Consider the following 56,368-nt stretch of genomic DNA (forward strand, 5'->3'; position numbering starts at 1 on the left):
GATCATCCGGCCGATACAGCGGCGCAGTTTCCGACCCGAAACGATCTGAAGTCGCTCACCACCGCCGGCAGCTATCTCGCCGCCCGTCACGCCAGCGTCGAGCGCGACGCGACCTCGGCCGCCGCCTTCTACCGCTCCGCGCTGCGGACCGACCCCAAGAACAACGAGTTGCTCGACCGCGCGTTCATCGCCTCGGTCGGCGATGGTGATATCGAGGAAGCGGTGAAGCTCGCCGAGCGCATCCTCACGATCGACAAGACAAATCGCGTCGCGCGCCTCGTGGTCGGTGTGCATGATTTGAAGCTGAAGAAGTATCCGAGCGCGCAAAGCAACATCAACCAGTCGATTCGCGGACCGATCACCGATCTCGTCGCAACGCTGCTGTCCGGCTGGGCCGCCTATGGTGCGGGCGATGCCAAGGGCGCGGTCGCGACCATCGACAAGCTGGCGGGCCCGGAATGGTATCCGCTGTTCAAGGATCTGCACGCCGGCATGATCCTCGAGAACGCCGGCAAGGAGAAGGACGCGGGCGTCCGTTTCGAGCGCGCCTACAAGCTCGACGATTCCATGCTGCGCGTCAGCGAGGCCTATGCGCGCTGGCTGTCGCGCAACAAGGACGCCGCCTCGGCGACCGCGATCTATGAAGCCTTCGACAAGAAGCTGGCCCGTCATCCGCTGATCGTGGAAGGTCTGCGCGAGACCAAGGCCGGCAAGAAGATGCCGTCGCTGGTAGATTCCGCGCAGGCGGGTGCTGCCGAGGCGCTCTACGGCATCGGCGCCACGCTGACCCGTCGCGGCGGCGAGGATCTGGCGCTGGTCTATCTCCAGCTCGCGCTCTATCTCCAACCCAGTCACCCGCTCGCCTTGCTCTCGCTCGCCGACCTCTATGAATCGGTGAAGCGGCCGCAGATGGCGATCAAGATCTATGAGCGCGTGCCGTCGAGCTCGCCCTTGAAGCGCAACGCGCAGATCCAGCTCGCCATCGATCTGGATTCCGCCGACCGCACCGATGAGGCGATCAAGATCCTCAAGGGCGTGACCGCCGAGGACTCCAAGGACCTCGAAGCCATCATGGCCCTCGGCAATCTCGAGCGCGGCCGCAAGAAGTTCGGTGACTGCGGCGCGACCTATTCTCGGGGCATCGACGTGCTGCCGGCCGGCAACGACAAGGCCAACAGCGTCTGGTACTACTATCGCGGCATCTGCGAGGAGCGCTCCAAGGAGTGGGGCAAGGCCGAAGCCGACATGAAGAAGGCGCTCGAGCTGCAGCCCGACCAGCCGCATGTCCTCAACTATCTCGGCTATTCCTGGATCGACCAGGGCGTGAACCTCGACGAAGGCATGAAGATGATCAAGCGTGCCGTCGAGCAGCGGCCCGACGACGGCTACATCGTCGATTCCCTCGGCTGGGCCTATTACCGCATCGGCAATTACGAAGAGGCGGTGAAGAACCTCGAGCGCGCGATCGACCTCAAGCCCGAGGATCCGACCATCAACGACCATCTCGGCGACGCTTATTGGCGTGTCGGCCGCACGCTGGAAGCAAAATTCCAGTGGGCGCATGCCCGCGATCTCAAGCCCGAGCCGGACGATCTGCCGAAGATCGAGGCCAAGATCGCCAACGGCATGACGGATGACAATTCGAACTCTTCGGCTGCGCAGGCGGACAAGAAGAAGGACGACGGCAAGGGCGGTTGATCCAAGTAACTGGGGGCGTGTCGCCGATGCCGGCGTTGGTTGAAGAAGGGCGCGCGAAGGTCAATCTGAGCCTTCGCGTGGTCGGCCGTCGTGCCGACGGCTATCATGATCTCGAAAGTGTGGTTGCGTTTGCCGATTGTGCCGACCGGCTCACGCTGGAGCCGGGTGGCGAGCTCAGGCTTGCGACCACGGGGCCGCTTGCCGCGGCCTGCGGCGAGACATCGGACAATCTCGTATTCAAGGCCGCTAAGCTGTTGGCCGACGCGGTGCCGAATTTGAAGCTCGGCGCGTTCACGCTCGACAAGGTCTTGCCGGTCGCAGCCGGTATCGGCGGCGGTTCGGCCGATGCGGCGGCGGCGCTGCGCTTGCTCGCGCGCCTCAACAATTTGTCGCTCGATGATCCCCGTCTCCGGGAGGTCGCGCTCGCGACCGGCGCCGACGTGCCCGTGTGCCTGTTCTCGCGCGCCTGCGACATGACCGGCGTGGGCGAGCAATTGCTGCCGCTGGCATTGCCGAGCATGCCCTGCGTGATGGTCAATCCGCGCGTGCCGGTTGCGACCAAGGACGTGTTCCAGGAGTTGGGCCTGCGCAACGGCGAATTGCTGGTCGGCGCCACTGACGTCCTCGAATCTCCGGCCTGGCCGGAGCAGGGCGGGTCGATTGCCGATTGGGTCGATGTTCTCGAAACCGTCGCCAATGATCTCGAAGCCCCCGCGCTGCGCATCGAGCCTGTCATCGGCGACGTGCTGGGCGCTTTGCGCTCTTCCGCCGGCGTCAAGCTGGCGCGGATGTCCGGCTCGGGCGCGACGTGCTTTGCGATCTACGGCGCGTCCGCTGAGGCGCATGCCGCGGCCGAGACAATTCGGCACGACCACCCCGGCTGGTGGGTGCACGCGGGGACGTTGAGCTAGGCGTGATTGCCGCAGTGCCGTAGCCCGGATGGAGCACAGCGCAATCCGGGTTGCTTCAGCGCCATCGGTCCCTGGATTACGCTGCGCTTCATCCGGGCTACGAGTCCGAGCTAGCCACCGGCAAGCCCAAGAAACTGCCGGATCTCACCCAGCACCTCATCCGTCTTGTCATGCTGCAGCCAGTGCCCGGCACCGGCGATGGTCTTGATGCGCGCCTGCTGGAAATAGCGCTCCAGGCCGGCCGACCGCGCGCCCGCGAGAAAACTTTCCCCGGCATTGAGCAGCAGCGTCGGACAGGCGATGCGCGACCACAGCGCGACGTGGTCGTCCGGCCAGAGCCGGTGCGGCGCGGAAGCGCGCTGATAGGGATCGAACTTCCAGCTATAGGTGCCATCGTCGTTCTGTCGCGCGCCGTGCGTTGCAAGATGCAGCGCGAGGTCGCGGGCGAGGCGCTTGTTGTGAAGCACCATCTGCGCGGCCGCGTCCTCGAGGGTCGCGTAGCGGCGCGGGGTTCGGTCGTGCAGCCTGTCGAGCTGGCTGACCCATTTTCCGATGCGCTCATGCGTCGGCGGCTTGGGTGAATCAGGCAACATCGTCACGCCGTCGAGAACGACGAGCTTCGTGACCTGCTCGGGGAATGAGCCTGAAAAGATCAGACTCACCATGCCGCCCATCGAATGGCCGATGAGCGTCACTGGAGGCGTTGCGATGCTGCGGACGAGCTGGGCGAGATCGTAGACATACTCCGTCAGCGCGTAGCTGCCGCCCTTGGTCCAGTCGGAATCGCCGTGGCCGCGCAAATCGGGCGCGATCACATGAAAATGCGGTTGCAGCGAGCTGGCGATGGCATCCCAGCTCCGGCAGTGATCGCGGCCGCCATGGACCAGGATGAGGGACGGCGCGTCCTCATTGCCCCAATCGGCATAATGCAGCCGCAGGCCATGCGATTCATAGTAGCGACTTTGCGGAACGAGCATCGTGCCGCGATCCTCTTCGGCTGGTGGAATGGACAAGAACGGGATTGGAGTAACCCGTCGCCTGCCGCTGGACAAGCGATGCAAGTCCTCGCGTTAGCCCAAGCGGCGGAGGATCACGCTCGCGTTCACCCCGCCGAAGCCGAATCCGTTGGAGATCGCGTGGAGCATCGGCATCGGCCGTGCGCTGCCTGCGACAATGTCGATGCCGTCCGCGTTTGCGTCCGGGTTCTCAAAATTGAGCGTCGGTGGCGCGATCTGGTCGCGCAAGGCGAGCACGGTGAAAATCGCCTCCAGGCCACCGGCGGCACCGAGCAGATGGCCTGTGGCCGATTTGGTCGCGCTGACCGCGATTGTCTTCGCGCGGCCGAACAGCGCAGCGATCGCGCCGAGCTCGCTCTCGTCGCCGGCCGGCGTCGACGTCGCGTGCGCGTTGAGGTGCTGCAGATCCGCCGGCGCAAGGTTTGCCTGCCGCAGCGCGATCTCCATGGCGCGGCGAGCGCCGTCGCCGTCGGGCGGACCGGACGTCATGTGATAGGCGTCCGCCGTGGTGCCATATCCGACGATCTCGGCGATCGGCGTGGCGCCGCGCGCGCGCGCATGTTCCAGTTCCTCGATCACCAGAATGCCGGCGCCTTCGCCCATGACAAAACCGTCGCGGTCGCGATCGAACGGGCGCGAGGCGCGCGCGGGCTCGTCGTTGAAGGAGCTCGACAGCGCGCGTGCTGCTGCAAAGCCGCCGAGGCTGACGATATCGACGCAGGCTTCCGCGCCGCCGCAGATCGCGACATCTACTTCGCCCGCGCGGATCATGCGCGCGGCATCGCCAATCGCCTGTACGCCGGCGGCACACGCCGTGACCGGTGTGCCCAGCGCGCCCTTGTAGCCGTATTTGATCGAGACGTGGCCGGCGGCGAGGTTGGCGAGAAACGAGGGGATCGTGAACGGCGAGAGCCGGCGCGGGCCGCGCTGCTCGGTGATACGCACGGCCTCTGCCATGGCCGGAAAGCCGCCGACGCCGGAGCCGATGATGGTCGCAGTCCGCTCCAGTGCCGCAGCACCTTGCGGGGCCCATTTGGCTTGCGCGACCGCTTCTGCGGTTGCGAGCAGCGCAAACAGGATGAAGCGGTCCATCTTGCGCTGATCTTTTGGTGCGGCGGCCTCTGCCGGGTCAAAACCGCCATCGGCATCGTCGGCCTTGTCGGGCACGAGACCGGCAATGCGTGCGGGCAGCGCCTGCGACCATTGGGGTAGCGTGCGCAACCCGCTCTGTCCGGCGAGCAGCCGGCGCCAGGACAACTCGACACCACAGCCGAGCGGCGACACCGCGCCCATTCCCGTCACGACGATACGACGCATGTCAGTCTCCAGCCGGCACGATCGCCGGGTTCATGGCTTTGAGCGAAGTGAGCCGCCGCCGCATCAGGCGGCTCGCGCCGGGGCCTGCGATCACCACCGCATTGGCGAGCGTGATTGGCCGCCGATCGGCGGCATCGACCACGACCGGATCGAGCGGCCGGCGATCGTCCCGGTTCGCCAGCAGGATGGATTCGCCCTTCGGCGCGAGATGCCTGTTGCCCCATGCGAGCAGCGTGGCGATCACGGGGAAGAAATCCCGCGCCTTGTCCGTCAGCACATATTCGTAACGCGGCGGTCGCTCGTGATAGCGGCGGCGGTCGAACATGCCGGTCTTGGTGAGATGGGCGAGACGTCGCGACAGGATGTTAGGCGCGATGCCGAGATTGCGCTCGAACTCGTCAAACCGCATCGAGCCCTGGAACGCATCCCGGAGGATCAAAATGCTCCACCACTCGCCAACCGTCTCCACGGCGCGGCCGACCGGGCATTCCAGGATCGAGGGGGATTTGGGCTGCATGCCGGGAAGGTAGGAGAGTGGCTTGCAAAATGCAAGTTACGGGGCAGGCGGGGGCGATTTGAGATGTGAATTGGTGAACGAACGCCGTGCGCCATATTCCGTCATTGCGAGCGTAGCGAAGCAATCCAGAGTCCCTCCGCGGAAAGATTCTGGATTGCTTCGCTGCGCTCGCAATGACGGTGTTGATGCCGTGGTGACGCTATCTCGCAGGCGTCGTCCCGGCGGAGGCCGGGACCCATAACCACAGGAAGCGGTTTGGCGAAGATTCTTAGTTCGGTACCTCTACCGACCGCAATCGATAGATTCCGCGGTATGGGTCCCGGCCTTCGCCGGGACGACAGCGAGAGTGCCGCAGCGGTGCGCGCTGAAAACGTGCAGCCCTAATGCGACCGCGCCAGGCAGAACGCCACCACCTGCTCCAGCGCGCTCTTCATCGGCGAGGACGGGAACAGCGCCAGCGCGTCGACGGCCATGGCACCGTAGTGCTGGGCGCGGCTCAGCGTGTCCTCGAGCGCGCGGTGCTTGTTCATCAAGCCGATGGCGTGGTCGAGATCGCTGTCGCCGATTTCGCCTCGCTCGAGCGCCTTGATCCAGAACGCGCGCTCGGTGTCGTTGCCGCGGCGGAAGGCGAGCACGACCGGCAGCGTGATCTTGCCTTCGCGGAAATCATCGCCGGTGTTCTTGCCGAGCTTTGCGCTCTTGCCGCCATAGTCGAGCACGTCGTCGACCAGCTGGAAGGCGATGCCGAGATTCATGCCGACCGAACGGCAGGCGGTCTGCTCGGCCTTCGGACGGTTGGCGATCACGGGGCCGACCTCGCAGGCGGCTGCAAACAGCTCGGCGGTCTTGCCGCGGATCACGGCGAGATATTCGTCCTCGGTGGTCGCGGTGTTCTTGGCGGCGGCCAGCTGCATCACCTCGCCCTCGGCGATGGTGGCGGCGGCCGCGGAGAGGATGTCGAGCGCGCGCAGCGAGCCGACCTCGACCATCATGCGGAAGGCCTGGCCGAGCAGGAAGTCGCCGACCAGCACGCTGGCCTCGTTGCCCCAGAGCATACGTGCCGACAGCTTGCCGCGGCGCATCTCGCTCTCGTCGACGACGTCGTCGTGGAGCAGGGTCGCGGTGTGCATGAACTCGACGGAGGCAGCCAGCTTGATGTGGCCGTCGCCGGTGTAGCCGGCCAGATTGGCCATGGCGAGCGTGAGCATCGGCCGCAGGCGCTTGCCGCCGGAGGAGATCAGATGGTTGGCGACCTCCGGGATCATGGTCACGTCCGACCCGGTGCGCGACAGGATCGTGGCGTTGACGCGCTCCATATCAGGGGCGACAAGGGCAACCAGCTCTTCGATCGACGCGCCGGGAGTTTCGAAAGGTACGATGACGGCCACGCCGGTCTCCAATATTTGCCCCGGAGGGGCTATTCTGATGGAAAGACAATAGAAACTGGACGGGGATGCGGCAAGGCCTGTGGAACCATTGACATTTGCCGCTCACCCTTTTCAGGCAGGAGGCTCGTTTGCGTGAACTGGTTCGGACCAACGATATCGTGCTGGTGTCGGCGATCGGCGCGCTGCTCGACGGCGCCAACATCCATCATCTGGTGCTGGACCAGAATATGAGCATCATCGAGGGCTCGCTCGGCGTCCTGCCGCGACGGATCCTGGTCCATGAGGACGACGCCATCGAGGCCCGGCAACTCCTGACCGAGGCCGGCCTCAGCCACGAACTGCGCGGCGATGATTGACGTCGTCACAGATCTCACCGAGGACGCCTTTCTCGGCGGGCAGCTGCTCCTGAGGCAGAAGCGAGCCGGCCATCGCGCCGGGCACGACGCCATCCTGCTTGCGGCTGCGACCGGGGCCCAAAAAGGCGACCGTGTTGTCGATCTCGGCGCCGGCATCGGTACGGCCGGGCTGGCGCTAGCCCGGCGCGTGGCCGGGATTGACCTCCGTCTCATCGAGATCGATCCGGAACTGGCCGGGCTCGCGCGCGCCAATGCGGCCACGAATGCGATTGCCGCGGAGGTGATTGTGCTCGACGTCACGGCGGATGCGCAGGCTTTTGCGGCACACGGGCTCATGCCCGACAGCGCCGACTGCGTGTTGATGAACCCGCCATTCAACGATTCTACGCGGCACCGTGGCTCGCCGGACCAGGCGCGTCACACCGCGCATGTCGCGACCGAGGAGACGCTCAATGCGTGGGTGCATGCGGCGCGTCGCATCCTTCGATCGAATGGCGTGCTGACCCTGATCTGGCGTGCGGATGGAATCGCGGAGGTTTTGGCAGCGCTGTCACGCGGCTTCGGCAGCGTGTCGGTCCTGCCGATTCATGGCGAAGCGGGACGTCCTGCGATCCGAGTGCTGGTGCGCGCGGTCAAGGGAGGACGGGCGCCGACGCGATTGCTGCCGGGCCTCATGCTCAATGATGAGTCACACGTGCCCAAAAAAGAGGTGAGGACTATTCTGGAGGGGAGAGCGGTCTTGCCGCTGGCGGAGCCGTGACGGCTTATTGGGGAAGCGATTTCGACTGCTGTTCCGGCTGGGACGTAAAGCGAATCGCCGTGAAAAGCGCGCCGATCAGCATCAACAGCAGATAGACCTTCATGTCGCTTCCTCCGCTGCCTCATTGCAGCTTCCCTACGGGCAAACTGCAAAACACGTTCCAGGCACTTTCAATGACAGTCGCGTGATAAGAAATGATTAACCAGAGGTAAGGGCATGGCCGAACAATTGAACGATCGCGAAAATTCCGGCCTGGCCGACAAGCTCATGCAATATCTGCCGGCGCGCTTCCGCCCCGGTGCTGCGGTGGTGCCGGTGGTGCGGCTGTCCGGCGTCATCGGCGCGGTGACGCCGCTGCGTCCGGGCATGACGCTGGCGGGCGTCGCGCGGGTGCTGGAGCGGGCCTTTTCGGTCCGCAACGCCAAGGCGGTGGCGCTGGTGATCAATTCGCCCGGCGGCTCGCCGGTGCAGTCGCGCCAGATCTATCTGCGCATCAAGCAGCTCGCGGCGGAGAAGAAGCTGCCCGTGCTGGTGTTCGTCGAGGACGTCGCGGCCTCCGGCGGCTACATGATCGCCTGCGCGGGCGACGAGATTTTCTGCGATCCGTCCTCGATCCTCGGCTCGATCGGCGTGGTCGGCGGCAGCTTCGGCTTCCAGGAGGCGATCAAGCGGCTCGGCATCGAGCGGCGCCTCTACACGGCCGGCGCCCACAAGGCGATGCTCGATCCGTTCCTGCCCGAAAACCCCGACGACGTCGCCAAGCTGAAGGCGCTTCAGCGCGAGATCCACCAGATCTTCATCGCCTTGGTGAAGGAGAGCCGCGGCGCGCGGTTGAAGGGTGCGGACGACAGCCTGTTCACCGGCGAGTACTGGGCCGGCGAGACGTCGATCGCACTCGGGCTCGCCGACGGCATCGGCGATATCCGCTCAACTCTTCGTGCCCGCTACGGCGAGAAGGTTCTCACCCCTGTGATTGCGCAGCCGACCGGCCTGCTGTCCGGTCTGTTGGGGCGGAAATCGCCCGGCGCGGGCCAGCTTTCGGCCCTGGAATCAATGGCTGGGCTGCCCGACGAGCTGATCTCGGCGGTCGAGACGCGGGCGATTTGGGCGAAATTCGGGTTCTAGGCAAAGGCCCTCCCGCGCCATTTGGTCCGACCCGAGCCAATTGCGGCGGGGCCCGGTCTGCGCAAGAATGTGCGTGGGGGCTGAGCATTGTGAACAAGGATCGACCGATGCCGCCGTTCGTCGCTTTCGCGGGCGTCCTGGGCGGGCTTGCCGTGGTCCGCTGGGCCTACAAGACCGCTGTCCGGATCAACCAGGAGCTGGAGGAGATGCGCCTCTCGCGCGTCGCCGAGGCCGCCCATATGGGGAATATCCAGACGTTGAAGCGTGACCCCGTGACCGGAGCGTATCGCCCGGGTTAGCTCTCTCCGCACGCACGGTGCGCCCCCTCTCCCGCTTGCGGGGGAGGGTTGGGGAGGGGGTATCTCCGCGGGGCGAGACCGCCCCAGAGGACAGAGCCCTCACCCGCGCCTTCGGCGCGACCTCTCCCGCAAGCGGGAGAGGTAAGAAGCGCCCCTTTGCCTTGATTCCCACCCCCGCCGTCGATACGGTCCCGCGCGATTCAAAACCCCCCGCGAGAGCCTGATCTGACGATGGACGCCTCATTGCCCGCCCATATGCGCCCGGAACGCTCGTTCCAGGGTTTTATCCTCGCGCTCCAGCGGTTCTGGGCCGAGCAGGGCTGCGTGATCCTGCAGCCCTACGACATGGAGATGGGCGCGGGGACCTTCCATCCGGCGACCACCTTGCGCGCGCTCGGGCCAAAGCCCTGGAATGCCGCCTATGTGCAGCCCTCTCGCCGGCCCAAGGACGGCCGCTACGGCGAGAATCCGAACCGGATGCAGCACTACTACCAGTTCCAGGTGATCATGAAGCCGTCGCCGCCGAACCTTCAGGAGCTGTACCTGAAGTCGCTCGCCGCGATCGGCATCGATTCCGCCGTGCACGACATCCGCTTCGTCGAGGACGATTGGGAGAGCCCGACGCTGGGCGCCTGGGGCCTGGGGTGGGAGTGCTGGTGCGACGGAATGGAAGTCAGCCAGTTCACCTATTTCCAGCAGGTCGCGGGTTTTGAATGCGCGCCGGTTGCGGGCGAGCTCACCTACGGGCTCGAGCGCCTCGCGATGTATGTGCAGGGCGTCGATCGCGTCTACGACCTCAATTTTAATGGCCGCGAGGGTGACGCCAAGGTGACGTATGGCGATGTCTTCCTGCAGGCCGAGCGGGAATATTCGAAGCACAATTTCGAAGTCGCCGACACCGCGATGCTGTTCGAGCAGTTCAAGATGGCGGAAGCGGCCTGCCGGAAATATCTCGATGCAGGCTGGAAGGATGACAAGCGCGAGGCGCATCTGATGGCGCTGCCGGCCTATGACCAGTGCATCAAGGCGAGCCACGTCTTCAACCTTTTGGACGCGCGCGGCGTGATCTCGGTGACCGAGCGGCAGAGCTACATTCTTCGCGTGCGTGAGCTGGCCAAGGCCTGTGGCGAAGCCTGGATCCATACCGAAGCGGGCGGAGCGGCCTGATGCCCGATCTTTTGCTTGAACTGTTCTCGGAAGAAATCCCCGCGCGCATGCAGGCCAAGGCGGCCGACGATCTGCGCCGCCTGGTCACCGAGAAGCTCGTCGCCGAAGGCCTCGTCTATGAGGGCGCAAAGGCCTTCGCGACGCCGCGCCGTCTTGCGCTTACCGTGCACGGCATTCCTGCGCGCCAGCCTGACCTGAAGACCGAACGCCGTGGACCGAAGGTCGGCGGCCCCGATGCCGCCGTGCAGGGCTTTCTGAAAGCGACAGGTCTGAAGTCGCTGGATGAGGCCAAGATCCAGCGCGACCCCAAGGGCGATTTCTACATCGCGCTGATCGAGAAGGCCGGGCGTGATGCGATCGACGTGCTCGCGGAAATCCTGCCCGTCATCATCCGTACCTTCCCCTGGCCGAAATCGATGCGCTGGGGCGCGCGCTCCGGCAAGCCAGGCTCGCTGAGCTGGGTGCGTCCGCTGCACGCGATCACCGCGACCTTCGGGCCCGAGACGGAAGAGCCTGATGTCGTGAAATTCTCGGTCGACGGTATCGAGACCGGCCAGACCACCTACGGCCATCGCTTCATGGCACCAGCCGCGATTTCCGTGCGCCGCTTCGAGGACTACGAAGCCAAGCTGAAGGCCGCGAAGGTCATTCTCGATCCGCAGGCGCGCAAGGACATCATCTTTGCCGACGCCAAGGAATTGACGTTTGCGCAAGGCTTCGAGCTGGTCGAGGATCAGGTGCTGCTGGACGAGGTGTCGGGCCTCGTCGAATGGCCCGTCGTCATGATGGGGTCGTTCGAAGCGGAATATCTCGCGATCCCGGACGAGGTGATCCGCGCCACCATCCGCAACAACCAGAAGTGCTTTGTGGTCAAGGATCCCAAGACGGGGAAGCTGACCAACAAATTCGTCCTCACTGCCAATATCGAGGCGACCGACGGCGGCAAGGTCATCGTATCAGGCAACGAGCGCGTGATCCGACCGCGGCTGTCGGATGCGAAATTCTTCTACGAGACCGACCTGAAGACGAAGCTCGAGGACCGCCTGCCGAAGTTCGAGCAGATCGTGTTCCACGAGAAGCTCGGCACCCAGGCCGTGCGCATCAAGCGCATCGAGCGTCTCGCCGCCGAGATCGCGCCGCTGGTCGGCGCCGATGTCGCCAAGGCGACGCGCGCTGCGCATCTCGCAAAGGCTGATTTGCTGACCGAAGTCGTCGGCGAATTCCCTGAGGTGCAGGGCTTGATGGGCAAGTATTACGCTCTGGCGCAAGGCGAGGACGCGTCCGTCGCTGCCGCCTGCGAGGAGCACTACAAGCCGCAAGGGCCTGCGGATCGCGTGCCGACCGATCCGGTCAGCGTTGCGGTCGCGCTTGCCGACAAGATCGATACGCTCGTTGGATTCTGGGCCATCGACGAGAGGCCGACGGGATCGAAGGACCCGTATGCGCTGCGTCGCGCGGCGTTGGGCGTTATTCGCTTGATTGCCGAGAACGCGCTTCGGTTGTCGCTGATGAAGGTGGCCGCGTCCGCACTCGCCGGCCTATCGGTGAAGCCTGCGGATGCGCCGAAGCTCCCGGTCGATCTGCTCGCCTTCTTCGCTGACCGTCTCAAGGTGCAGCTCCGCGAGCAGGGCGCGCGTCACGATCTCGTCGACGCCGTGTTCGCGCTCGGCGGGCAGGACGATCTGCTGATGATCGTCCGCCGCGTCGAGGCGCTCGGCAAGTTCCTTGAGACCGACGACGGCAAGAACCTGCTCGCCGGCATCAAGCGCGCGAGCAATATCCTTGGCATCGAAGAGAAGAAGGACAAGCGCAGCTTCGACGGTGCTCCTGATGCTGCGCTCTACAGCCTCGGCGAAGAGAGGGCGCTGGCCAAGGCGATCGGCGAGGTGAAGGCGGAAGCCAGCGCTGCGGTCGCGAAGGAAGACTTTGCCGCGGCGATGAGCGCGATGGCCAAGCTGCGCCCGCCGGTCGATGCGTTCTTCGACAAGGTGCGCGTCAACGACGACGATGCGAAGGTGCGCGAGAACCGCCTGAAGCTGCTCAACGAGATCCGCAGCGCCACGCGTGCAGTGGCGGACTTCTCGAAGATCCAGGATTGATAGGTCTTGTGCCCCGGACGCAGCGCAGCGCCACTTGGCGGTGCGCTGCAGAGCCGGGGCCCATGCAGCCGCGTGCTCGTAGCTTCTGGGTCCTGGGTCGCGCTTCGCTTGCCCGGGACACGAAGGAACAAAAAAGCCCCGCCCGGTGGGGGAAGACCGGGCGGGGCCTGATGTCCGACTACGCAATGCGCGTCAGCCTGATTGATATGACGCGCCGGACATCTAGTTGATGCTTGAGAGCGCTAGTCCATCACCTCGACGATGCGGCGCGAGCGCGGCTCGACCAGCACGGTCGCGCCGTTCACGACGGTGTAGCGATAGGTCGTCGCGCCGAAACGTTGCGGTACGTCATAATAGGTGACGCCGGTCTCGGGTAAGGTGGCGCCGACCACCACGCGATCCGGAATGCTGAAGGCGGGCACGCGTTGTTCGACGACATAGTCACGGAAAGCCGGCCGCTGCTCGATTGCAATGGTTGGGCCGCTATCGACCACGACAGGCGCACGTCCCACCGTGATCCCGGTTTGCGCCTGCGCCGCGATCGGCGAGCCGAGCGCGACGCCAAGCGCTGCGAGGGCGAGAATCCTGTTCCGCATGGGCAACTCCTTCGAATTGATTTCAGCCGGCGCCAGTGGCGCGACCGGTTGCCAATGCTGCGGCGCGCGTGATGTTCCGGAAAAGGCCTGCCGCATACGCGGCAATTTCGGGCAGTTTTCGCGAAGCAGGGAACCCGTCGCCGCCTCGCGCGTCTCTACCCGCGGAACCGGGTCCGCTATGATCCGCCGGCGATTCGCCTCACGCCACAGGAAGACTTTTCATGCATCTCACCATCGCCCACATCTCGCCGATCCTGTCGCTGATTGCGGGTGTGCTCATTCTGATCATGCCGCGCCTTCTCAACCTGATCGTTGCGATCTTTCTCATCATCAATGGTGCGATCGGGCTCGGTTTATTGAAGTGGCTCCATCTCTAGGCCTTCATTTTCCGGAACTCTTCGACTTGCGCGCGCCTGCCCAAAGTGGTGTAAGGCGCGCGATTTCCCATTCCTCTCGCAGGTTGTGTGCAAGCTATGGCCAAAGCCGCCTCGAAGCCTAATAAAACTGCAGCGAAATCAAAGCCTTCCGCCAAGGCGAAGGCCGCACCGGCGGCCCGCAAGGCGCTTCCCAAGAGCGCCGTGAAGAGCGCCCCGAAGCCGGTCGCCAAGGCTGCAGCAAAGCCTGCAGCGAAGTCCGCTGCCAAACCGGCCGCGAAGGCTGTGACTAAGCCGGCCACACCGAAGGTGGCCGCTAAGGTCGCTGCGAAGGCTGCGCCTGCCAAGGCGGCCCCGGCCGCAATCAAGGCCGGCAAGTGGGTCTATACGTTCGGCGACGGCAAGGCCGAGGGCCGCTCCGAGATGCGCGACCTGCTCGGCGGCAAGGGCGCCAATCTCGCCGAGATGGCCAATCTCGGCCTGCCGGTGCCTCCGGGCTTCACCATTCCGACTTCGGTCTGCACCTATTTCTATGCCCACGACAAATCCTATCCGAAGGAATTGCAGTCGCAGGTTGAGAAGGCGCTCGACTATGTCGGCAAGTTGACCGGCAAGGTGTTCGGCGACACCAAGAACCCGCTGCTCGTTTCCGTGCGCTCCGGCGCGCGCGCCTCGATGCCGGGCATGATGGACACCGTGCTCAATCTCGGCCTCAACGACGAGACCGTGGAAGCGCTGTCGGAGCTCTCGGGCGACCGCCGCTTCGCCTATGACAGCTACCGCCGCTTCATCACCATGTATTCGGACGTGGTGCTTGGCTTCGAGCATCATCACTTCGAGGAAATCCTCGACACATTCAAGGATAGCCAGGGCTATACGCTCGACACCGACCTCACCGCCGACGACTGGGTCGATCTGGTCGGCAAGTACAAGGACGCGGTCGCGCGCGAGACGGGCAAGGATTTCCCGCAGGATCCGCATGACCAGCTCTGGGGCGCGGTCGGCGCGGTGTTTTCATCCTGGATGAACGCGCGCGCGGTGACTTACCGCAAGCTGCACGACATTCCGGAATCCTGGGGCACCGCGGTCAACGTGCAGGCCATGGTGTTCGGCAACATGGGCGAGACCTCGGCGACCGGCGTTGCGTTCACCCGCAATCCCTCGACCGGTGAGAGCAAGCTCTACGGCGAGTTCCTGATCAACGCGCAGGGCGAGGACGTGGTGGCGGGCATCCGCACGCCGCAGGACATCACCGAAGAGGCGCGCAAGGAATCCGGCTCCGACAAGGCGTCGATGGAAGCGGCGATGCCGGAGGCCTTCAAGGAGCTGACGCGGATCTACACGCTGCTCGAGAAGCACTACCGCGACATGCAGGACATGGAGTTCACGGTCGAGCAGGGCAAGCTGTGGATGCTGCAGACCCGCGGCGGCAAGCGCACGGCGAAGGCCGCGCTGCGCATCGCGGTCGAGCTCGCCAATGAGGGCCTGATCACCAAGAAGGAAGCGGTGATGCGGATCGATCCCGCCTCGCTCGACCAGCTCCTGCATCCGACCATCGATCCCAACGCCAAGCGCGACGTGATCGCGACCGGCCTGCCGGCATCCCCGGGTGCGGCCTCCGGCGAGATCGTGTTCTCCTCGGACGAAGCGGCCAAGCTCCAGGGCGACGGACACAAGGTCATTCTGGTCCGCATCGAGACCAGCCCCGAAGACATCCACGGCATGCACGCCGCCGAAGGCATCCTGACCACCCGCGGCGGCATGACGTCGCACGCCGCAGTGGTCGCGCGCGGCATGGGCAAGCCGTGCGTCTCTGGCTGCGGCACCATCCGTGTCGATTACGGCCGCGGCACCATGAGCATCGGCTCGCGCACCTTCAAGGCCGGTGATGTCATCACCATCGACGGCTCGCTCGGCCAGGTGCTGGCCGGCCGCATGCCGATGATCGAGCCCGAGCTCTCCGGCGAGTTCGGCACGCTGATGAACTGGGCCGACCAGGTCCGCAAGATCGGCGTCCGCGTCAACGGCGATACGCCGGAGGACGCCCGCACCGCGATCAAGTTCGGCGCCGAAGGCATCGGCCTCTGCCGTACCGAGCACATGTTCTTCGAGGAGACGCGCATCCGCACGGTGCGCGAGATGATCCTCTCCGAGGACGAGCAGTCGCGTCGCGCCGCGCTTGCAAAACTGTTGCCGATGCAGCGAGCCGACTTCGTCGAGCTGTTCGAGATCATGAAGGGCCTGCCGGTCACGATCCGTCTGCTCGACCCGCCGCTGCATGAGTTCCTGCCGCACACCCATGCCGAGGTCGAGGAAGTGGCGCGCGCCATGAACACCGATCCGCGGCGTCTCGCCGACCGCGCGCGCGAGCTGTCGGAGTTCAATCCGATGCTCGGCTTCCGCGGCTGCCGCATCGCGATCGCCTATCCTGAGATCGCCGAGATGCAGGCACGTGCGATCTTCGAGGCTGCGGTCGAAGCCGAGAGGCGCACCGGCAAGGCCGTCGGCCTCGAGGTGATGGTGCCGCTGATCGCGACCAAGATGGAGCTCGACCTCGTCAAGGCGCGGATCGATGCGACGGCGAAGGCCGTGATGCGCGATACGAATACAAAACTCGCCTATCAGGTCGGCACCATGATCGAGCTGCCGCGCGCCTGCCTGCTCGCGGAGGAGATCGCCGAGAGCGCCGAGTTCTTCTCGTTCGGCACCAACGACCTGACGCAGACGACCTACGGCATCAGCCGCGACGACGCCGCGAGCTTCCTCGGTCCCTACGTGGCGAAGGGCATCCTCTCGATCGATCCCTTCATCTCGCTCGACCAGGAAGGCGTCGGCGAGCTCGTCAAGATCGGCGTCGCGCGCGGCCGCAAGACGCGCCCGAAGCTCAAGATGGGCATCTGCGGCGAGCACGGCGGCGACCCGGCCTCCGTTGCGTTCTGCCACAATGTCGGCCTCGACTACGTCTCGTGCTCGCCGTATCGCGTGCCGATCGCGCGGCTTGCTGCTGCGCAGGCGGCACTCGGCAAAGCGGTCGCGAGTCAGGCGTAAGACGAAGTGCAGGATTGAGATGAGAGAGGCGGGGCCAAACCCCGCCTCTTTCATTTGGCATACCGCTCTCTCCCCGCGTCATTGCGAGTGCAGCGAAGCAATCCAGGCCGCACACTCGCTGTCATCGCCCGCCTTGTGCGCGCTTGCGCACTGGGGCGGGCGATCCAGTACTCCGAGACGGCTGTGATTGAATCGAGGAGCCGCAGCGTACTGGATACCCCGCCTTCGCGGGGCATGACGGCGGTTGTGTAGACGCATCTCGCACACACAACGGAACCTCACACGTCCCGTAATGATACGCACGCGCAAGAGTTCCTTCACCATTCGCGTTGACCAGATGTTTACCGCTTCACATCAGCTCGCATTTACCAACGCACGCAATCGCGCCGTGAAAACACCTGACATCGCTTGAGTGTGTCGGCTGCGCAACGTCGATTAACGCCCCGGCAACCTAAATTAGATACTCACGATAAAGATCGAATTGCACGGAAGTACTGCGGCTCGATCTCTCTGGTGTAAGCGTAGCGTGAGCGTATCGATGTTTGTGTTGCGTAACCATCCGAAGGGTGCGCGGTTCGCATCCTTCGGAATCGGTCTCTGCATCTTCGCATTGATGCCGAGAGAGACCGGCTATCAGGACCTAGGCTCGTTGCTGGCGCGTCAGCCCGGCGTCGCCGAGCGTTGGCAGAAGCAGGTGTTCTCCGCAGCCTCGTCCATTCAGCTCGCCACTTACAGTTTCTCGCGTCCGATCGGAACGTCGGTTCCACAGAGCGCAATGGTTCGCCTCGCAAGCCTCGATGGTCGGGACGTCACGGGCGCCGTCACGCGCAATCCAGTGTTCCAGCCGCCGACGCGTTACCAGGCCTCCGATTTCCCCAAGGTCGATCGCGCTCTGAAGGGCGACCGTCTTGCCACCGTGACGCCCGCGCCTGCGCCCGAAATGGCGGCGCCGCCCTCAGCCCCCGCACAGGAAAATCCCGCGACCTCGAACAGTTCCGTGTTCGGCGCCAAGACCGTCCAATTGCCAGTTCAGCTGCCGGTCGCGCAGCCGCAAGCGATGTCGCCAGAGTCCGCCGCAGCGCTCGATCCCGAGCTCCAGGAGGCGATGCGCGCGCCTCCACTGGCGCAATATGCCAATCCGCCGAAGGCCGACGACAACGCGCTCTCCTTTGCAGCGCAGCCGCTCAATGCGCTCAAGCAGGCGACGATCGCCGCCCCACCGCGCGATCCCTTCAGTGTCAAGACCTCGAACCTGTTTTTCGGCAGCTCCTCGCTCGGCGGCAATGTCGAGAGCATCGAGAGCTGGCAGCCGGGCGCCGAGCCGCTGATCGTGATGCCCGACCCCGACATGAAGCTGGCCTCGCTGTCGCCGCCGAACGAGGACGTCGGAAACGCGATCGAGAGCGGCGAGAGCGTCGCGCCGAAGGGCGAGGTTAACGCCGACAACCAGCGTACCAAATCGCCGGCCGAGCGGCTGGCGCTGGACGACAAGTCACGCGCCAAGTCCGAGAAGTGCCTCGCTGAAGCCGTCTATTTCGAATCCCGCGGCGAGGCTGTGCGCGGCCAGATCGCGGTCGCGCAAGTCGTGATGAACCGCGTGTTCTCCGGCAAATATCCGGACACCGTGTGCGGTGTGGTCTATCAGAACAAGTACCGCCACTTCGCCTGCCAGTTCACCTTTGCCTGCGACAACAATCCCGATGTGATCCGCGAACCCGAAATGTGGGAGCGCGCCAAGAAGATCTCGAAGGCGATGCTCGACGGCCAGATCTGGCTGCCCGAAGTCGGTAAGTCGACGCACTACCACGCTTATTGGGTGCGTCCGTCCTGGGTCGCCGAGATGAAGAAGATGTACAAATTCGGCGTGCACACCTTCTACCGGCCGCGTGCCTGGGGTGACGGCGACGAGGAACCGAGCTGGGGCACGCCGGCGCAGACCGCCGCGCTCTCGGCCGAGCTCGCCCAGGAAGCCAAGAGCTCCGCCGAGCTGGGCGTGGTCGAGCGAAGGTAAGACAATTGTCGCCGCGGTGAAGGTGCGCTCCCTCTCCCGCTTGCGGGGGAGGGTTGGGGAGGGGGTGCTTCCGCAAGCGAGAACCCCCCGTGTGGAGAAAGCCCCCACCCGGCGCTTCGCGCCGACCTCCCCCGCAAGCGGGAGAGGTGCAGCCAGCCCTGGGCGAAGAGCAATTGCCTCACATCTCAATATCCAGCGCGCAGTCGAAATTCGGTGCCGAGTGCGTCAGCGCGCCGGATGAGGCGTAGTCGACGCCGGTGGCCGCGATTGCCGCGATCGAGTCCAGCGTGACGCCGCCCGACGCCTCCAGCGCGACCCGGCCCTCGCTGATCCGCACCGCCTCGCGCAGCGTCGCGATGTCCATGTTGTCGAGCAGCACGGCTTCTGCAAGGCCGGTGTTGAGCACCTCGCGCAGTTGCGCCAGCGTATCCACCTCGATCTCGATCTTGACGAGATGGCCGGCATGAGCGCGGGCACGCTCCAGCACGGGGCGAATGCCTCCGGCGACAGCGATGTGATTGTCCTTGATCAGGATCGCATCGTCGAGGCCGAAGCGGTGGTTGAAGCCGCCGCCGCAACGTACCGCGTATTTCTCCAGCGCCCGCAATCCCGGCGTGGTCTTTCGGGTGCAGCAGATGCGCATTTTGCTGCCTTCAGTCCCCGCGACGTAGTCGGCGGTCAGCGTGGCGACGCCCGACAGCCGGCCGACGAAGTTCAGCGCGGTCCGCTCCGCCGTGAGAATGGCGCGGGCCGGGCCGGAGATCGTCAGGACTTGCTGCCCCCGCGTAACGCGCGCGGCGTCGCGGACATGCGCACGCACCTCGAGGTCGGGCGAGAGCTTTTGCAGCGTTGCCAGCGCGAGCGGCAGACCGGCGATGACGCCGGATTGCCGCGCGACGAGGATTGCCTGCGCTTTGGTCGCTTCCGGGATCGTCGCGAGCGAGGTGACGTCGCCGGCGCGGCCCAGGTCCTCGTCGAGCGCGCGATGCACGGCCTCGTCGATGGCGAGCGGAGAGAGAAAGGCGTCGGGATAGAGCAGGGAGGTCGGGATGATCATGAAAGACTCCGTCAGGCGATCATGGATTGCGCGATGCGCGGCGTTAATTGCGCGGTGAGGCCGTCCGCCATCTCGCGTACCGCAGCGAGTGTGGTCATCGTTCTCCGCGCTAGTGCGGGCACCTCCGCGGGATGGTCGGAGCGGAAATGCGCGCCGCGGCTCTCCTGCCGGCTCCAGGCTGAGGCCGCTACGAGCAGGGCTGCCGTCGCCATGTTGCGGACAGCGATGCTCGTGGCCGTGTGCTCGAGCGCAGCAACGCTGCGCACGGCGTCCGCAAGTCCGTCGCGCTCGCGGATCACGCCGACATGTGTGCTCATCATCGTGCGCAATTGCTTCACGCTGGCTGCATCCGGCGCCCCGCCGCGCGGCATCACCAGCCCATCGGGAAGGCGAGCAGGTGAGGGGATTGCCTGGCCGGCGATGTCGTCGGCGATGCGAGCGGCATAGACCACGGCCTCGAGCAGCGAATTGGAGGCGAGTCGATTGGCACCATGCGCACCGGTGGACGACACTTCGCCGCCGGCCCAGAGCCCGTCGATGGAGCTGCGGCCGCGTGCGTCCACCGCAATGCCGCCCATGTGATAGTGCACGGCCGGGGCGATCGGGATTGGTTGCGTCGCCGGATCGATGCCGGCCGCGATGCAGCTTGCATGCACGGTCGGGAATTTGTCGGCGAAGCGCGCGCCCAGTGCTTCTCGCGCATCGAGGAAGGCGCCGCGACCGCCTGCGATCTCGGCGAACACGCCGCGGGCCACGATGTCGCGCGGGGCGAGCTCGGCGAGGGGATGGAGTGCAAGCATGAAGCGCTCGCCCTGGCCGTTGATCAGCGTCGCGCCTTCGCCGCGCAGCGCCTCGGTCGCAAGCGGTGCGGGATCGCGGCCGACCATGATGGCGGTCGGATGGAACTGCACGAACTCAGGATCGGCGATCACGGCACCGGCGCGCGCGGCAATCGCAAGGCCCGATCCATTGGCCTCGGCCGGATTGGTGGTGACGGCATAGAGATGGCCGATGCCGCCGGTCGCAAGCACGATCGCGCGCGAGGCGATCATCAGGGGTCTCGCAGCAAAATTGCCGGCCTCTCGCAGCTGAAGGCCGGTGACGGCGCCGTCGTCGGTGAGCAGCGCTTCGGCGACAAAGCCCTCGATCAGGCGGATCGACGGCGTGCGGCGTACGGCCTCGCTCAGCGCCGCGATGATCGCAGCCCCCGCGCCGTCGCCGCGGACGTGGACGATCCGCCGCGCCGAATGCGCAGCTTCGCGCCCCACGGCAAGCCGGCCTTCCAGATCGCGATCGAACGGCACGCCGTAGGCGAGCAGATCGTGAATCCGCAGGCTCGCCTCGCGCGCGATGCCGAGCGCGACCCCTTCATCGACGATGCCGCCGCCAACGGCGATCGTGTCGGCGGCGTGCGCCTCCGGGCTGTCGCCCTCGGCGACGGCGGCGGCGATGCCGCCCTGCGCCCAAGCGGATGATGCCCCCTGTCCGAGCGGTGCTGCCGAGATTAGCGTCACCGGCCGCGGCGCGAGTTTGAGTGCACAGAACAATCCGGCAAGACCGCCGCCGACGATGACGACGTCATCGGTGGTGCGGGTGAGGTTGTGGATGTTGTTTGTCATGTCACGTCCTCAGTTCTTCAAATTGATCATCCGCTTAACCGAGCGCCGTGCACGCACTGCAAGCGCGGGATCGATCGTGACTTCCTCGCCGAGGATCAGCAGGCTCTCCAGGATGTTGGACAGCGTGATGCGCTTCATGTGCGGGCACAGATTGCAGGGGCGCAGCATTTCCACATCGGGCAGCTCGGCGCGGACGTTGTCGGCCATCGAGCATTCCGTGATCATCACCAGCCGCTTCGGGCGCCTTGCGCGCACCCAATTGATCATGTGCGCGGTCGAACCGGTGAAGTCCGCCTCCGCCAGCACGTCCGGCGGACATTCGGGATGCGCGATGATCTGCACGGAGGGATCGGCGTCGCGAAAGGCGCGCAGCTCCTCGCCTGTAAAGCGCTCATGCACCTCGCAGGCGCCCTTCCAGGCGATGATTTTGACGTCGGTCTTCGAGGCGACATAGGTCGCGAGATAACGGTCAGGCAGGAAGATCACGCTTGGTGCGTTCAGGCTCTCCACCACCTGCACTGCGTTCGACGAGGTGCAGCAGATATCGACCTCGGCCTTCACCTCGGCTGACGTGTTGACGTAGGCGACCACGGGCACACCGGGGAATTTTTCGCGGAGCAGCCGCACGTCGGCACCGGTGATGCTGGCGGCGAGCGAGCAGCCGGCGCGCGAGTCCGGGATCAGCACCGTCTTGTCCGGATTGAGCAGCTTTGACGTCTCCGCCATGAAGTGCACGCCGCATTGGACGATGATATCGGCCTTCACCTTGGTGGCCTCGATGGCGAGCTGAAGCGAATCGCCGCCGATGTCGGCGACCCCATGAAAGATCTCCGGCGCCTGGTAGTTGTGGGCGAGGATCACCGCATTGCGCGCGCGCTTCAGTTCATTGATCGCGTGAATCGTCGGCGCCATCAGCGGCCATTCGATCGGTGGGATCACATGCTTGACGCGCTCGTAGATCGGCGCGGTGGCGCGTTCGATCTCGCCCGTCCATTCCAGCGAGGGCCGCGGAAGTGGGGGGCCGGTTCGCGCCGGCGCCAGCGGGGCGAAGGTGGCTTGGCCCTGCGGCCGATTGGCAAAATCGTCGGGGCCGTAAATTCCAGTGATCGGCATCGAAGCCTCCGTGCATGGTAATTATACTCATTATGAGTATATATAGAGCCTGAGAAATCCGGCCGAGAGGCCGGTCGGTTTCACCAAGGCTTACATATACTCAATCTGAGTAAATCGAAGATAACACGGCATCGATCCCGCCGCTAGGTCCCGTCGCACACATTCCCGTCAAGTCGCTCTTTTGACGCCAGACGGCGCCGCGATGAAACGCAATGCTCCCTGGGCAGCCCCTCGTGGAGCGCAATCATTTTCGGCTTGGGGTTTTCATGCATTTGCATTAAACGCCTAATGCGCGGCTGCCGATTTGCAGATCCGCACCGGGCCGAGGAGGAGCACCATGTCGACACAAGCGGGCGAGCTCGGTTCGACCTCACGTTCCTCCAACTGGCGCACGCCGGCCGTCATCATCCTCTGCGGCTGTGCGATCGGTATGCTGGGCTTCGGTCCGCGCTCGGCGCTGGGCTTCTTCGTGCAGCCGATGAGCCACGAGTTCGCCTGGGGCCGCGACGTGTTCGGCCTCGCCATTGCCTTTCAGAATTTGTTGTGGGGATTGGGCCAGCCGTTCGCGGGCGCAATTGCCGATCGCTTCGGCCTGTTCCGCGTGATGTGCGTTGGCGCGCTGCTCTATGCAGGCGGCCTTTTGCTGATGCGCTATTCCTCGACGCCGATGTCGCTCAACATCGGCGCGGGTGTCATGGTCGGTTTCGGTCTCGCCGGCTGCTCGTTCAACCTGGTGCTGTCGGCGTTCACGAAATTGCTGCCGGCCGAGAAGCGCGGCCTCGCGCTCGGCGCCGGCACTGCGGCTGGTTCGCTCGGCCAGTTCCTGTTCGCGCCCATTGGTGTCGCGCTGATCGACAATTTCGGCTGGCAGCAGGCGCTCACCGTGTTCGGCTTCCTGATGCTGCTGATCATTCCGCTGGCGCTGGCGATTTCGACGCCGCCGGTTGCAGGCAGCACCAGCACTGCGCCGGCGAATGAGCAGACCATCACCAAGGCGCTCGCAGAGGCCTTCGGCCATCGCTCCTACGTGTTGCTGGTGCTCGGCTTCTTCACCTGCGGCTTCCAGCTTGCCTTTATCACCGTGCATCTGCCGGCGTTCCTGGTCGACCGCGGCATCTCGACGCAAACCGGCGGCTGGGTGATCGCGGCGATCGGCCTGTTCAACATCATGGGCTCGCTGAGCGTCGGCTATCTCCAGAACTCCCTGCCGAAGCGCTACATCCTGTCGGTGATCTATTTCACCCGTGCGCTTGCGACGCTCGCCTTCATCTCGTTCCCGATCACGCCGTTCTCGGCGATCGCGTTCGGTGCGGTCTCCGGCCTGACCTGGCTCTCGACGGTGCCCCCGACCTCGGCGCTGGTGGCGCTGATGTTCGGCACGCGCTGGCTGGCGACGCTCTATGGCTTCGCCTTTGTCAGCCACCAGGTCGGTGGCTTCCTCGGCGTCTGGTTAGGGGGCATCGTGTTCGAGAAGTTCGGTTCCTATACGCCGATCTGGTGGCTCTCGATCCTGTTCGGCGTGCTCTCGGCGCTGATCAATCTTCCGATCGTGGAGAAGCCGGTCCAGCGAGCGGTTGCGCAGCCTGCCTGATCGGCTAAACATCCCCGTCAAACAAGTCAGGGAGTTTGCTGTGGCCACGTTCAAGGCGATCCGGATCGACAAGGCCGACAAGGGCACCACCGCCGCGCTCACCCAGTTCGACGAAGCCGAACTGATGGATGGCGACGTTACCGTCCGCGTGGAATGGTCGACGCTGAACTACAAGGACGGCCTCGCGCTGACAGGCAAGGCACCGGTGGTACGCCGCTTCCCGATGATCGCCGGCATCGACTTCGCCGGCACGGTCGAAGCCTCATCGCATCCCGCGTGGAAAGCGGGCGACAAGGTCGTCTGCACCGGCTGGGGTATGGGCGAGACCCATCTCGGCGCCTATGCCGAGAAGGCGCGGGTGAAGGGCGACTGGCTGGTCGCTCTGCCGCAGGGCCTGTCGGCGCGCGACGCCATGGCGATCGGCACCGCAGGCTTCACTGCGATGCTCTCCGTGCTCGCGCTCGAGAAGCACGGCGTCTCGCCGAAAAGCGGCCCGGTCGTCGTGACAGGCGCGGCGGGCGGCGTCGGCTCGGTCGCGACCGCCGTGCTGTCCTGGCTCGGCTACCACGTCATCGCCTCGACGGGCCGCGCCTCGGAGGCCGATTACCTGAAGAGCCTCGGCGCTGCCGAGGTGATCGACCGCAATGAATTGTCGGCGCCGGCAAAGCCCCTGGCCAAAGAGCGCTGGGCGGGTGGCGTCGACAGCGTCGGTTCGACCACGCTCGCGAATCTGCTGTCGATGACCAAGTATGGCGGCGCCATCGCCGCCTGCGGTCTCGCCGCCGGCATGGACCTGCCGTCTTCTGTCGCACCCTTCATTTTGCGCGGGGTGTGCCTTCTCGGCATCGATTCCGTGATGTGCCCGATCGACCCGCGAAAAGCTGCCTGGCAGCGCCTCGCGTCCGATCTGGATCGGTCGAAACTATCTGAAATTACTACGGAAATTCCGCTCGCCGAAGTTCCGGAATGGGGCGCGAAAATCCTGGCCGGCCAGGTCCGCGGTCGCATCGTGGTAAAAATTGTCTAACGGCGTTCAGACTTTACCAACCAAGCTGCTTCAATGTCGCCATGGTTAGTATGGTAAGCAGCGGGTAAAGAGATAAGGCATCGCCCGCTGCGGGGGTTAGTTCGGAGTTGAGCATGCTTGCGCGTATCGTGTTGGGGGCTGTCACGGCAGTCGTGACGTTTGCGCCGGCCATCGCCTTGGCCGGGAGTATGAACGCGGATGAGGCACGGCGCTTCGTCGCCGGCAAGGTGTTCGCCTTCACCTGTTTCGACGGCACCCGCGGTGCAGGCCGTATCCTCGACGATCTCGGCGCCGCCGGCGCGGTGCAGTTCTCGGGCTCTGGCCCGGTGAAACATCTCCGCCTGCCTGGCAACACGCTCCAGATTCGCGGCCAGAACGTTTGCGCCTCGATCAAGGGCATTCCGTTCGAGCCTTGTTTCAACCTCGAAAAGACCGATGAGCGCAGCTTCCGCGGCTCCGTCTCGGGCATGGGCTTTGCCTATTGCGACTTCCACCACCAGGGCGGCAACCAGATGCTGATGGCGCGCGCCGTTGCGCGGCCGCGCTCGTTGCGTGCGCCAGAGCAGACCGGTTCGGTCAACACATCGAGCACCGAGGTCGCCGCGCGCGTCGAGACTCCGCGGATCGAGAGCAGCCGGATCGAGCCGGTGAAGTCGGAAGTGAAGTCCGAGCCCAAATCTGAGCTGAAGAACGAAGGTCCGCTCGAGCTGCGCCGCTCGACAGAGTGATGTCCCGCGCAAAACTGCGTGCGCAACTGGCCCGCCTTTAACGAATGCATCGCACGCGAAACCGCAGCGCCGTAGTCATACGGCCTGCGGTTTTTATGCCTTGGTAGCGACTGGCGCCCCAGCCTTGCGTAACGGCCGGGGGGCGGCCCTCAACAAGGGTTCAAAAATGTCGCTGTATTTCTTCCGCATCAGCACCGGCCGCTATTCCGGCGCCGCCGATCAACCGTACGAGTTCGAGGATCGCGACGCGGCCTGGAACGAGATGACCGAGGTCTGTGCCAATCTGCTCGGCAGCATCGTGCGCAATATGAAGCCGAATGCGAAGTGGAGCATGGAGCTGCTCGACGAGAACAAGGAGCCGGTGTTCCGCATCAGCCTCGTGGGCGAGGCGATGTGTTGCGAACCGCAGGGCGGACGTTAACGGTTGCGGGCAGCGGATCGCTGTCGGTAGACAGCAGTCGGCAAATTCGTTCCTGGAGACGGTGCGCATGGCCTGATCAAAACTCCGGCGCGAGCTCTGCTCCCTGCGCAACTCTCGGAGGACAATAGCCACGCGAATAGCGGCTGAAACACCGTGTTTCTACGGCAATCGTGGTTAAGACAACCGGAATGGTTTTGGACGAAGGTCATGGAAATTCAGCCGCTTGCGCGGCGATTCCCGTGAGGTATTCCAGTCATGCATTTTCTCGGCCGCTTCCGCATTCTGAGCAAGATCCTCGGGATTGTCGTCCTTCTGTGCGGGATCGGTGCCGCGATCGCCTGGGTCGGTGTCTCTGCCCTCAGCGATCTCAGCGAAAAGGCCGACGTGATGTCGACCTCCGCACGGCGGTCTTTGCTCGCCGCCCGCGCCAACCAGAACGTCATTGCGTTGAACCGCGCGGAATTCCGTAGCGCGCTCGATCCCCGCGACGAGAACCGTCTCGCCGCGCGCGATGTGATCAACGCGCAGCTCAAGCAATATCAGGAGCGGTTCGACGAGGTCAGCCAGACCCCGGACGAAAAAGCCAGGGCGCTGCTCCCTGGCGTGCGCGACGCCTTCTCGGCCTACAAGAGCCAGATGGATGCTACGCTGGCGGCGGTGGAGGCCGAGAAGTCGGCGAAGCTGAGCGAGAGTGCTGACAAGCTGCGCGACGCGGCCCTCAAAAGCAGGACCGCCGCTGAAAATCTCCAGGGCAAGGTCCGTGAGCTCGCCGATCGCTTGAATGCGCGCGTCGAGGAGAAGAGCAAGGAGGCGCGCGACCAGTACGAATCGACGTCGCGTTTCCTGGTCATCCTCGCCAGCCTCGGTGTCGTTATCGGCGGCGCATTGGGCTTCATCATCGGCCAGTACGGCATCGCCAAGCCGATCCGCATGATCGTCGGTGTGCTGCAGGATCTCGCCAGCGGCAAGTATGAGGTTCAGATCGTCGGCCTCGATCGCAAGGACGAGGTCGGAGAGGTCGCCAGGACCGCGGAAGTGTTCCGCGATAACGGCCTTGCCAAGATTCGCATGGAAGCCGAGCAGAAGGAGATGGAGCAACGTAGCGCCGCGCAACGGCGTCAGGACATGCTCCTGCTGGCCGATCAGTTCGAGAGCGCGGTTGGCGAGGTGATCGAGACCGTGAGCTCGGCCTCGACCGAGCTCGAGGCCTCCGCGACGACCCTGACTTCGACCGCCGAGCATGCGCAGCAGCTCGCGACCGTGGTAGCCTCGGCCTCCGAGGAAGCCTCTACCAACGTGCAGTCGGTCGCGTCCGCGACCGAGGAGCTGTCGTCGTCGATCACCGAGATCAGCCGCCAGGTTCAGGAGTCGGCGCGGGTGGCGAGCGAGGCGGTCGGTCAGGCCCGCACCACGACCGATCGTGTCGGCGAGCTGTCCAAGGCAGCGACGCGCATCGGCGACGTGGTCGAGCTGATCAACACCATCGCCGGCCAGACCAATCTGCTGGCGCTCAATGCCACGATCGAGGCGGCGCGCGCCGGTGAAGCTGGCCGCGGCTTCGCCGTGGTCGCGTCCGAGGTGAAGGCCCTGGCCGAGCAGACCGCGAAGGCGACCGGCGAGATCGGCCAGCAGATTTCGGGCATCCAGGTCGCCACGCAGGAATCGGTCGGCGCCATCAAGGACATCAGCGACACCATCGAGCGGCTGTCGGAGATCTCCTCGGCGATTGCGGCCGCGGTGGAAGAGCAGGGCGCGGCGACGCAGGAGATTTCCCGCAACGTCGCGCAGGCCTCGCAGGGCACCCAGCAGGTGTCTTCGAACATCACCGAGGTGCAGCGCGGGGCCAGCGAGACCGGCTCGGCGTCCTCGCAGGTGCTGTCGGCGGCACAGTCGCTGTCGGGCGACAGCAACCGCCTCAAGCTCGAGGTCGGCAAGTTCCTCGGCACTGTTCGCGCGGCCTGACGCCGGCATCTCTCCACAGACATAACCTTGCAAACGCCGCGCGCGATCGCGCGGCGTTTGTGCGCGAGCATGTTGCGGCGCCGCGACGAATGAGATGCAGGGTTAACCTTCCGGAAAAGCGACGCAGGCATGATCCCCGCAATTTTCCGGGTGTTCGGTCGCCCGTCTGCATTGCGTCTTGAGCGGTTTGGAGCACATTCATGAGCGGCTTTTCCATCCGCCTGACCCACAAGGTCATGGCGATCGGACTCTTCGGCCTCGTTGGACTGGTCGCCTTCGGCGCGATCTATGAGATCGGCAGCCTCTCCCAGGACGCCTCCCGCGACGTCGCCAACCGCGCTCGCACGATCGCCGACCTCAACAAGCAGCTCTCGATCGAGATGCTGGAGGCCCGCCGCAACGAGAAGAATTTTCAGCAGCGCCGCAACGAGAGCTATGCCAAGGCGCATGCCGAGCTGATCGGCCCGATCAACCGCGATTTCGACGAGGTCGAACGGCTGATGTCGGCGGGCGGTATGGGCGCCCTGTCAGACAAGACCAAGCAGGCCCAGGAGGGCTTCAAGCGCTACACCGCGGATTTCAACGCGCTGGTCGCTGCTGAAACCAGGCTCGGGCTGAACCAGACGCTCGGCCTGTCCGGCTCGCTCCGCGCCGCGGTGCATGACATCGAGGCGAAGCTGAAGGAGGTCGACGATCCTAGGTCGACGAGCTGGATGCTGATGATGCGCCGGCACGAGAAGGATTTCATGCTGCGGCGTGACCCAAAATACATTGCCGAGGTGAAGAAGGCCGCGGCTGAATTCTCCAACGCGATCGAGCTCGTCGCAGTTCCTACGGCAGTGATGAACGACATCACGGCCAAGCTCCAGAAATACCTGTCCGAGTTTGCGGCCTGGGCCGACACCGCGCAGCAGAGCACAGCCCTGGATGCCAGCATGATGAAGACATTCCGCGAGCTCGAGCCGGGGATGCAGGAGGTACGGACTACGGTCGAGGGTCTCTACAAGCAGGCCGACGCCGCCGAAGCGGCGACCCGCGACGCCGTCCGGTTCTGGATGATGATCGCCTTCCTCGTCACCGTCGCGGTGCTTGCAGTTGTGGGTTTCCTGCTCGGACGCTCGATCTCGAAGGCGCTGTCCGGCATGGTCGACGCGATGACGCGGCTTGCGCGCGGCGAGCTCTCGATTGCCGTCCCCGGCATCGGACGCAAGGACGAGATCGGCGAGATGGCCGGTGCGGTCGAGGTGTTCCGAACCAACATGACGGAGGCCGAGCGGCTGCGCGCCGAGCAGGCGGAAGCTGACACGCGACGGCGAGCGCAGCGCAAGGCGGACATGAAGCGGCTGGCCGATGATTTCGAAGGCGCAGTCGGAGAGATCATCGAGACCGTCTCAACGGCGGCAACCGAGCTCGAAGCCTCCTCCAATACGCTGACGCACGCGGCCGAGCGTTCGAACGGGCTTGCCGCCTCGGTGGCATCGGCCTCGGAGGAAGCGTCCGCCAATGTGCAGTCGGTGTCATCAGCAAGTGAGGAGATGACGTCGTCGATCTCCGAGATCAGCCGTCAGGTGCAGGAATCGGCGCGCGTCGCCGACGTCGCTGTCGAGCAGGCGCAGCGCACCAATGCGCGCGTCAGCGAGCTGACCAAGGCTGCAAGGCGTATTGGTGACGTGGTCGATCTGATCAACACCATTGCCGGCCAGACCAATCTGCTGGCGCTCAATGCCACGATCGAGGCAGCGCGCGCCGGTGAGGCGGGCCGCGGGTTTGCCGTGGTGGCGAGCGAGGTGAAGGCCTTGGCGGAGCAGACCGCCAAGGCAACCGGCGAGATCGGCCAGCACATCGGTGCGATCCAGACCGCGACGGAGGACTCCGTCAGCGCGATCAGGGAGATCGGCGACACCATCGCGCGGATGTCGGAAATCTCTTCGACCATCGCCGCCGCCGTCGAGGAGCAGGGCGCCGCCACGCAGGAGATCTCCCGCAACATTCAGCACGCCGCGCAGGGCACCTCCGACGTGTCGGCCAATATCGGCGAGGTCCAGCGCGGTGCGGGCGAGACAGGGGCTGCGTCGGCCCAGGTGCATTCGGCGGCGCAATCGCTGTCGCAGGAGAGCAACCGGCTGAAGAGCGAGGTCGCGCGCTTCCTCGATTCGGTGCGCGCGGCGTGACGGCGTAGATCGCCTTACGAGAATGATGCACTGCGTTCAACGCGGTGCCTGGGTGTGGTGCTATGCGATGCCTCGGAGACTGCGACGGATGATCGCAGGGAGGCTAAAGTGTCGAGAATCGGCAAATCAGTAGTTCCTCTAGGTTCTTGTTAACGCCTGTTTGCAACTATGCGCGCAATCTTACCGGATAAGAACCAGCCAGCATTGTTGGAATGACCACCGCCCCTCCGTCCACCGCGACGGTCGCGGCGCGGGTGATTTGTGCGTTTAGTTATCATCGGGATTTGTCGTGATGTCGAAGTTGTCGATCGTCTTCAAGCTTCTGACCGTGTTGTCGGTCCTCGTGCTCTCGCTCGCCGGCGTAGGTGTCGTGGCGATCGGCACCATGCAGAACATCAACTCCCACACCGTTGAGATCGCGCAGAGCTGGCTGCCGAGCGTCCGCGCGCTCGGCTCGATCCGTGCCGATGTCAACGAGCTGCGTGTCGCGCTCCGTCTGCACCTGATGCAGGACACCGCCGAGGGCAAGGAGGCGGCCGAGAAGCGCCTCGCCTCGCTGCGCGAACGCATCGAGCAGACCCGCAAGACCTACGAGCCGCTGATCACGTCCGCCGAAGAGCGCTCCATCTATGGGCAATGGACGGCGGCGTGGGGCGAGTATCTGAACGGCGTGCAGGACGTCATGGCGCTATCGCGCAAGAGCCCCGGCAAGTTCCCGACTGAGGCCAACGAGCTGCTGCAGACCAGGGTCGCAAAGATGGCCCAGGCCGCCGATCCGCTGCTGACGAAGGACATCGAGCTCAACAACCGTGGCGCCGAATCCGAAACCAAGCAGGCGGCCGACAGCTACGCGATGATCTTCCGCATCCTGGTCGGCATCATCATCGCCTCGGTCGCGATCGCGATCGGCGCGGCCTATTATCTCGTCCGCGACGTGTCGCGCGGCATTGCCTCGATCATCAAGCCGATGCAGTCGCTCGGCGAGGGTGACCTCTCGGCCGACGTGCCGCATCGCGGCGAGAAGACCGAGATCGGCTCGATGGCGGATGCGCTCCAGATCTTCAAGGAAGCGCTGATCGCCAAGAAGGCCGCCGACGAGGCGGCCGCGCGCGATGCCGAGGCCAAGATCGAACGCGGCCGCCGCGTCGATGCCATCACCCGCAAGTTCGAAGCCATGATCGGCGAAGTCGTCGGCACCGTCTCTTCGGCCTCGACCGAGCTCGAGGCGTCGGCCTCGACGCTGACGAGTACCGCGCAGCGCGGCCAGGAGCTCGCGACCGCGGTCGCCGCGGCCTCCGAGGAAGCCTCGACCAACGTGCAGTCGGTCGCGTCCGCTTCGGAAGAGCTTTCGTCCTCCGTCACCGAAATCAGCCGTCGCGTGCAGGATTCGGCGCGGATGGCCGCGGAAGCCGTCGACCAGGCGGCGCGGACCAATGCGCGCGTCAACGAGCTGTCGCAAGCGGCCTCCCGCATCGGCGACGTCGTCGAGCTCATCAACACCATCGCGGGCCAGACCAATCTGCTGGCGCTGAACGCCACGATCGAAGCGGCACGCGCAGGCGAAGCCGGCCGCGGCTTCGCCGTCGTCGCCTCCGAGGTCAAGGCACTGGCCGAGCAAACCGCGAAGGCGACCGGCGAGATCGGTGCGCAGGTCGCAGGCATCCAGGCGGCGACGCAGGAATCGGTCAGTGCGATCCAGGAGATCGGCGGCACCATCGAGCGGCTGTCGGAAGTGTCCTCCGCGATCGCCGCCGCCGTCGAGGAGCAGGGCGCCGCCACGCAGGAGATCTCGCGCAACGTGCAACAGGCCTCGCTCGGCACGCAGGAGGTCTCGGTGAACATCGCCGACGTGCAGCGTGGTGCGATCGAGACCGGCTCGGCCTCGACGCAGGTTCTGTCCGCGGCGAAATCGCTGGCGACCGACAGCACCCGCCTCAAGGTCGAGGTCGCGCAATTCCTGGAATCGGTCCGCGCGGCCTGATCCTCAACTGCCTGCCTGCTGAACCGGCGGCGGAGCCTGCCGCCGGAATAGGATGCGCTGGTACAGCCAGCCGATCGCGACCAGCACGATGCCGAGGCACATGAACGACAGCGCGCGGTAGACGCCGGTCAGCGTCGACATGTCGATCACGAAGGCCTTCAGGATCGTCAGCGCGATGACGGCCGCCGACGCCAGCCGCGCCCGCTCGGAGTTGACTGTTATGCCGATGCCGAGCAGCGCGACGCCGAAGGCAAGCCAGCCGATCGAATAGGTGTATTGCTCGGCCCCCGTGGTCTCACCGCTGGTGAGGAACGGGCCGTGATAGAAGCGGCGAATCTCCAGCGTCAGGTACGACAGCGCAAACACCAGCGCAGCGCCAGCGATTGAATTCGCATAGATCTTGCCCCGCGCGCCGACCACAGCATAAGCGAGTAGCAGCATCAGCACCGCCGGCAGTGCGTAGCCGAGCAGCAGCAGGTTGAACACGGTGCCGCCGACGTCGATGCGCCAGATCAGCGGGTTCTCCAGGAACAGCAAGCCGAACAGGCTAACGAAGCCGGCGATCGCGGTCAGTACGACCGCGCCGACATTGTGTACGATGCTGTGGCTGCGTAGCCGCAATCGCTCGAGCCCGATCGCCATGGCCAATGATACGCAGACCTGGAGGCCGGCTTCGAGCAGTGACGGCGCCGCGATCATGTCGCCGCCGGTTGCGAGATGGCGAACCTCCATGAAGGCGAGCAGCGCGGTGAACAGGATCGCGGCCGCCTCCACCATGCGCAGCGGTGCGTCGTCACCCCTGCGGCGCAGGAACCTGCTCGCCGCCCAGAACGAGGCCGCCGGCAGGCCATAACCCCACAGCAACCAGTTGAAGATCGGCGTGGTGCCGACGGCGTCGCCGACGATGCGCGGATCATAGGCGATGCGCGCGGTGACGAGCCCAGCAAAGATGGCTGCGAGCCAGCGCAGGAACGGGATCGGCCGCTGCATCGCAATCCAGGCGGTGCCGAGCGACATCAGCGCAAGTGCAATGGTGAGCCAGCCCTTCTCCAGCGCAAAGGTCAGCGCCAGCGCCAGCGCGCCGAGCGTGCCGGTCGCAAACAGCGCCGTCGAAATCGCAACGCCCGGCCGGGCTTCGCGGCGGGTCAGCGTTTCCGTCGCGGCGCCAAAGGCAGCGGCGAGCAGCACCGCTAGGATCGCGAACGGGATCGAGCGGTCGAGATGGGCGATGCGGGCATAGAGCGCGACCAGGATCGCGATCGGCGTGGCGACGCCGGCCGCCGACCACACCACCGGAATGATCGCCGAATTCGAGCGGCCCTGCGCGAAGAAGCCCGCAATGCCGAAGCCGGCGGCGAATATCGCGGCCATCACCAGGTGCAGCGTCACCGCGCTGTCGGTGGCGGTCGGCGTGATGCCGGGCATGGGCCCGCCCGGAAGCACCAGCATGTCGGGATTGGCGCGCACGGCCCATTCAGCGAACACGATGAACACGGTCGCAGCAGCCGCGCCCAGCGCGCCGGCCGCGGCCTCCGCGCGCCAGGCGACGAACAGCGTCGCCGCGACAAGCAGTGTAAAGGCGATCAGCGCGAGATCGGCATGTGCGCTCGACAGCACGATCAGCATCGCGCCGAACAGATAGGCGCCGAGCGCGCTCGACGACACCGGCTCGATCTGTCCGTCCTCGATGGTCGGGCCGAACATGAAGCCGCAGACGACGAGGAGTGCCGCGAGCACGAACCCGGCGATCACGTGGAAGGCATGCGGCGCGACCTGCAAATCGCCGGCATCGAGCCCCGGGAAAGTCCAGAGTACGGCGAAGACGATCGTCGTCACGGCCAGCCAGCGCCACAGCCTGATACGGGCGAGGCCAAAGCTCGCGGCCGTGACGATGGCGAGATAGATGTACAGCGCCCAATAGTCCGGCTTGCCGCTGGAGACGAGCACCGGCGTCGCGAAGGCGCCGACCACGCCGAGGCCCGCAAGCGCCGGCCCGTGCAGCAGGGCAGCCGCGAGCGTGCCGAGCGCAACGAGGCCGAGCAGCACGAAGGCGGTGGCGGGCACCAGGAAGTCATAGAGCGCGTAGGCTGCGTAGACGGTCGCGAACGCGACCGTGGTTCCGGCCGCAGTGAGGATCGCGGGGATATTGGCGATCGGCAGCGCCGCGATGGTGGAGATGCTCTCCTTGCGCCGCGTCCATTCGCCGGCGCCCAGCAAAGCGAGCGCGAACAGGCCACCGAGGAACACGCGCACGCCGGGGCCGACCAGGCCGGCCTCGATCGAATAGCGCACCATGAAGAAGCCGCCGAGCGCGAGCGCAAGCCCGCCGATCCACACCACCCAGCGCGTGCCGAGCCGTTCCTCGAAGCCGGGAGCCGGCGCGGGCACCGGCGGCTGCGCATCCGCTGAGGGGTTGACTTCGAGCGGTGGCGGCGAAACGTCTTCGGTCACGAGCGGCGGCGGCGACACCTCGGCTTCGGCTTCAGGCGCAAGCGGCGGCGGCTCTGCCGCGTTCGTGGTGGTCGCAGCAGCCTGCTCTTGGACCGGCATCAATGGCGGTGGCTGGATTTGTCGCTGCGCCTGCAGCGCGGCCTCAAGCGAGCCCAGCCGGCGGCGCAGCTCGGTCACCTGGTTCGACGCCTTCAGCGCGATCAGGAACGCGACGATCGCAGACATCACTGCAAAGACGTCGAAGGGAGCGTCGAACATGGGGCCTCCTGGCAATCGGCGGGCAGGGGCCGATCGTAATCTTGAGTCTTAGTTTTTGAGCATGACCTTGTCGGAAAACCGCTTCGCACTTTTCCGGATCATGCTCTAGCGCCGGGAGCGTACGCGCAAGCCCGGCGCAGGCCGCTCCTGGAGCACGTCACGGCGGAAGCGATAGAGCGCCGCCGGTCTCCCGCCGGTCTGTGTCGACATTACGCCGGTCGGTTCGACCAGCGCTTCGGTTTCGACCAGACGGCGGAAATTCTGCTTGTGCAAATGGCGACCGGAGATCGCCTCGACCGTGTACTGCAACTCAGTGAGTGTGAACTCGGCGGGCAAAAGTTCAAACACCACAGGGCGATACTTCAACTTTGCGCGCAGCCGCGCGATTCCCGTGGCGAGAATTCGGCGGTGGTCGAACCGCATCGAGGTGCCGAGCGCGGGCAACGCCTTGCGCGCCAATGCCGCAGGGCGGCCGTCGCGCCGTGCCTCCTCGACGAGGCCGGCCTCGTACAGGAGCTCGTAGCGGTCGAGCACGCGCTCCTCGTCCCAGGCCGCACCCTCGAGGCCGAAATAGAACCGCACGCGATCCTTTCGCGGCAATGCGCGCGTGGTCTCGGGCGGCTCCTCCTCGGCCCATTTGTTGAGCTCCGGGATGATGTCGCGGGCGATAATCGCGGGTGGCGCCTCGCGCCAGTCTTCCCAGGGGAAGAAGCGGTACCAGGGCTCGAAGCTCGCCGCGTTCGCGGCGCGCTCGGCGGCGCGCGTCAGCGCGAGATAGCCGATCGACACCATATGCGCGCCGGTGTCGCCGGCTTCCGCATGACGGCCGCGATCGCCAAAGGTGTAGAGCTGCTCGACATAGCCGAGCCGCAATCCCGCCTGTTCCTCGACCCAGGCACGCAGGCCGATCTCGAAGGTGCGATGGCTCGGCGCATCGAACGGACCGAACGGCAGTCCGGTCAAGCCGTCGCCGCCGCGCGCGGTCAGGACCAGCGGCTCGTGATCCTCGATCGCGACGATCGCAGCAGTCAGGCCGATCTCGATCGGCGTCAGCAGCTTGTCACTCATGCGATGACGATCGCTGATGTCATTCGAGCTCGATCACGAAGGGGCGGCCCTCGACCATCATCTCGCCCGGGCCCATCTCGTCGAGCGCGCGTAGCATGCGGCCGCTGCGCCCGAGCGCGCGGTCGGCGAGACCGACGATGCGCCGGTTCGGCGAGGCGATCGGCGAGGCCGCGCGGATCTTCTTCGCGATCTCGATTTCGTCGCGATCGGGATTGAGCGCGCAGACGGCGGCGAATGCGCTCGCCGTGGAGCGGCTGATACCGGCATAGCAATGCACCACCAGCGGCGCGCCGCGGTCCCAGCCCCGCACGAAATTCAGCACCTGGTCGATATGAGCCTCGGAGGGCGCGACAAAGCCATCCATCTCCTCGGTGATGTCGTCCATCGACACCTTGAGATGATTGGCAGGGAGCACCGACACCGGCCGCGCCACCTGCTCGACATTGGCCATCACGGTCAGCACATGGCTGGCCCCGGTGCGGCGGACGGTTTCGGGAAGGGCGGCGAGCGAACAGACGTGGATCATGACGGACCTTTTTGACGGCGATTATAACCGCGCCCGTAGGGTGGGCAAAGCCTCACTGTCGTCCCGGACAAACGCAGCGAAGCGGAGTGCAGATCCGGGACCCACAGGCACAGGCTTGGGTTTTGCGATGACTCGTGGTTGCCGGTTTGCGCCGCAACCGCTCCCTGTGGTTATGGGTCCCTGCTTTCGCAGGGACGACGGCGGAATGTGAGGCGCTGCCGTCCCCCAATATGCCTACGCAAACACGGCGCCAAACCGCTCCAGAAACTGCTTCTCGGCCCGCGCCGCCGTCCAGGGCGTCAGATAGTCGCGCCGGACGCTGTCGGAGAGGCCGGGATCCCTCCCGAACAGGCGCTTGGCCTCGCTCTCGCTGAAGCCGGCGAGCTCGGTCGCCTCCAGATAGGCCGCGCCGCGATCGGCGGCCTTGATCGCCAGAGTGGTCTCGTCGGGCAGCACCGGCGGCAGGCCGAAGCGGATGTGGATGGCGCCGAGCAGGCGCTTCTCCACCGCCTTGTAATGGCCGTCGAGCACGGCCTTGAACGGCGAGATCATGTCGCCGATCACGTATTCAGGCGCATCGTGCAGCAGGGCTGCGAGCCGCATGCGCTCATCGACGCGCGGCATCTCGTGCCGCAGCACGGTCTCCACCAGCAGCGTGTGCTGCGCGACCGAGAAGATATGCGCGCCGGTAGTCTGCCCGTTCCAGCGGGCGACGCGCGCGAGCCCATGGGCGATGTCGGCGATCTCGATATCGAGCGGGGAGGGATCGAGCAGATCGAGCCGCCGGCCCGACAGCATGCGCTGCCAGGCGCGGGACTCCGCTACGCGCGCGGTCTTCTTGGCCGTCATTTGGCCTTGAGGCGCGGCTTGCGCTGCATCTTGCTGCAGGTCGCGTGGCAGTGGCAGTCGACGAGATGGTCGTTGACCATGCCGGTCGCCTGCATGAAGGCATAGACGATGGTCGGGCCGACGAATTTGAAGCCGCGCGAGGACAGCTCCTTGGAGACCTGCACCGACAAAGGCGTCGAGGCCGGCACGCTCGCCGTGGTCTTGAAATTGTTGACCTTGGGCCGTCCGCCCATGAAGTCCCACAACAGTTTTGAGAAGCCCGGGCCCTTCTCCATGATGTCGAGATAGGATTTCGCACTCAGGATCGTGCCGTCGATCTTGGCGCGGTTGCGCACGATGCCGACGTCGTTCATCAGCGCGTGCACCTTCTTGTCGGTGTAGCGCGCGATCTTCTCCGGCTGGAAATCGTCGAACGCTTTGCGGAAATTGTCACGCTTGCGCAGGATTGTGATCCAGGACAGGCCGGCCTGAAAGCCGTCGAGGATCAGTTTTTCATAGAGCGCGCGGTCGTCATACTCGGGCACGCCCCATTCGGTGTCGTGATAGGCGACATAGAGCGGATCTTCGCCCGGCCAGGGGCAGCGGGTCTTTCCGTCGGGATGCAGGCGGGGAGCGCGGCTCATGCGATGGGCTGCTTGGTGGGAATGCGGACGATTTCAGGTTCTGCCAGCTTCAACGCGAGACCGCCAGCGGTGAGCGGTTGGCCGGCATCGAGCGCGTCCGCAACGCGGTCGATGCGCACCAGCGCGATGCCCTTGCCTTGCGCCGACGAGCCCATGGTGCCGACGGACTTGTCGCCGGCCATGACACTGACGCCAGCCTCAGGCGAGGAGTCCTCGAGCAGCACCTTCACGCTGCGGGTGCGCGCGGTGCCGCGATGCTGCATGCGCGAGACGACCTCCTGGCCGACATAGCAGCCCTTGTCGAAATCGACTCCGGCAAGACGGTCCATGTTGGTCTCGTGCGGAAAGGCATCGCTGTACATGAAATCGAGCCCGCCGCGCGGGACGCCGAGCGCGATCCGGTGCGCCTCATAGACGGCGGCATCGACCAGCTCGGCGCCGATCAGGTCCGACAGCTTTTGCTTGAGATCTTCAGGGATCAGGATGCGATAGCCAAGCTGCTCGTTCCGTGGATCGGAAAAGGCAAGGTCCGGTTGGGCTGCAAGCTGGCCGTCCCAGGCCGCGAGCACTCCGAGATCGTCGGAGAGGTTTTCCACCGTGACCTTGGCGCGCAGCTTGTAGAATTTCAGCTTGGTGGCGAGGCCCTCGGCCAGCGCTTTCGGACAATCGATCAGGAACCCGCCGCCATGGCCTGCGGGCGCTTCCGTGATCAGGAAATCCACGATGATCTTGCCCTGCGGCGTCAGCAGCGCGCCGAATCGCCCCAGGCCCGGCTTGAGCCTGTCGAGATCCGTCGTGATGAGGCCGTTGAGGAAGTTGCGCGCATCCTCGCCCGCGACCTTGACCACGCCCCGGTCAGGAAGAAACGCTGATTTCATACGAAAATCTCTTGCGACATGTTGCTCCGGAACGTAAGCCCGCAAGGATTAAACGACAAGACCTTGAGCCCTGCGCTTGGGGATGAGAGAGGCCTCCAGCCATGACCCAGCGCTTCGATGTGATCCTCAAGGGCGGCACCGTCGTCAACCAGGACGGCGAGGCTGTTCGCGATATCGGCATCACTAATGGCCGCATCGCCGAGCTGGGCCCGCTATCGCAAGGCTCCGCCGCCGAGGTGATTGACTGCAAGGGTCTCCACATCCTGCCCGGCGTGATGGACACGCAGGTGCATTTCCGTGAGCCCGGGCTGGAGCAGAAGGAAGACCTCGAGACCGGTTCGCGCAGCGCCGTGATGGGCGGCGTCACCGCCGTGTTCGAGATGCCGAACACCTCGCCGCTTACGGTGACCGAGGCCACCTTCACCGACAAGGTGAAGCGCGCGCACCACCGCATGCATTGCGATTTCGCCTTCTTCATCGGCGGCACCCGCGAGAACGTGCAGGATCTGCCCGTGCTCGAGCGTGCCCCCGGCTGCGCCGGCGTGAAAGTGTTCATCGGCTCCTCGACCGGCGCGCTGCTGGTGGAGGACGACGAAAGCCTGCGCCGCATCTTCCAGGTGATCCGCCGCCGCGCGGCGTTCCATGCCGAGGACGAGTACCGTCTCAACGACCGCAAGTCGCTGCGCATCGAGGGCGATCCGCGCTCGCATCCGGCCTGGCGCGACGAGACCGCGGCGCTGATGGCGACGCAGCGCCTCGTCAAGCTCGCCCACGAGACCGGCAAGCGCATCCATGTGCTGCATATCTCGACCAAGGAAGAGATCGAGTTCCTGCGTGACCACAAGGATGTCGCCTCCTGCGAGGCGACGCCGCATCATCTGACGCTGGTCGCACCCGAATGCTACGAGCGGCTTGGCACGCTGGCGCAGATGAACCCGCCGGTGCGCGGCGCCGATCACCGCGCCGGCATCTGGCGCGGCATCGAGCAAGGCATCATCGACGTGCTCGGCTCCGACCATGCGCCGCATACGCTGGAGGAGAAGCAGAAGACCTATCCGGCGTCGCCCTCCGGCATGACCGGCGTGCAGACGCTGGTGCCGCTCATGCTCGATCACGTCAACGCCGGCCGGCTGTCGCTCGCAAGGTTCGTCGATCTCACCAGCGCCGGCCCGGCGCGTCTCTACAATATGGCCTGCAAGGGCCGCATCGCCGCCGGCTACGACGCCGACTTCACGGTCGTTGATCTCAAGCGCAGCGAGACCATCACCAACAAATGGGTGGCGTCCAAGGCCGGCTGGACCCCCTACGACGGCGTCCGCGTGACGGGCTGGCCCGTCGGCACCTTCATCCGCGGCCGCCGCGTGATGTGGCAGGGCGAACTCGTGACGCCGTCGCAGGGCGAGCCGGTGCGATTTCTGGAGACGCTGAAGCAGTAGGGCTTCTGCCGAGGAGCGGACGCACCATCCCCCGTCATTGCGAGCGCAGCGAAGCAATCCAGGCTGCTTCTGCGGAAAGACTCTGGATTGCTTCGCTGCGCTCGCAATGACGAGGGGAGGGAGCTACACTTCCTTTCGAACGGGAGTGCACTCCAATGTCCCAGCCAACCGCCCTGATCACCACCGAGCAACTTGCTAGCATCCTCGGCGATCCCAACCTCCGTCTCTACGATTGCACGACCTACAACGAACCGGTGCCGCCCGGGAGCGACGTACCGTATCGCGCCGTTCCCGGCGACAAGACGTTTGCGGCCGGTCACATCCCGGGCGCCGATTTCCTCGACCTGCAGGGCGAGTTCTCCGACACCTCCGCGCAGCAATTCTTCATGATGCCTGGCGTGGCCCAGCTTGAAGCCGCCTTCGGTCGCCACGGCGCGGATGCCAGCAAGACCATCGTGCTCTACAGCATCGGCACCATGATGTGGTCGACGCGGTTCTGGTGGATGCTGCGCTCGCTCGGCGTCGACGCACAAGTGCTCGACGGCGGCTTCGACAAATGGAAGCAAGAGGGGCGGCCTGTCGCAACCGGCGCACCGAAGGGCTATCCGGCGACGACCTTCAAGGCGACACCGCGCGCGGGCTTCTTCGTCGACAAGACTACCGTCAAGGCGCGGATCGGTGATTCCTCAACCGTCACCGTCAACGCACTCGGGCCGCAGTTTCATAAAGGCCTTGAGCCAAGCCGCTACGGCCGGCCCGGCCGCGTCCCGGGCAGCGTCAATGTGTCGGCCGCAACGCTCGTGAATGCCGACAAGACCCTGACCACGCTAGCGGATGCCGAAGCGAAATTCGTTGCCCAAGGCGTCACGCGCGACAAGAACGTGATCCTGTATTGCGGTGGCGGCATCTCGGCGACGATCGACCTGCTTCTGCTGACGCAGCTCGGCTACGATAAGCTGACGCTCTACGATGCTTCCATGGGCGAGTGGGCGAGGGATCCGGCGCTGCCGATCGAGACGGATTAGAGCATGATCCGGAAATGTGTGCCGCGGTTTTCCGAAAGGATCATGCTCAAACAATAGGGCTCGCATTCCCGATTGCAACGGGAACATCTCCCGGCTGTCGCGAGACTAATGCTCGTCGGAGGAAGACGGCTTCCGTGCGATAAGCGCAGCAGACTTCGCGAACAATGTTCGCCAAAGCCTGTTCGCAAAGTCATTCATCCGTAGACTGGCCCCGCCCGTGAGGCGGGGTCATTTTCGAAGAGGGCCTTACTGCCTCGCGAGGCAGACCGAGAATTCGCCGTTGCGGATGCGGGCAGGAAAACCCTCGACGAATTTCGCCACCGCGTCCTCGCCATAGGTGCCAACGAGCTCGGCGAGCGCTGCAAACAGGCTCGCCTGCGCCAGACAATCGCCGTCGACGCCGTCATGGCGCGCTTCGGCCCAGGCCTCGTTGAGATAGCTCAGTGCGGCCTGTTTCTGCTCGTGATCGGGCAGCGGCGCGCGGGCGGGGGCGTAGGAAATCGGCTGGCTCATGAATCTCAATCAGGCTGGGGCGCGATCCACGGCGATGCGCTGTGCAAGAGGTGTAGCACGCGCATTAACGACCGCTAGGCCACATCTTTAGGAACGGTTAACGGCTGTGAACAAAGTCGATGAGAGAGTTCCGCCGAACTTAGTTCGCGTAACGCGCCGTGAGATCCCGTGAGATCTTCGAGCCTTCCTCGATGTAACGGCGGATCGCCACTGTCGCGGCCGGCGTGCAGCTGCGATAGGTCTGCTGAAAACCGTTATAGCCGCGGTTGAAGCCCGCGATCATGCGGGTGCGACGCTCGCCGGAGGGCGTTTCGGCATCGATCAGCGCCTGCATCTCGCTGCGCCATTTGTTGCCCTCGTTGGAGCCGCAGATGCCGCGCAGATAGTGCAGGCCGCCGAGGATCTCGGCCAGCCGCTGCAAATCGGCGTCAAACGGCGCCGCCACGTCCTGGGCCCGGGCGGGCGCGGAGGCGCAGGCGAGAATCAGGACAAAAATGGCCAGAAATCGCGTCGACATCGGCGGGCTGTATGCCCCCTCAGAGCTGATGACGCAAGGCGGGGGCCTCAGGGGCCGATCAGGCGGGCGGCCGACTGGATGATCTCCTCCAGCCCCCCGGTCAGCTTGAGGTCGCCGAGGCTGCCGAGCGCGTCTGGGGCGATCCAGCGGTAATCGTCGAGCTCGTCGTTTAGGGCGGGTTCCCTGGCTACCCAACGGGCGGCAAAGGACATGATCAAATAATGGCCGGCGCCGGGTGCGACCGGCAGCACCTCGCGCCAGCCGGCAAGGCTGACGATCTCGATCCCCAGCCCGGTCTCCTCGTCGACCTCGCGGCTCAGCGCCTGGTGTAGCGATTCGCCGAATTCGACGCGGCCGCCGGGCAGCGAATAGAACCCCTTGGCGGGCGAGCGGGCGCGGCGCGTCAGCAGCACCTTGCCGTCGCGGAAAATCGCGGCACTGACCGCGATCTGGGGGTGAGTGGGCTGGACAACCGCAGCCACGCGTTAGCTCGCCATGATGGTGTCGACGTCGGCTTCTGCGCCGCCATTGATAATGCCGCCGCAGGCCGCGATCAGCGGCTTGACCCAGAGGGTGGCCTGCTCGGCGAGCCGGACGCGGGTCGTGTCCTTCTCGACCTCGCGCATGGCCGAACCGACCGCGGTCAGGATCGAGGTCATGGTGTCGGTCATGTGGTCGAACTGGGTCCGCACGCTTGGCTCGGCCTTCTCATAGGCTTCGATTGCCAGATCCCGTGCCTTGAAGTTCGAGGCGGTAAAATGCTCGGCATAGGACAGCGGCGTCCAGGTCAAAAAATCTTCCGCGCATTCCGGCATGTCCGGGACCATCTCGAGCAGCATCACGGCTTCATTGAAATGGTTGAGATAGTCTGTGGCAAGCCCGGTCCGCGGGTTGATATTGGCTACGCGCAGCCGCTCGGCCCAGGCCGCAGCCTCGGGGCCCGTCTGTGCGCGCGTCGCGGGTTGGGAGGCCGTTGAGCTCATCTGCCGCAGTGTTAACGTTCGGGGTTAAAAGGACCTGAACGGACCCTATATAGACGGCCTAAGATGTGTGGACGCTTCGTCATAACTTCGGCCCCCGAGGCTTTACGCCAACTGTTCGGCTATATCGAGCAGCCGAATTTCCCGCCCCGGTACAATGTCGCGCCGACACAACCGATTCCGGTCGTGTTGGTCGAGAATGGCGCGCGCCATTTTCGTTTGATGCGCTGGGGACTGCTGCCGGGCTGGGTCAAGGATCCCAAAGGCTTTACGCTCCTGATCAACGCCCGCTCGGAGACGGTGCTGGAGAAGCCCGCGTTCAAGAGAGCTATACGCCGGCGGCGTGGGCTGATCCCGGCCGACGGCTATTACGAATGGAAGGCGATCGACGGCCGCAAGCAGCCGTTCTTCATCCAGCACGCCGACGGTGCGCCGCTCAGCTTCGCCGCGGTGTTCGAAACCTGGATCGGGCCGAACGGCGAGGAGCTCGACACGGTGGCGATCGTCACGGCGGCGGCTGGCGAGGATCTCGCCGCGCTGCATGACCGCGTGCCCGTCACCATCAGCCCGCGCGATTTCGAGCGCTGGCTCGATTGCCGCAGTGACGAGGTCGACTCGATCCTGCGGCTGATGACCGCCCCGCGCCCCGGCGAATTCGTCTGGCACCCGGTTTCCACCCGTGTCAACCGCGTCGCCAATGACGACGAGCAACTGCTCTTGCCGATCAGCGCGGAGGAGATGGAGGCGGAAGCCGAGGCTGCGAAGCCCAAGAAGGCAGTGCGGAAGGTTGTTGCTGCGTCATCAGATGACGGGCAGGGGTCGTTGTTCTAGCGGTGGTGCCGTAGGGTGGGCAAAGCGAAGCGTGCCCACCATAGTCCAACGAGCAAGCAGATAAGTGGTAGGCACGGCGCGTTGCGCCTTTGCCCATCCTACAGCAGCGGAGTTTTAAACAATCTCCCGCGCCCGCAACGCCGCGATCTCCGCCGCATTGAACCCAAGCTCGCCCAGCACTGCGTCCGTATCCGCGCCAAGCTCCGGCGCCATGCGATCGAGCTTGCCGCCGCCATGGGCGAGCTTGAATCCGCTGCCGGCGAAGCGCAGGCGGCCGTAGGGCGTGTCGAGCTCCTGGATCGCGCCGCGCGCCTTGATCTGCGGATGGTCGATGACTTCCTCGACCTTCCAGATACCGGCGCAGGGCGCGCCGGCGTCCTCGAGGATTGCCTCCCATTCGCGCGCAGGCTTTGCGGCGAGCGCTTCCTCGATGATCGCGCGCAAAGCGGGCTCGTTCTCGTTGCGCGAAAACCAGTCGGCAAAGCGCGGATCGCTCAGCGTGTCCTCGCGGCCGAGCGCGGACATCAGCGCGCGGTATTGTTTCTCATTGTTGACGGCGAGCAGGATGTGGCCGTCGCCGCATTTGAACAAATTCGCGGTAGTCCTGCGGCTGACAGCCTGATTGCCGGAAAGCTGCTGGCGATGGCCGGCGACGGACCAGTCCGCGATCTGGCCGGAGAGAAACGCCATTGTCGCCTCCAGCATGGAGACGTCGATGAGCTGCCCCTTGCCGGTGCGGTCGCGCTGGTAGAGCGCGCTCGATACGCCAAACGCGGCCGTCGCACCCGAGAGCACGTCGCACACTGCAAAACCCGCACGCGTCGGGCCCGTCTGGGGGTGGCCGGTAATCGCCATGATGCCCGACAGCGCCTGCATCTTGCCGTCATAGCCGGGCCGCAAACGATCCGGACCGGTCTGGCCAAAGCCTGATACCGCGCAATAGATCAGCTTCGGATTGATCGCCGACAGCGCCTCATAGCCGATGCCGAGCTTGTCCATCACGCCCGGGCGGAAATTCTCCATGACGACGTCGACCTGGCTCGCGAGCTTCTTCACGATGGCGATTGCATCAGGCTTTTGCAGATCCAGCGTCAGGCTGCGCTTGTTGCCGTTGATGGCCTGGAACGCGGGCGCCAGCCCGCGCTCGGCCCATTCGCGCGACAGCGGCGTGCGGCGCATGTCCTCGCCCTCGCGCCGCTCGACCTTGATGACGTCGGCGCCCAGCAGCGCGAGCTGGTAGCTCGCATAAGGGCCGGCCAGCACTTGGGTGAAGTCTAGAATCTTCACGCCCTCGAACGGTCGCGTCACGTCTCTCTTCCCTTGTTGTTTTATTTGATCGGAGGACGTCAGGCTGCGCGATTGCCGCGCGCGATTTCCTTCTGTTTGTCGAATTCGGCGCGGCGGCGTGCCAGCTCTTCGGGGCTCAGTTGCGCAACATTGTTGTAGTCGAGCTTCCAGGAGGCATCCTCGCTCCAGCGCAGCGGCGATTGCATCGTGGTCTGCGGGCCGCTCGCGGTCTCCAGCACTTTCAGCGCCAGCTCCAGCGTCTGCGCCTGCGAGTTAACGTCGTGCGGCTTGCCGGCGGAATTGCCGAGCGGGAAGTCCGAGAACAGGAAGCGCGGCACGGCGGCGTGCTCGATGATGTCCTTGGCGCAGCCCATGATCACGGTCGGAATGCCGCCTGCTTCGAGATGCCGCGCCACCAAAGCGGTGGTCTGGTGGCAGACTGGGCAGTTCGGCACCAGCACGGCGACGTCGACCTTGTCGGCAATGCAGCGCGCCAGAATCTCCGGCGCATCGGTGTCCAGCGTGACGCGGTGGCTGCGATTGGTCGGCGCGCCGAAGAAGCGCGGGGCGACTTCGCCGATGCGCCCCGTCGCATGGGCTTTCAGGAGTTGCGGCAGCGGAAACCAGGTGCCGTTGTCGGTCGCCGTGGTGTGCTTGCGGTCGTAGCCGATATGCGAGATGCGCAGATCGTGTGGCTGCGACGTGTCGCCGTCATAGACCTGGTAGAATTTGGCGCTGCCATTATACGCCGCGCCCGGACCCTGATCGCCCTTGGTCGGATCGTAGGGCGCCGCCGTCGTGATGATGGTGACCCGCGATTGCGCCAGCGGCTTCTTCAGCTTCTGAAACGGCGCCTCGGTGTAGTGCGCCCAGCGATACGCCGTAGTGTAGCCGATCGCGGTGTAATAGTCCCGCGTGCGCTGCATATAGGGGACGGGGGAATCATAGTCGGGCGCAAAGCCGAATTCGTCGTCGCGCGGGGCGGACATGGGCGCGTCTCCTGGTTCTTGTTGAGAGGCAGACTAGAGATAGTCTGCGGTTTGCTCAACAGGCGCTACGTCTGTGCAGGCCAGAATTGCTGCCCCGGCGGGGCTATCTGAAGATATGCAGCGCCGCGTATTGCAGCAGCATGATCGCCTTGGCGTCGATGATGCGGGCGTCGGCGATCATCGCCAAGGCCTCGTCGATGCCGAGCTCCAGCACCTCGATATCCTCACCCTCGTGCTCCAGGCCTCCGCCGGCGCTGACGCGCATCTCCGGCTCATACTCGGCGACGAAAAAATGGATTCTTTCGGTCACCGCGCCCGGGCTCATGAACGCCTCGAATACCTTGTGGACGTCGTGCAGGCGATAGCCGGTTTCCTCCTCGGCCTCGGCGAGGATGCGTATCTCGGGCGAGGCGTCGTCCAGCACGCCGGCGGCCGCTTCGATCAGGAGGTCGTCATAGCCGCGGATGAACGCCGGCAGGCGGAACTGGCGCACCAGGATCACGCTGCGCTGGGCGCGATTGTAGGGCAGCACAGCGGCGGCGTTGTCGCGCTCATAGGTTTCGCGCTTCTGCGTCTGCCATTCGCCATTGCCGCGGCGGTACTCGAACGTCGTGCTCTTCAGCGTGGTCCAGCCGTCCGAGAGCACGCGGACGTCCTTGATGCGGACGCGGTCGGAAATGGTCATTGCTGCCTTCCAGAATTATGTGGGAGCGCGGCCGTCGAGCCACTTCTGGAACATCACCGACGTCGATTCCTCGAAGTCGAGCGACTGGTAGAACGCATTGGCCTGCGCATTCTCGCGCCGGACCAGCAGCTGAAGCTTTGCGATGCCGGCCGCGCGCAGCCAGTCCTCAGCCGCCGCCATGATCGCCCGGCCATGGCCGCGCTTGCGGCCATCGGGATCGACGGCGACGTAGTAGACCCAGCCGCGATGACCGTCATGGCCGACCATGACGGTCGCGACGATCGCGCCATTGTCGCGACCGATCAGCACGGTCGAGTTGTCGCGCCGCCGCGCCAATGCGATGTCGGCATGCGGATCGTTCCACGGCCGCGTCAGGCCGCAGTGCTGCCATAGCGCAACGACGTTCTCGACGTCAGCATCCCCAATCGCGTCGATCGCAAGAGCGCTCACAGCACCTTCCCCGGGTTCATGATGCCCTGCGGATCAAGCATCGCCTTGATCGCGCGCATCAGCTCGATCGCGGTCTTGTCCTTCACCTCAGGCAGCTCGTCGCGCTTGAGCACGCCGATGCCGTGCTCGGCCGAGATCGAGCCGCCCATGCGCAGCACGATCTCGAACACCACCGCGTTCATCTCGTGCCAGCGCGCCAGGTAATCCGCGGTGTTGGCGCCGATCGGCTGGCTGACATTGTAATGCAGATTGCCGTCGCCGAGATGGCCGAATGGCACCGGCCGCGAGCCGGGGATCAGCTTCACCACGGCGGCGTTGGCTTCCTCGATGAAATCAGGCACCGCGGCGACCGGCACCGAGATGTCGTGCTTGATCGAGCCGCCCTCGGGCTTCTGCGCCGCCGACATCTCCTCGCGCAACTTCCAGAAATTGCCGCGCTGGGTGAGGTTGGCCGCGATCACGGCGTCGTCGACGATCTCCTCCTCCATGGCGCGTGCCAGGATCGTCTCCAGCGGCGTGCGGGCGTCGTCGCCCGGGGAGGAAAATTCCATCAGCACGTACCAGGGATGCTTCTCGGCGAGGGGATCGCGCACGTCGATGCCGTGGCGGACCGAGAAGTCCACCGCCATCTCCGAGAGCAGCTCGAAGCTCGTTAGCGCGTTCGCAGCTTCGCTCTGCGCGATCGTCAGCAGCTTCAGTGCCGCCGCCGGCGATTTCAGCCCGACATAGGCCGTCTCGACCGCCCGCGGCTTCGGAAACAGTTTTAGCGTCGCCGCGGTGATGATGCCGAGCGTGCCTTCCGCACCGATGAAGAGATTGTGCAGATTGTAGCCGGTATTGTCCTTCTTCAGCTTGGACAGCACGTTGAGCACGCGCCCGTCTGCGAGCACCACCTCCAGCCCAAGCGCCATCTCGCGCGCGACGCCATAGGCGAGCGCGGCGGTGCCGCCGGCGTTGGTCGAGAGATTGCCGCCGATGGTGCAGCTTCCTTCGGCGCCCAGCGACAGCGGAAACAGCCGGTCGACGTCGGATGCCTTCTGCTGCGCGATCTGCAGCACCACGCCGGCCTCGCAGGTCATGGTGTTGGAGGCGGTGTCGACCTCGCGGATCTTGTCGAGTCGGCGCAGCGACACCACCACCTCGCCATTGTGCGGCGTCTGGCCGCCGACGAGGCCGGTGTTGCCACCCTGCGGCACCAGCGCGATTTTGTTCGCGGAGGCGAGCTTGCAGATTTCGGAGACTTCCGAGGTCGAACCCGGGCGCAGCACCAGCGGCGAGCGGCCGTGAAACAGATTGCGCTCCTCGGTGACGTAAGCCTCGATGTCGGCCGCGTCCGTGATCGCGTGGCGGTCGCCGACGATCTTGCGGAATTGTTCGATCAGCTCGGGCGCAAGCGAAGGGGTGGCTGATTTATTGATGTTCATTGTCTCGTCTCTTGCTTCGTTCTTATTCTTTTGCGCATGATCTTGTCGGAAAACCGCTCCACACTTTTCCGGATCATGCGCTATCGCGCCACCGCCGCCCGGCGCAGCCGGTCGTTGATTGCTTCGCCCAGGCCTTCTTCAGGGATCGTCATCACCGCGATCGCTCGCGGGCCCTTCGCATCGAGGGCGCGAAGATAGCCGAACAGATTGGCTGCGGCTTCATCGAGATCAGCCGCGGGCGACAAATTCATGACAGCGGCGGCGGCTTCCAGTCCGGGCAGGCGATCGGGCCCGAAAGCCAGCAGCGCCTCGCCCGGTGCAACGTCTTGCGCTCGCAGCCGCACATTGGCGCGCGGCGCGTAATGCGAGGCCAGCATGCCCGGCGCCAGCGGCTGGCTGTCGTCGCTCTCGGCCTCCGCGGGTGGCCGCGCCAAGGCTGCGCCGAGCACGGCTTCGATCCGCTCGCGCGATAGCCCGCCGGGGCGGAGCAGCATCGGCGCGTTGAAGCAGCCGACGATGGTCGATTCGACGCCGACCTCGACCGGCCCGCCGTCGACGATCAGGTCGATTCGCCCCGAAAGGTCGCTCTCGACATGGGCGGCCAGCGTCGGCGAGACATGGCCGGAGATATTTGCGGACGGCGCCACCACCGCCCCGCCAAAGGCGCGCAGGATCGCCTGCGCCACCGGGTGCGCGGGGATGCGGATCGCCACCGTATCGAGGCCCGCGGTGGCGAGATCGGCTACCGGGCAGTGATCCACCTTCGGCACTACCAGCGTCAGCGGCCCCGGCCAGAACGCTTCCGCCAGCTTCAGGGCGCGCGCGTCGAACCGCCCGATCCGCTGCGCCGCGGCGAGGTCGGCGACATGGGCGATCAGCGGATTGAAGGCCGGCCGCCCCTTGGCGGCGTAGAGATGGGCGATTGCGGCGGCATTCGCCGCGTCCGCGCCGAGCCCATAGACCGTCTCGGTCGGGAACGCGACCAGCCCGCCGGCGGCCAAGGTCCGGGCGGCTGCTTCCGCGCCGGCTTGGCCGGCCGGTAAAATCGACGTTTCAAGACCCGTTTTCACAGGGACAAAATTCCTCAGCTCGGCCGCTTGCGGTGCGCCAAACCCGACGCTATAAGCCGGCCTCTTGTCGGAGTGTGGCTCAGCCCGGTAGAGCACTGCGTTCGGGACGCAGGGGTCGCAGGTTCGAATCCTGCCACTCCGACCAAGATTTCAAGCACTTAGCGACCCCGCTATTTTACCCCCGAAGAATCCCCCGAAAATAGAACGCAGGGCGCGCGGGTCCATTTGAGCTAACGGATACCGCTTATGGTTTCAACTCCGGTGGGATCACGCCGGCTGGCCATCCTTGCATTGCTTAAATTCAAGCAAACCGAGATTTGCACCCTTAACCGAGCACGGGATCCTTCAAGAGTGAAGCCGCCAGGCTTCACTTTAGGGGTCTCACAGGCGGCCAGCCGCAAAGTCGGCAACGACAGCGCTCGATGAGCGTTTCACGATAGCCGGCGAAGGATCTCAGGCCGCGTGCCGATCCGGGGCGGCCCATGGGTGGTCGCCGCGGTCGTCACATCATTGTCTGGCATGCGACCGCTGGCTTGGGGCTCGGGACTAGCTTCGCGCTGTAGTTTCGGCCGATCTCATCCACCGAGGAAGCGGTTGAGGACGTTTCGCGTCACCTGCTCGGTGTAGAATTCATTCCGCGCCAGGCCCATAACCCATTCACAGCTTCCAGCCGTGAACACTTCGCCCTTGCCGCGAGGCATCGAGACGATCATTCCCGAGCCATAGCGATGCTTCTGCAAGGCCTCCGGCGAGGTCGATCCCGACAGACGTTTTGCCTTGTTGGCGAGGCCGCTGTCGCGGAGGTAGTAGCGGAAACCTTCACCTGCATACTCGTCCTCCACGTAGACAGCGGGGCCCATGGCCAGGATCTCGACGTTCTGCGGCGCGCCGTCTTCGTGCGTCGGATAGGGGAGTCCCTGGCGGAACGTGTAGTCGAGGCCGTCCACTTCATAGGCGAAGATTCCGGCTTCCTCGCCCAGGATATCGCCGTAGTGAGTGTCGGTGTGGTCGAAAGCCCAGTGCTTGGGGCGATACACGGTGAAGCCGCGGCTGCCGCGTGGCGCAAATCCGCCCCACGAGGCATAGACGCCACGCATGCCATTGACGCCGAACGTTGTCGCGCCGGGATGCGCGACTGCGGGATCTTCCCAGCCGCACGTCAACAGGTGCTTGTTCGCGGTATCCCGCACCGGGTCTTCCTCGAACGCGCGGGCCTTGTAGCACACCTGCTGCCGGCCTTCGTTCTCGAAGCGAACCTGCCAAAGGAAGTTGCCGGCGAAGCGCGCCATCTTTCCGCCGGCGTCGACGAATGCGTCGACGGTGTCGCGCATCTCGCGCGTCCAGTATTCGTCGTGGCCGACGATGACGCCGGTGCTGTAGCGCGACAGGATCTCCGGCCGGTAGTGCAGGTCGGTCTGGGTGATGATGTCGAAGTCGTAGCCTTCACGCTCGGCCCAGATCGCAAAGTGACGATCGAACTGCGCCCAGCCCGCGGAGGCATAGTATTGGGCGAATCCGTTGGTGAAGGCCCACTCCTTGGTCGGATAGCGTGGCGCTTCCAGCGGACGGCGCTTCGGCGTGTCGCACAGCCGAGGCGCGCCCGGCGGCAGCCAGACCAGCCCGCGTGTCCAGGGCCGTTCGATGCTCAGGACCGGGGAGAACTGCTTGCCGGTGGCGCCGTCGATCCCGTCGTAATAGTTCGCTCCGCCCCAATCATTGTAGGCCAGCCAGGTCGAGGTCGGCAGGATCAGCAGGAAACGGCTTTTTGCAGGCCTCGGATCGGTTGGGGTCACGACGAAGAAATGGTGCTGCACGAATTGCGAGCCGTTGCCGAGATCACAGGTCGAGGCGACGCGATAGAAGCCGGAGGCGAGGTCGGCGGGCAGGGCCCAGCGGTGGCTCACAGGCCAGCCGCAACCATCTCGATAGGCCGCCTTCGGCATCGCGTGGGACTCTCCGGCGATGTGTTTCGCCTCGTGCACCAGCGTCGGCTTCAGTCCGTCGCGCCAGACCTGCAACGTCCACCGCGCCGCGGTGCTGCTACTGTGGAAGCGCACTTCGCTGCCGGGCGCGTAGGAGATCGCGTCGGTGTAGGTGTAGACCTCGGGCACCGCCGGATCTTCGCGTGGCGCCTCGTACCAATGTGATAAATGCCACGCGTTGTCGGGATGCATCACGCTCGTGCGCCGGTCGTGGACGTTCATCAGCTTGAATTCGGGGCGCGTGGCGTTGTCGTCTGTCGGCATGGTGGGTTTTCCTGGATATATCATTCGATGGTTAGGCGGGTCTTTCGGCGGCATCGAGCAGTTCGGGCGCGGTGATGCGCCCTTCTTCCACGGCCTTCAGCAATTCCATCAGCGCGGCGCCGCCTTCTTCCAGATCGGCGCGGATCGCTTCGCCGGCGGCGATGGCGTCGCGCTGCTTCAAGCTGTGGATCAGCCGCACATGCTGGTGCTCGCCGGCATAATGCGGCACTGCATGAGGGTAGAGCAGGTTCAGCGTCGGGCCACTTTGCAGCCAGAGGCCTTCGAGAATCGTCGTCAGGCTCGGCATTGCCGCCGCGCGGCAAACGCCGAGATGGAAGACGTAGTTCTGGTAGACCGCATCCTGCCAGTCGCCGCGCTTTTCCGCGGCGGCCAGCGCAGCGTGGGCCTGTTCGAGCGCAGCGATCACCTCGGACGCGATCAGTTTCGCGGCCCTTTCTGCTGCGAGCGGTTCGAGCCGCAGTCGGATCTCGCGGATCTCCGCGTAGCGGCGGAATGAAGCCTTCGGCACCTGGAAGCTTTGCGAGCTGGTGAATTCGAGCGCCTGCTCGCGCAAGAGCTGCATCACCGCTTCGCGGATCGGCGTGTCGCTGACACCAAGCATCACTGCGAGCTCGTTGATCTTCAGCCGCTGGCCTGGCTTGAGCTGGCCCTGCATCAGCGCTTCACGCAGCTGGCTGTAAGCCCGCGTCGCAAGGTTTTCGCGCGCGACTTTCTTCAAAGGCTGCATGACGGATGTCCGTGGCTGAAGAGGGAGGCGGGCTCGGCCGCAAGATTGAGAACAGGCATCAACATGAATGGAGGGACAGGTCTCTGTCGTCTTCCGGGTTGCTCGTGAACTCGTCCGGCACGCGGCGAGGCCGGGTCAGATCGACGCGGACTTGTGCTGTGCTTGACAAGCTTAGTTAGCGCTGGCTAGCTTGTCTATAGGATATATCCTATATACTAACATCAAAGGCGTGGCTAAATTTCACGCCCGAATGGGGGAAACATGAGAATAGTCAAATGTTTATCGGGCGTCGCGGCAATCGCTCTGCTCGGTTGCTCCCTGGCGGCATCTCCAGCGTCAGCTCAAAACAAGGCGACCACCCTGGTCTACGGCAACACCGCCGGGCCGGAGACGCTCGACCCTTATGTCGGCAGCAGCACCGTCGATCTGGAGGTCGTTCACCACATCTTCGAAGGATTGGTGGGGATGGATGGCAACTACGCCGCCAAGCCGATGCTCGCATCGAAGGTCGATGTCGCAAGCGACGGCAAGACCTTCACTTTCGTGCTGCGGCACGGCGTCAAGTTTCACAACGGCAAGGAGATGACCTCCGCCGATGTGCAGGCGTCGTTCGAGCGCTACCGCCGGATCAGCCCCAACGCTGCGGTGCTTGCAGATGTCGAGTCGTTCGAGGCGCCCGATCCATTCACCTTCATCATCCATCTGAAGAAGACCAACGCGGTCTTCCTCGACGTCTTGAAGTCACCGGTCTATCCCTTCGTTATCCTGCCGGCCGAGCAGAAAGACAAACCGGCCCGTGAGGTCGAGATCATCGGAACCGGTCCCTTCAAGCTGGGCGAGTGGCGCAAAGACAGCCACCTGACCATCGAGAAGTTTGATAGCTACGTGGCGGACGAGAGCGGCAAGCCCGCCGACGGCCTCGTTGGCCGAAAGACCGTCAATGTCGGTTCGGTCCGCTACCGCTTCATGCCCGAAGCAAATGCGCGCATCGCAGCGCTGCAGACCGGCGAGGCCGACATCATCTCGAATGTGCCGCGGGACCTCGTCGGCCGTATCGAGGGGCGACCGGACCTGCAGGTCAACCGCATTCTCGCCTGCCAGCAATATTTCATTGTCAACACCCAGCAACCGCCGACCGACTCGGTGCAGATGCGCCAGGCAATCCGGGCCGCGGTCGGCGTCGACGATATGATCGGGGCGATCAGCCGTCCCGCCAAGCGCAGCCACTCCATGACAATTTCCGGCGGCGAGTACTACGGCGGCGACATCAACAACGAGTTCTATGACCAGAAGAACCCCAAGCTCGCCGGCGAACTCGCCAAGCAGGCGGGCTACAAGCCGGATCAGAAGCTAAAGTTGATGACCACGGCGACTTATCCGGAATTCCGCGATGCCATCCTGGTGCTGTCCGAGCAGCTGAAGGAAGCCGGCATTACGTCCGACGTGCAGATGGTGGACTGGGCGACCAACGCCTCCAACATGCAGAGCGGGAATGGTGGCTGGAACATCTCATCGACATCGTTCTGCTCCAACCCCAATCTCGGGCCGCAGCAGTGGAAATTCATGGTCTACAATTTCCCGCACGTGAAGAACGACGCCGAGCTCGATGCCGCCTACGACAAGTTCTACACCTCGCTGGCACTGGACGACCGCAAGGCGGCCTGGCGCGTGATCGAAAAGAGGGTTCTCGAGCAGGCCTACATGATCAAGATTGCGGATATCGGCGTGATCCAGGCCCTCAACCGCAAACGGCTGCCCGACTTCAGGGATTTCTACATCAATCGGTTCTGGAATGTCTCGCTGAAGTAGTTGCGATCGACGGCGGCGGCGTGCAGGCCGCCGTCGCTGCCGAACCGACCGCCTGTCCGCTCCTCCCGGAAGTCCGCTCTCATGCTTCGCCTTGTCGCAGTAAGACTGACCCATGCCGTGCCGGTCTTGTTAATCATCGCGGTCCTGGCCTTCCTCCTGATGCAGCTGCTGCCCGGCGATCCCGCGGTGCTGATGGCTGGCGATGGAGCCAGTGCCGAGGCAATCCAGCAGATCCGCGAGCGCCTGCAGCTCGATCGGCCGATTTGGGAGCAACTCGTGTCGTGGGTGGCGCATCTGCTTTCGGGAGATCTTGGTACGTCGCTCACGCTGAACCAGACCGTGGTGTCTGCCGTGGCCGAGCGGCTGCCGGTCAGCCTGTCGCTCGCGATGGTGTCGATCGCGATCACCGTGCCGGTTGGCATTCTGCTCGGCGTGATCGCTGCCGCTGCACGCGATAGCTGGATCGACGTGGCTGTGATGGCGATCGCGCTGCTCGGCGTATCGGTGCCGAGCTTCTGGATCGCCATCCTGTCGGTGATCCTGTTCTCGGTTACGCTCGGCTGGCTGCCGTCGGCGGGTTATGTGCCGCTCAGCGACGGCGTCTTGCCCTGGCTGCTTGCGCTGCTCCAGCCCGCTATCGTGCTCGCGCTGTTCCAGGTCGGCTTTCTCGCGCGCATGACGCGTTCGGCCATGCTCGACGTCCTCGACCAGGATTTCATTCGCACGGCTCGCGCCAAGGGCGTGCCGGAAAGCCGCGTGCTTTGGAAGCACGGCTTCCGCAACACGCTGATCGCCGTCCTCACGGTGGTCGGCTACATCTTCAGCCTGCTGATCGGCGGATCGGTCATCGTCGAGCAGGTGTTCGCGCTTCCCGGCGTTGGTCGTCTGGTGGTGCAGGCCGTGCTGGCCCGTGACTATCCGCTGGTTCAGGGGACCTTGCTCCTGTTTGGCTTGATCTTTGTTCTCATCAACATCGCCACCGACATTCTCTACATCGTCGTCGATCCGCGGGTCCGCTATGACTGACGCGACCCTCGATCTGGTGACGGTCGCGCCGTCGGCACTGCAGCGGGGCGGTGCGCTCGCCAGGCGCCTGTTCCGCCATCTCTCCTTTCGCATCGGCTTCGTCATCGTGGCGCTGCTGGTGATGGTCGCTGTTGTGGGCCCGCTGCTCCACACGGGTGATCCGACCGCCATGCAAATGCGCTTCCGCTTCCGGCCGCCATCGGCCCGGTTCTGGATGGGGACTGACGCACTCGGACGCGACATCCTTGCCCGCTTTGTTCACGGCGCGCGGCTGTCGCTGGTGATCGGCCTGTGGGTGGCGATCCTGTCCGGTATCACGGGCACCAT

General features: G+C 64.9%; 50 protein-coding genes and 1 tRNA gene (2 of these 51 only partly in view). 25 read left to right on the forward strand and 26 right to left on the reverse strand.

The features are described 5' to 3' along the window. Together ACLFLU_RS11640 and ACLFLU_RS11645 are read left to right on the forward strand one after the other, a co-directional pair. A protein-coding gene (locus tag ACLFLU_RS11640; RefSeq protein WP_426412328.1) for a tetratricopeptide repeat protein crosses the window boundary here: on the forward strand, positions 1–1,698 show its 3' portion. The gene continues 99 nt to the left of window position 1, outside the view; 1,698 of the gene's 1,797 nt are visible here — the last part of the coding sequence; the start codon falls outside the window, past its left edge; it ends in the stop codon at positions 1,696–1,698. A 26-nt stretch (positions 1,699–1,724) separates the two neighbouring features. Further along, complete coding sequence (locus ACLFLU_RS11645) at positions 1,725–2,609, forward strand: 4-(cytidine 5'-diphospho)-2-C-methyl-D-erythritol kinase (RefSeq protein ID WP_426412329.1); 885 nt, start codon at positions 1,725–1,727, stop codon at positions 2,607–2,609. Positions 2,610–2,719: 110 nt separating this feature from the next. Here the strand turns inward: ACLFLU_RS11645 and ACLFLU_RS11650 are convergent, their stop codons facing one another. The 4 genes from ACLFLU_RS11650 to ACLFLU_RS11665 all read right to left on the reverse strand — a co-directional run bounded on the left by ACLFLU_RS11650 (position 2,720) and on the right by ACLFLU_RS11665 (position 6,847). Then, the gene (locus ACLFLU_RS11650) at positions 2,720–3,586 is read right to left on the reverse strand and encodes an alpha/beta fold hydrolase (RefSeq protein WP_426412330.1); all 867 of its coding nucleotides are present in this window, start codon (positions 3,584–3,586) and stop codon (positions 2,720–2,722) included. 93 nt (positions 3,587–3,679) lie between these two features. Then, complete coding sequence (fabF, locus tag ACLFLU_RS11655) at positions 3,680–4,942, reverse strand: beta-ketoacyl-ACP synthase II (protein ID WP_426412331.1); 1,263 nt, start codon at positions 4,940–4,942, stop codon at positions 3,680–3,682. A 1-nt stretch (position 4,943) separates the two neighbouring features. Further along, complete coding sequence (locus ACLFLU_RS11660) at positions 4,944–5,459, reverse strand: winged helix-turn-helix transcriptional regulator (RefSeq protein ID WP_426412332.1); 516 nt, start codon at positions 5,457–5,459, stop codon at positions 4,944–4,946. 380 nt (positions 5,460–5,839) lie between these two features. After that, a complete protein-coding gene (locus ACLFLU_RS11665) occupies positions 5,840–6,847 on the reverse strand; it encodes a polyprenyl synthetase family protein (protein WP_057757269.1) in 1,008 nt (335 codons plus the stop codon). A 128-nt stretch (positions 6,848–6,975) separates the two neighbouring features. Here ACLFLU_RS11665 and ACLFLU_RS11670 point away from each other — a divergent pair, with 128 nt between their 5' ends. The 6 genes from ACLFLU_RS11670 (at position 6,976) to glyS (ending at position 12,653) form a co-directional block, all read left to right on the forward strand. Further along, positions 6,976–7,203, forward strand: a complete 228-nt coding sequence (locus ACLFLU_RS11670) for a DUF2007 domain-containing protein (protein WP_027529147.1) — start codon at positions 6,976–6,978, stop codon at positions 7,201–7,203. Beyond that, positions 7,196–7,963 (forward strand): tRNA1(Val) (adenine(37)-N6)-methyltransferase, encoded by a 768-nt coding sequence (locus ACLFLU_RS11675; protein ID WP_426412333.1) that lies wholly within the window; start codon positions 7,196–7,198, stop codon positions 7,961–7,963. The genes ACLFLU_RS11670 and ACLFLU_RS11675 overlap by 8 nt, the downstream gene beginning before the upstream one ends. A gap of 216 nt (positions 7,964–8,179) precedes the next feature. Continuing rightward, a complete protein-coding gene (locus ACLFLU_RS11680) occupies positions 8,180–9,088 on the forward strand; it encodes a S49 family peptidase (RefSeq protein ID WP_426412334.1) in 909 nt (302 codons plus the stop codon). A 107-nt stretch (positions 9,089–9,195) separates the two neighbouring features. Further along, entirely contained in the window at positions 9,196–9,387 is a 192-nt protein-coding gene (locus ACLFLU_RS11685; protein WP_008131462.1) for a hypothetical protein, read from the forward strand. A 231-nt stretch (positions 9,388–9,618) separates the two neighbouring features. Beyond that, complete coding sequence (locus ACLFLU_RS11690; RefSeq protein ID WP_018323356.1) at positions 9,619–10,554, forward strand: glycine--tRNA ligase subunit alpha; 936 nt, start codon at positions 9,619–9,621, stop codon at positions 10,552–10,554. Next, positions 10,554–12,653, forward strand: coding sequence for a glycine--tRNA ligase subunit beta (glyS, locus tag ACLFLU_RS11695; protein WP_426412335.1), 2,100 nt, complete (start codon positions 10,554–10,556; stop codon positions 12,651–12,653). The genes ACLFLU_RS11690 and glyS overlap by 1 nt, the downstream gene beginning before the upstream one ends. 242 nt (positions 12,654–12,895) lie before the next feature. Here the strand turns inward: glyS and ACLFLU_RS11700 are convergent, their stop codons facing one another. Further along, complete coding sequence (locus tag ACLFLU_RS11700; RefSeq protein ID WP_426412336.1) at positions 12,896–13,249, reverse strand: DUF1236 domain-containing protein; 354 nt, start codon at positions 13,247–13,249, stop codon at positions 12,896–12,898. A gap of 221 nt (positions 13,250–13,470) precedes the next feature. On the opposite strand from ACLFLU_RS11700, the gene ACLFLU_RS11705 reads away from it, so the two are divergent. The 3 genes from ACLFLU_RS11705 to ACLFLU_RS11715 all read left to right on the forward strand — a co-directional run bounded on the left by ACLFLU_RS11705 (position 13,471) and on the right by ACLFLU_RS11715 (position 18,682). Next, complete coding sequence (locus ACLFLU_RS11705) at positions 13,471–13,626, forward strand: DUF3096 domain-containing protein (protein WP_084291949.1); 156 nt, start codon at positions 13,471–13,473, stop codon at positions 13,624–13,626. A gap of 96 nt (positions 13,627–13,722) precedes the next feature. Then, positions 13,723–16,671 carry a pyruvate, phosphate dikinase gene (ppdK, locus tag ACLFLU_RS11710; protein WP_426412337.1) on the forward strand — a complete coding sequence of 983 codons (2,949 nt, stop codon included), beginning with the start codon at positions 13,723–13,725 and terminating at the stop codon, positions 16,669–16,671. A 538-nt stretch (positions 16,672–17,209) separates the two neighbouring features. Further along, on the forward strand, positions 17,210–18,682 hold the full coding sequence (locus tag ACLFLU_RS11715; protein WP_426412338.1) for a cell wall hydrolase: 1,473 nt from the start codon (positions 17,210–17,212) through the stop codon (positions 18,680–18,682). 178 nt (positions 18,683–18,860) lie between these two features. On the opposite strand, the gene nadC is transcribed toward ACLFLU_RS11715, so the two are convergent. Genes nadC through nadA form a run of 3 tightly spaced genes read right to left on the reverse strand, consistent with a single transcriptional unit; the run spans position 18,861 to position 22,471 of the window. Next, positions 18,861–19,739: a carboxylating nicotinate-nucleotide diphosphorylase gene (gene nadC / locus ACLFLU_RS11720; protein WP_426412339.1), complete on the reverse strand. Its 879-nt coding sequence runs from the start codon at positions 19,737–19,739 to the stop codon at positions 18,861–18,863. 11 nt (positions 19,740–19,750) lie between these two features. Beyond that, a complete protein-coding gene (locus tag ACLFLU_RS11725; RefSeq protein ID WP_426412340.1) occupies positions 19,751–21,358 on the reverse strand; it encodes an L-aspartate oxidase in 1,608 nt (535 codons plus the stop codon). Between the two features lie 9 nt (positions 21,359–21,367). Next, on the reverse strand, positions 21,368–22,471 hold the full coding sequence (gene nadA / locus ACLFLU_RS11730; protein ID WP_426412341.1) for a quinolinate synthase NadA: 1,104 nt from the start codon (positions 22,469–22,471) through the stop codon (positions 21,368–21,370). Between the two features lie 337 nt (positions 22,472–22,808). Between nadA and ACLFLU_RS11735 the strand changes: the two genes are divergently transcribed. The 7 genes from ACLFLU_RS11735 to ACLFLU_RS11765 all read left to right on the forward strand — a co-directional run bounded on the left by ACLFLU_RS11735 (position 22,809) and on the right by ACLFLU_RS11765 (position 32,352). Next, positions 22,809–24,062, forward strand: a complete 1,254-nt coding sequence (locus ACLFLU_RS11735) for an MFS transporter (protein WP_426412342.1) — start codon at positions 22,809–22,811, stop codon at positions 24,060–24,062. A 40-nt stretch (positions 24,063–24,102) separates the two neighbouring features. Then, a complete protein-coding gene (locus ACLFLU_RS11740) occupies positions 24,103–25,089 on the forward strand; it encodes an MDR family oxidoreductase (protein WP_426412343.1) in 987 nt (328 codons plus the stop codon). A 113-nt stretch (positions 25,090–25,202) separates the two neighbouring features. After that, positions 25,203–25,817 carry a hypothetical protein gene (locus ACLFLU_RS11745; RefSeq protein WP_426412344.1) on the forward strand — a complete coding sequence of 205 codons (615 nt, stop codon included), beginning with the start codon at positions 25,203–25,205 and terminating at the stop codon, positions 25,815–25,817. A gap of 166 nt (positions 25,818–25,983) precedes the next feature. After that, the gene (locus tag ACLFLU_RS11750) at positions 25,984–26,238 is read left to right on the forward strand and encodes a DUF6894 family protein (protein WP_426412345.1); all 255 of its coding nucleotides are present in this window, start codon (positions 25,984–25,986) and stop codon (positions 26,236–26,238) included. 255 nt (positions 26,239–26,493) lie between these two features. Continuing rightward, entirely contained in the window at positions 26,494–28,200 is a 1,707-nt protein-coding gene (locus tag ACLFLU_RS11755; protein WP_426412346.1) for a methyl-accepting chemotaxis protein, read from the forward strand. 200 nt (positions 28,201–28,400) lie between these two features. Beyond that, a complete protein-coding gene (locus ACLFLU_RS11760) occupies positions 28,401–30,371 on the forward strand; it encodes a methyl-accepting chemotaxis protein (protein WP_426412347.1) in 1,971 nt (656 codons plus the stop codon). Positions 30,372–30,663: 292 nt separating this feature from the next. Next, positions 30,664–32,352 (forward strand): methyl-accepting chemotaxis protein, encoded by a 1,689-nt coding sequence (locus ACLFLU_RS11765; RefSeq protein ID WP_426412348.1) that lies wholly within the window; start codon positions 30,664–30,666, stop codon positions 32,350–32,352. A 3-nt stretch (positions 32,353–32,355) separates the two neighbouring features. Here ACLFLU_RS11765 and ACLFLU_RS11770 read toward each other — a convergent pair whose 3' ends face one another. The 6 genes from ACLFLU_RS11770 to ACLFLU_RS11795 form a co-directional block, all read right to left on the reverse strand. Next, on the reverse strand, positions 32,356–35,061 hold the full coding sequence (locus tag ACLFLU_RS11770) for a DUF2339 domain-containing protein (protein ID WP_426412349.1): 2,706 nt from the start codon (positions 35,059–35,061) through the stop codon (positions 32,356–32,358). Positions 35,062–35,166: 105 nt separating this feature from the next. After that, entirely contained in the window at positions 35,167–36,129 is a 963-nt protein-coding gene (locus tag ACLFLU_RS11775) for an NUDIX hydrolase (protein ID WP_426412350.1), read from the reverse strand. Positions 36,130–36,148: 19 nt separating this feature from the next. Next, complete coding sequence (locus ACLFLU_RS11780; RefSeq protein ID WP_426412351.1) at positions 36,149–36,655, reverse strand: tyrosine phosphatase family protein; 507 nt, start codon at positions 36,653–36,655, stop codon at positions 36,149–36,151. 234 nt (positions 36,656–36,889) lie between these two features. After that, the gene (locus tag ACLFLU_RS11785) at positions 36,890–37,504 is read right to left on the reverse strand and encodes a YfbR-like 5'-deoxynucleotidase (protein ID WP_426412352.1); all 615 of its coding nucleotides are present in this window, start codon (positions 37,502–37,504) and stop codon (positions 36,890–36,892) included. After that, a complete protein-coding gene (locus ACLFLU_RS11790) occupies positions 37,501–38,127 on the reverse strand; it encodes a DNA-3-methyladenine glycosylase I (protein ID WP_426412353.1) in 627 nt (208 codons plus the stop codon). The genes ACLFLU_RS11785 and ACLFLU_RS11790 overlap by 4 nt, the downstream gene beginning before the upstream one ends. After that, positions 38,124–39,005: a YgfZ/GcvT domain-containing protein gene (locus tag ACLFLU_RS11795; protein WP_426412354.1), complete on the reverse strand. Its 882-nt coding sequence runs from the start codon at positions 39,003–39,005 to the stop codon at positions 38,124–38,126. The genes ACLFLU_RS11790 and ACLFLU_RS11795 overlap by 4 nt, the downstream gene beginning before the upstream one ends. A gap of 101 nt (positions 39,006–39,106) precedes the next feature. Between ACLFLU_RS11795 and ACLFLU_RS11800 the strand changes: the two genes are divergently transcribed. Both ACLFLU_RS11800 and ACLFLU_RS11805 read left to right on the forward strand, forming a co-directional pair. Next, positions 39,107–40,441, forward strand: coding sequence for a dihydroorotase (locus tag ACLFLU_RS11800; RefSeq protein ID WP_426412355.1), 1,335 nt, complete (start codon positions 39,107–39,109; stop codon positions 40,439–40,441). A 155-nt stretch (positions 40,442–40,596) separates the two neighbouring features. Further along, positions 40,597–41,466: a sulfurtransferase gene (locus ACLFLU_RS11805; RefSeq protein WP_426412356.1), complete on the forward strand. Its 870-nt coding sequence runs from the start codon at positions 40,597–40,599 to the stop codon at positions 41,464–41,466. 246 nt (positions 41,467–41,712) lie between these two features. On the opposite strand, the gene ACLFLU_RS11810 is transcribed toward ACLFLU_RS11805, so the two are convergent. The 4 genes from ACLFLU_RS11810 to ACLFLU_RS11825 form a co-directional block, all read right to left on the reverse strand. Further along, positions 41,713–41,979, reverse strand: a complete 267-nt coding sequence (locus ACLFLU_RS11810; protein ID WP_092227477.1) for a hypothetical protein — start codon at positions 41,977–41,979, stop codon at positions 41,713–41,715. A gap of 139 nt (positions 41,980–42,118) precedes the next feature. Then, positions 42,119–42,496, reverse strand: coding sequence for a TIGR02301 family protein (locus ACLFLU_RS11815; RefSeq protein ID WP_194463768.1), 378 nt, complete (start codon positions 42,494–42,496; stop codon positions 42,119–42,121). Between the two features lie 47 nt (positions 42,497–42,543). Next, positions 42,544–42,978: an NUDIX hydrolase gene (locus tag ACLFLU_RS11820; protein ID WP_426412357.1), complete on the reverse strand. Its 435-nt coding sequence runs from the start codon at positions 42,976–42,978 to the stop codon at positions 42,544–42,546. A 3-nt stretch (positions 42,979–42,981) separates the two neighbouring features. Next, positions 42,982–43,479, reverse strand: a complete 498-nt coding sequence (locus ACLFLU_RS11825) for a hypothetical protein (RefSeq protein WP_426412358.1) — start codon at positions 43,477–43,479, stop codon at positions 42,982–42,984. A 63-nt stretch (positions 43,480–43,542) separates the two neighbouring features. On the opposite strand from ACLFLU_RS11825, the gene ACLFLU_RS11830 reads away from it, so the two are divergent. Further along, positions 43,543–44,307, forward strand: coding sequence for an SOS response-associated peptidase (locus tag ACLFLU_RS11830; protein ID WP_426412359.1), 765 nt, complete (start codon positions 43,543–43,545; stop codon positions 44,305–44,307). 114 nt (positions 44,308–44,421) lie between these two features. On the opposite strand, the gene ACLFLU_RS11835 is transcribed toward ACLFLU_RS11830, so the two are convergent. The 6 genes from ACLFLU_RS11835 to ACLFLU_RS11860 form a co-directional block, all read right to left on the reverse strand. Further along, positions 44,422–45,615 (reverse strand): CaiB/BaiF CoA transferase family protein, encoded by a 1,194-nt coding sequence (locus ACLFLU_RS11835; protein ID WP_426412360.1) that lies wholly within the window; start codon positions 45,613–45,615, stop codon positions 44,422–44,424. A 38-nt stretch (positions 45,616–45,653) separates the two neighbouring features. Next, the gene (locus ACLFLU_RS11840) at positions 45,654–46,583 is read right to left on the reverse strand and encodes a glycine reductase (protein ID WP_426412361.1); all 930 of its coding nucleotides are present in this window, start codon (positions 46,581–46,583) and stop codon (positions 45,654–45,656) included. 103 nt (positions 46,584–46,686) lie between these two features. Then, positions 46,687–47,268, reverse strand: a complete 582-nt coding sequence (locus ACLFLU_RS11845; RefSeq protein ID WP_426412362.1) for an NUDIX domain-containing protein — start codon at positions 47,266–47,268, stop codon at positions 46,687–46,689. Positions 47,269–47,283: 15 nt separating this feature from the next. Then, positions 47,284–47,718: a GNAT family acetyltransferase gene (locus tag ACLFLU_RS11850; RefSeq protein WP_426412363.1), complete on the reverse strand. Its 435-nt coding sequence runs from the start codon at positions 47,716–47,718 to the stop codon at positions 47,284–47,286. Further along, positions 47,715–49,142, reverse strand: a complete 1,428-nt coding sequence (locus ACLFLU_RS11855) for an FAD-binding oxidoreductase (protein ID WP_426412364.1) — start codon at positions 49,140–49,142, stop codon at positions 47,715–47,717. The genes ACLFLU_RS11850 and ACLFLU_RS11855 overlap by 4 nt, the downstream gene beginning before the upstream one ends. Before the next feature lie 80 nt (positions 49,143–49,222). Next, the gene (locus tag ACLFLU_RS11860; protein WP_426412365.1) at positions 49,223–50,212 is read right to left on the reverse strand and encodes an L-threonylcarbamoyladenylate synthase; all 990 of its coding nucleotides are present in this window, start codon (positions 50,210–50,212) and stop codon (positions 49,223–49,225) included. A 68-nt stretch (positions 50,213–50,280) separates the two neighbouring features. Here ACLFLU_RS11860 and ACLFLU_RS11865 point away from each other — a divergent pair. Next, a tRNA-Pro gene (locus tag ACLFLU_RS11865) sits at positions 50,281–50,357 on the forward strand. 430 nt (positions 50,358–50,787) lie between these two features. Here ACLFLU_RS11865 and ACLFLU_RS11870 read toward each other — a convergent pair. Together ACLFLU_RS11870 and ACLFLU_RS11875 are read right to left on the reverse strand one after the other, a co-directional pair. Beyond that, on the reverse strand, positions 50,788–52,458 hold the full coding sequence (locus ACLFLU_RS11870; protein WP_426412366.1) for a N,N-dimethylformamidase beta subunit family domain-containing protein: 1,671 nt from the start codon (positions 52,456–52,458) through the stop codon (positions 50,788–50,790). A 31-nt stretch (positions 52,459–52,489) separates the two neighbouring features. Continuing rightward, positions 52,490–53,206, reverse strand: coding sequence for a GntR family transcriptional regulator (locus ACLFLU_RS11875; RefSeq protein ID WP_426412367.1), 717 nt, complete (start codon positions 53,204–53,206; stop codon positions 52,490–52,492). 261 nt (positions 53,207–53,467) lie between these two features. Between ACLFLU_RS11875 and ACLFLU_RS11880 the strand changes: the two genes are divergently transcribed. From ACLFLU_RS11880 to ACLFLU_RS11890, 3 genes are all read left to right on the forward strand, one after another. Further along, positions 53,468–55,015, forward strand: a complete 1,548-nt coding sequence (locus ACLFLU_RS11880; protein ID WP_426412368.1) for an ABC transporter substrate-binding protein — start codon at positions 53,468–53,470, stop codon at positions 55,013–55,015. 81 nt (positions 55,016–55,096) lie between these two features. Next, positions 55,097–56,041 carry an ABC transporter permease gene (locus ACLFLU_RS11885; protein ID WP_426412369.1) on the forward strand — a complete coding sequence of 315 codons (945 nt, stop codon included), beginning with the start codon at positions 55,097–55,099 and terminating at the stop codon, positions 56,039–56,041. Next, a protein-coding gene (locus ACLFLU_RS11890; RefSeq protein WP_426412370.1) for an ABC transporter permease crosses the window boundary here: on the forward strand, positions 56,034–56,368 show its beginning. Its footprint extends 553 nt past the window's final position; 335 of the gene's 888 nt are visible here — the first part of the coding sequence; the start codon lies at positions 56,034–56,036; its stop codon lies off the right edge, out of view. Before ACLFLU_RS11885 ends, ACLFLU_RS11890 begins: the two co-directional genes overlap by 8 nt.

Source organism: Bradyrhizobium ganzhouense (assembly GCF_049949285.1).
GTDB lineage: Bacteria > Pseudomonadota > Alphaproteobacteria > Rhizobiales > Xanthobacteraceae > Bradyrhizobium > Bradyrhizobium ganzhouense.

Excerpts from the sequence above, each read along its gene's own strand:
- ACLFLU_RS11855 (WP_426412364.1), bottom strand. The coding sequence starts at position 49,142 with ATGAACATCAATAAATCAGCCACCCCTTCGCTTGCGCCCGAGCTGATC.
- ACLFLU_RS11735 (WP_426412342.1), top strand. The coding sequence starts at position 22,809 with ATGTCGACACAAGCGGGCGAGCTCGGTTCGACCTCACGTTCCTCCAAC.
- ACLFLU_RS11810 (WP_092227477.1), bottom strand. The coding sequence starts at position 41,979 with ATGAGCCAGCCGATTTCCTACGCCCCCGCCCGCGCGCCGCTGCCCGAT.
- ACLFLU_RS11760 (WP_426412347.1), top strand. The coding sequence starts at position 28,401 with ATGAGCGGCTTTTCCATCCGCCTGACCCACAAGGTCATGGCGATCGGA.
- ACLFLU_RS11805 (WP_426412356.1), top strand. The coding sequence starts at position 40,597 with ATGTCCCAGCCAACCGCCCTGATCACCACCGAGCAACTTGCTAGCATC.
- ACLFLU_RS11880 (WP_426412368.1), top strand. The coding sequence starts at position 53,468 with ATGAGAATAGTCAAATGTTTATCGGGCGTCGCGGCAATCGCTCTGCTC.
- ACLFLU_RS11745 (WP_426412344.1), top strand. The coding sequence starts at position 25,203 with ATGCTTGCGCGTATCGTGTTGGGGGCTGTCACGGCAGTCGTGACGTTT.
- ACLFLU_RS11795 (WP_426412354.1), bottom strand. The coding sequence starts at position 39,005 with ATGAAATCAGCGTTTCTTCCTGACCGGGGCGTGGTCAAGGTCGCGGGC.
- ACLFLU_RS11660 (WP_426412332.1), bottom strand. The coding sequence starts at position 5,459 with ATGCAGCCCAAATCCCCCTCGATCCTGGAATGCCCGGTCGGCCGCGCC.
- ACLFLU_RS11840 (WP_426412361.1), bottom strand. The coding sequence starts at position 46,583 with ATGTCCGCCCCGCGCGACGACGAATTCGGCTTTGCGCCCGACTATGAT.
- ACLFLU_RS11830 (WP_426412359.1), top strand. The coding sequence starts at position 43,543 with ATGTGTGGACGCTTCGTCATAACTTCGGCCCCCGAGGCTTTACGCCAA.
- ACLFLU_RS11885 (WP_426412369.1), top strand. The coding sequence starts at position 55,097 with ATGCTTCGCCTTGTCGCAGTAAGACTGACCCATGCCGTGCCGGTCTTG.
- ACLFLU_RS11750 (WP_426412345.1), top strand. The coding sequence starts at position 25,984 with ATGTCGCTGTATTTCTTCCGCATCAGCACCGGCCGCTATTCCGGCGCC.
- ACLFLU_RS11790 (WP_426412353.1), bottom strand. The coding sequence starts at position 38,127 with ATGAGCCGCGCTCCCCGCCTGCATCCCGACGGAAAGACCCGCTGCCCC.
- ACLFLU_RS11725 (WP_426412340.1), bottom strand. The coding sequence starts at position 21,358 with ATGACAAACAACATCCACAACCTCACCCGCACCACCGATGACGTCGTC.
- ACLFLU_RS11770 (WP_426412349.1), bottom strand. The coding sequence starts at position 35,061 with ATGTTCGACGCTCCCTTCGACGTCTTTGCAGTGATGTCTGCGATCGTC.
- ACLFLU_RS11780 (WP_426412351.1), bottom strand. The coding sequence starts at position 36,655 with ATGATCCACGTCTGTTCGCTCGCCGCCCTTCCCGAAACCGTCCGCCGC.
- ACLFLU_RS11775 (WP_426412350.1), bottom strand. The coding sequence starts at position 36,129 with ATGAGTGACAAGCTGCTGACGCCGATCGAGATCGGCCTGACTGCTGCG.
- ACLFLU_RS11800 (WP_426412355.1), top strand. The coding sequence starts at position 39,107 with ATGACCCAGCGCTTCGATGTGATCCTCAAGGGCGGCACCGTCGTCAAC.
- nadA (WP_426412341.1), bottom strand. The coding sequence starts at position 22,471 with ATGCCGATCACTGGAATTTACGGCCCCGACGATTTTGCCAATCGGCCG.
- ACLFLU_RS11650 (WP_426412330.1), bottom strand. The coding sequence starts at position 3,586 with ATGCTCGTTCCGCAAAGTCGCTACTATGAATCGCATGGCCTGCGGCTG.
- ACLFLU_RS11870 (WP_426412366.1), bottom strand. The coding sequence starts at position 52,458 with ATGCCGACAGACGACAACGCCACGCGCCCCGAATTCAAGCTGATGAAC.
- ACLFLU_RS11715 (WP_426412338.1), top strand. The coding sequence starts at position 17,210 with ATGTTTGTGTTGCGTAACCATCCGAAGGGTGCGCGGTTCGCATCCTTC.
- ACLFLU_RS11685 (WP_008131462.1), top strand. The coding sequence starts at position 9,196 with ATGCCGCCGTTCGTCGCTTTCGCGGGCGTCCTGGGCGGGCTTGCCGTG.
- ACLFLU_RS11785 (WP_426412352.1), bottom strand. The coding sequence starts at position 37,504 with ATGACGGCCAAGAAGACCGCGCGCGTAGCGGAGTCCCGCGCCTGGCAG.
- glyS (WP_426412335.1), top strand. The coding sequence starts at position 10,554 with ATGCCCGATCTTTTGCTTGAACTGTTCTCGGAAGAAATCCCCGCGCGC.
- ACLFLU_RS11680 (WP_426412334.1), top strand. The coding sequence starts at position 8,180 with ATGGCCGAACAATTGAACGATCGCGAAAATTCCGGCCTGGCCGACAAG.
- ACLFLU_RS11705 (WP_084291949.1), top strand. The coding sequence starts at position 13,471 with ATGCATCTCACCATCGCCCACATCTCGCCGATCCTGTCGCTGATTGCG.
- ACLFLU_RS11755 (WP_426412346.1), top strand. The coding sequence starts at position 26,494 with ATGCATTTTCTCGGCCGCTTCCGCATTCTGAGCAAGATCCTCGGGATT.
- ACLFLU_RS11765 (WP_426412348.1), top strand. The coding sequence starts at position 30,664 with ATGTCGAAGTTGTCGATCGTCTTCAAGCTTCTGACCGTGTTGTCGGTC.
- ACLFLU_RS11675 (WP_426412333.1), top strand. The coding sequence starts at position 7,196 with ATGATTGACGTCGTCACAGATCTCACCGAGGACGCCTTTCTCGGCGGG.
- ppdK (WP_426412337.1), top strand. The coding sequence starts at position 13,723 with ATGGCCAAAGCCGCCTCGAAGCCTAATAAAACTGCAGCGAAATCAAAG.
- ACLFLU_RS11700 (WP_426412336.1), bottom strand. The coding sequence starts at position 13,249 with ATGCGGAACAGGATTCTCGCCCTCGCAGCGCTTGGCGTCGCGCTCGGC.
- ACLFLU_RS11645 (WP_426412329.1), top strand. The coding sequence starts at position 1,725 with ATGCCGGCGTTGGTTGAAGAAGGGCGCGCGAAGGTCAATCTGAGCCTT.
- ACLFLU_RS11845 (WP_426412362.1), bottom strand. The coding sequence starts at position 47,268 with ATGACCATTTCCGACCGCGTCCGCATCAAGGACGTCCGCGTGCTCTCG.
- ACLFLU_RS11825 (WP_426412358.1), bottom strand. The coding sequence starts at position 43,479 with ATGAGCTCAACGGCCTCCCAACCCGCGACGCGCGCACAGACGGGCCCC.
- nadC (WP_426412339.1), bottom strand. The coding sequence starts at position 19,739 with ATGATCATCCCGACCTCCCTGCTCTATCCCGACGCCTTTCTCTCTCCG.
- fabF (WP_426412331.1), bottom strand. The coding sequence starts at position 4,942 with ATGCGTCGTATCGTCGTGACGGGAATGGGCGCGGTGTCGCCGCTCGGC.
- ACLFLU_RS11815 (WP_194463768.1), bottom strand. The coding sequence starts at position 42,496 with ATGTCGACGCGATTTCTGGCCATTTTTGTCCTGATTCTCGCCTGCGCC.
- ACLFLU_RS11690 (WP_018323356.1), top strand. The coding sequence starts at position 9,619 with ATGGACGCCTCATTGCCCGCCCATATGCGCCCGGAACGCTCGTTCCAG.
- ACLFLU_RS11875 (WP_426412367.1), bottom strand. The coding sequence starts at position 53,206 with ATGCAGCCTTTGAAGAAAGTCGCGCGCGAAAACCTTGCGACGCGGGCT.